This is a genomic window from Aeoliella straminimaris, from assembly GCF_024054565.1.
In the GTDB taxonomy this organism is placed as follows: Bacteria; Planctomycetota; Planctomycetia; order Pirellulales; family Lacipirellulaceae; genus Aeoliella; species Aeoliella straminimaris.
Window position 1 is genome coordinate 1 of the sequence record NZ_JAMXLR010000064.1, and the last position, 57,671, is coordinate 57,671.

Consider the following 57,671-nt stretch of genomic DNA (forward strand, 5'->3'; position numbering starts at 1 on the left):
GGGCTTTCAATAATCAAACCCACCCGGGGCGTAATCACCAGCGCGGTCAGCGACGAATCCAGTTTGTTGAAGCTGGTCCACGTTTTGTTAACGTCCAGGCTCGCAAACCAGTTATCCCCGCCAACGGCCGAAGTGACGCCGAACCCTGCCGTGGGTCCATACAGGTTAACAGGCGCACGAATCATCACTGGGTCGGACGTCGGCAGTGGGAAGTTATCGACTTCCACTAGTACGTCACCTTTGGTTTGGGTATGCCCCACCAGGCCGTAGACGTTCACGCAGGGAAAGACCCACAAGTCGATCCGCGACATGTGCGACTGAGCTCTAAACGTGGAGGTTGGCACGGCCACTCGATCGACTGGAACAAGTGGATTGTCACCCAGACTCAAACGAACCTCGCCGACGGCCACGTTGCGATCCAGCCTGGTATAGACGTAGCTAGTACCCAGCGGCGGCAGTAGCTTCTCCGCTTTGTCACCCGCAATCTCCTTGCAAAGCGGGAATGGCAGATTCGAACGTGGGATACAGCGATCGACGGGGCTGTAATGAGGATCGCTGCTGCCATTGCCACAGACATCGCCACAGCCATTTCCGCAACTGTCGCCACAACCTAAAAGTGAGTCGCAGCAACTTTCCTGCATTGCCACGGGCGCAAACTGCTCATCGTAGATCCAGATCGAAGAACTGCCGCCAGTGAAATCGCTCTCGGGCACCATCGTGTACGGGGTCCAAGGCGTCTGCTGCCTGGTGGATGAGACGTCGTTGGCCAATACCACCGATGAGCCCAGCAGCAGGGCTGAGGCAAGCAGGCTTTTGCGAAAGATTCGAGTTCCCCCCTCGAAACACACCCAATAAGCGCACGATTACTCAGTCAGCATCGGTGGGCTAGGCTAGCAGGCATCAGCGGAAGACCGTATTTCCGGGGAAATCTTGCGTTTGCTGGTAGCTAGCAGCTTGCACGCACGAAGCTCTCGCTAGCATACTCGCCGACAACAGGCTAAGTCGCTCACCAGGGTCTTCACACCATACGATCGCACACCTGAAGCACACCGCCCACCACACGACTGCAGGTGTTTGGCTGTTCGCGTTTCTAAGACCACGGTTCAGCCCCACTGCGCATGAGCAACATTCAGTGAAACGAGAAACGCTTGCAGAATGCAGGCCACTTGTTGCCTTCTGGCACTTGTGGGAGAATCTGGCCGTTGGGTAGCTCTGTAGCCCACTTGTGCGGGCCAAGCTTGCACCTTCCGCCAGCGGTGCCGCGGCTAGAGCGTTTTCCGATCTGGTGTGCTGGTTCGGCGTCAATGAATTGGTTCGCTGGGCGGAGGCCGAACCAGGCGAATTGCCATCCGTCGATGCAGGCCGACAAGGCCGCGGACCGACTCGACAAGCAAAACCGGCACACCGAGGGTGAAAGCGCTCTAAGTTCCTGGACGGGCAACAACTCGATGGCCAATGCTTTCCGCGCGCTGAAGCACCGCAACTTTCAGTTGTTCTTTGCTGGCCAGTTCATCTCTCTCACCGGCACCTGGATGCAATCGGTGGCACAGAGTTGGCTCGTCTATCGACTCACAGGGTCGGTAGTGCTGCTGGGACTGATTGGTTTCGCCTCGCAGATTCCGGTATTCCTGCTGGCCGCCCTGGGCGGCGTGGTGGCCGATCGCCACGATCGCCGTCGAATCCTGATTGCCACGCAAACCGCATCGATGATGGTCGCCTTCCTGCTGGCGGGACTTACCATCAGCGGGCTGGTGCAGGTGTGGCATCTGTTCGCGGTGGCCGTCTGCTTTGGTGTGATCAATGCGTTCGACATCCCCGCGCGGCAGGCGTTTGTACCCGACATGGTGGGGCGGGACGACCTGATCAACGCGATCGCGCTCAACTCGTCGATGTTCAACGGCGCGCGCATCGTAGGCCCCGCCATTGCCGGGGTGCTGGTAGCCCTGGTTGGTGAAGGGTGGTGTTTCTTTGTAAACGCGGTGAGCTTCATCGCCGTGATCGCGGGACTGTTGCTCATGCAATTGACACCCATCGTCCGCCACCACACCGGTAGCGCCCTGGAGAATCTGGTCGAAGGCTTCCACTTCACCACTCACACGGCCCCCATCCGAGCGCTCTTGTTGCTGCTGGGGGTGATGAGCTTGATGGGCATGCCGTACGTGGTGTTGATGCCGATCTTCGCCGAGAAGATCCTTGGCGGCAACTCCGCCACGCTAGGCTACTTGATGGGCGCAAGTGGCGTGGGCGCGCTGATCGCTGCGCTGGTGCTCGCGGCACGCGAAAAGGTGTTCGGACTGGGCACCTGGGTCGCCGCCGCGGCAGCTGGCTTTGGAATCAGTCTGATACTCTTTGCACTGTCCAATCAGTTCTGGCTGTCTATGCTGCTATTGGTACCCGTGGGCTTCACGATGATGATCCAGATGGCAGCTTCCAACACGCTGGTGCAGGCCTCCGTACCCGACGTGCTGCGGGGCCGCGTGATGAGCGTCTATTCCATGATGTTCATGGGCATGGCGCCGGTAGGATCGCTGCTGTCGGGTGCCGTGGCTGGCGTGGTGGGTGCACCAACCACCGTGGCCTTGGGGGGCGTCGCCTGCATCCTTGCCGGCGGATACTTTGCAGTTCGGCTGCCTCAGCTGCGCGACGAGGGACGCCGCCTGATCGTGGCACTCCAAATGACCGGCGGCGACCCGGCCGTGGAAGCCGCTTACCAGCAACCCGTGCTGACGGGCGAGGAACCCGTCATGGAGTCCGCAAACGATTGACCGGTGTATTCGGCCCCATAGCTCCAGATTTTGCGTGATCAGCATCGAAATGCTTCTCAACTCGCAGCGACCATGATAGCATGACCTGACTTTTCTTTGGGGCGGAACCGTTGTAACGATTACTACTCTTGATTCGCAGGACTTCTCGACCATGCGTAAGCTACTGATAACCACGCTTGCCCTCTCCGCTGTTGCTTCCTTGGTAACCGCCGCCGAGCCGCTTCCCTCCTGGAATGATTCGGCGCCGAAGAAAGCCATTATCGAATTTGTCGAAAAGGTGACCGAGGAAGGATCGCCCGACTTCGTTCCCCCCGAAGAACGCATCGCCGTGTTCGACAACGACGGCACGCTGTGGCCCGAGAACCCGGTACCGTTCCAGTTGGCCTACGCGCTCGACACGCTGAAGAAAGACGTCGAGAAGAAACCGGAACTAAAAAAGGAGCCAATGGTCGCGGCGGCGCTCGAGGGCGACTTCGAGAAGCTGTTGGCCGGGCCGCATCACGAAGGACTGCTGAAAATCCTCGCCCTGACTCATGCCGGCATGACCACCACCGAGTTCGACCAGAGCGTGAAGGACTGGTTCGCCACGGCCGAGCATCCTCGCTTCAAGCAGCACTACGATCAACTCACCTACCAGCCGATGCAGGAAGTGCTGGCCTATCTGCGGGCCAACGGCTTCAAGACGTTCATCGTCTCGGGCGGTGGGGCCGACTTCATGCGTGTCTGGAGCGAGCGGGTGTACGGCATCGTGCCCCAGCAGGTGGTGGGCTCCAACACCCGCACCAAGTACGAACTGCGGCCGAGCGGACCCGTGCTGATTAAGACGATGGATCAATTATTCGTTGACGACAAAGCGGGCAAACCGGTTGGCATTCACGAGTTCATCGGCCGCCGCCCGATAGCCTGTTTCGGCAACAGCGATGGCGACAAGGAGATGCTCGAGTACACGACGATCGACAACTCTCGCCCCAGCTTCGGCCTGATCGTGCACCACACCGACGCGGTGCGCGAGTATGCCTATGATGCCCACCCCAAGAGCAGCGGCAAGCTGGTCAAAGCGCTCAAAGAAGCGCCGAAGCGAGGCTGGAGCGTGGTCGACATGAAGAACGATTGGAAGCAGGTGTTCTCAACGCCGCCTGCTGAGTGACGAGATTTGCGGAACTGTTTTTGTGACCGTCGCGGTAGACGGTCGGATCTGGAAGGGAAATGCCATCACGTTATCTCCCCACTAACTCGGAGACTACAGCGATAAGACGCACGTTTCAATCATTGGCGGCAACCGCCCTATTGGTCGCTTTCGCGGCTGGGCCGGCCGTTGCCCAAGAGGCGGCCAAGAAGCCGAATATCCTTGTCATCTTTGGCGACGATGTCGGGTACTGGAACGTTAGTGCCTTTGGCCAAGGGGTCATGGGATACGACACGCCCAACATCGATCGTTTGGCCAAAGAAGGTGGGCGGCTGACCTCGTACTACGCCCAGCAAAGCTGCACGGCGGGACGCTCGGCCTTCCTTACCGGCCAGATGCCGTTCCGCACAGGGCTCTCTAAAGTGGGCCTGCCGGGAGCGGATCTTGGTTTGCAGAAGGAAGATCCCACCATCGCCGAGATGCTCAAACCGCTCGGTTACACCACCGGGCAGTTTGGCAAGAACCACCTCGGCGATCGCGACGAGTTCCTGCCAACCAACCACGGGTTCGATGAGTTCTTTGGCAACCTGTACCACTTGAACGCCGAAGAAGAGCCCGAGAACCCCGACTATCCCAAGAACCCCGAGTTCCGCAAGAAGTACGGTCCCCGCGGCGTGATTCACTCCACGGCGGACGGCAAGATCGAAGATACCGGTCCGCTGACCATGAAACGGATGGAAACCATCGACGAAGAAGTGCTGGCCAAGGCCACCGACTTCCTCGATCGCGCCACCAAATCGGGCAAGCCCTTCTTCTGCTGGTTCAACACCACGCGGATGCACAACTTCACCCACGTGAAGAAGGAAAACCAGGGCAAGACCGGGCTCGGCTTCTATGCCGATGGTATGGTCGAGCACGATGCGGTCGTCGGCAAACTGCTCGATTACGTCGACGCGCTTGGCATCACCGAGGAAACTATCGTCATTTACACCACCGATAATGGCCCCATGGTCTGTTTGTTCCCGGACGCCGGCACGACGCCGTTCCGTGGCGAGAAGAACACCAACTGGGAAGGTGGCTGGCGCGTGCCGACCCTGATTCGCTGGCCTGGCGTCGTGAAGCCTGGTTCGACCTTCAAGGATGTGTTCGCCGGTGAGGACTGGTTCCCCACGCTGGTGGCGGCGGCCGGTAACTCCGAAGTGACCGAAGAACTGCTCGAAGGCAAGACCGTCGGCGACATGACCTACAAGGTGCACCTCGACGGTTATAACCAGACGGACTACCTGTCCGGCAAGTCGGATGAGAGCGCTCGCAAGGAGTTCTTCTACTTCAGCGACGATGGCGACCTGCTGGCGGTGCGTTACGATCGCATCAAGGCCCATTTCATGATTCAGGAAGCCACCGGTATCGACGTCTGGCGGCATCCCTTCACCACTCTGCGGGCCCCCATTTTCTTCGACCTGGAGATCGATCCGGGCGAACGTGGGCAGGAAGGCATGAACTACAACGACTGGTGGTACCGCCGGGCGTTCGTGCTGGTGCCGCTGCAGGAAATGGTTGCCAAGAAGCTGGCGACCTTCGAGGAGTTCCCGCCCCGCCAAAAGGCGGCTAGCTTCACCGTGGACGAGGCGCTGGAGGCGCTGAATTCCGGGCTGAACAGTCCGGCCAAGTAGTACTCACCAAGGTGGGGCGGCTCGACACCTCGAGCCGCCCTCCCCTTTTTCTTCTCCAGCGTTCGTACTGGAAGCGACCAGGCCAGAAAGGGATCGAAGCATGAGCAAACGACAGCAGCGAGCTAAAGAGGCTGCCGCGGCGGCCAAGCAGCGGGTGGATGCCAAGCTGGGCGACATTTGGTGGACCATCATGCTCCGTGGGGTGCTTGCGTTGGCGCTGGCCGTGTGTGCCTTTGTCTGGCCGGAGAAGACGCTCGGCATCTTTGTCAAACTGCTGGGAGCGTACTTCTTGTTCGACGGCGTGCTGGGGGCGATTAGCGCCTATCGCAGCGGCGACAAGACGGCGCCCCTCATGCAAGCTGTCGTGAGCCTGGCGCTCGGCCTGGTGCTGCTGTTGTGGACTGGCATCAGCGGCAAGCTGTTCCTGATCCTGGTGGGGATCTGGCTGTTGCTGCAAGGCGTCAGCCTGTTCGTCGCGGCATTTCGCATGGAATCGACCGACGAGCAGCGGACGCTGGCTTTGGTGATTGGCGGCGTGATGGCCGCCATCGGTGTGGTGTTTATCTTCTGGACCGACACCGGCGTCGTTGCTATCTCGTGGCTCATCGCCGTGGGGGCGACCGTGATCGGGGCCCTGCTGGTGTATCTGGCGACGCGCGTAAAACGACTCCAGAGCAAGATCGATCACATCGGCGATCACTCTTAGCGTAAAAACGCTAATCCAAGCGATGGCGGATCCTCGGCCACCTGCACGGCCAGGGTGTTGTCCCCTCAAAACCGGCACCAAGCACCACTCCTGGAAAACAGGCAGTTTGCTTCGTAGGTTTCGAGTGGCAGAGCAACACACAGGGGTTTTCCGCAATCCACAGTAGCCAGCTGTGGATACTGTCCTGACTGGGATGCGGGTTATACGGCTTTGGCCATGGCCCAGGCTCCATGCGGCGGCAAGCCACATTGCGGGGGCCCCGCCCCCGGGCGTGAGCGAGACCTATGATTTTCCCGGCGACCTGCCAATGCCGGGTTTCAGTACGAGGTCTCTACTCACCGCGAGCATCATGGCCAGAGAAACAATAGTCACGCGATTCCTGTTGGGATGCAAGGTCCCGTTGGTCGGCTTGATGGCCATCTGCCTTGGCGGATTGCCTGCGATGGGTGCTGGGCACCATGTCGAGTCATTTCAGGTGTACGCGCGGGCCACCGTGGTACATTCCGAGCTTGAGACCTTGCGGTATCACTTGGGCAAGCCGGAAGTCTCCCCGCCGGTCATTACGGCCAGTGGTGTCACCCCGCACGAAACGTACTTTCAGGCGTTGGCACTGTTCCGCAACGCCAACCAGTTGTGCTTTGAACATACCGGCCGCCTTGCCGAGGTACCGCCACTGCCGGCGGGCACCATCGACTGCCACGAAGTGCAGAAGGTGATCGACGCTGCTCTCGAACGGATCGTGCTGGTCCGCAAAACCTTCGACACGGCGGACCATCTGGAGTTGGCGAAGGATTCGACCGATACGAGCAAATCGCGAACCGATGTGTTTAACCTGCTGGTACAATCCAACCGACAACTGAACCTGCTTCTTGATCGCCGGGTAGCGCCTCGCGAAGTCTTCTCGCAAGCAACCCTCGCCTCGAGTTACACGGCCCGCCTGCTCGAACGATCGCCCGAGTTCGACTTGCTTCCGAAAGCACCTGCCTACGAAGCCGGCAAGCGCCCCGTCGATGTATTTCACCGCTTGCTGATATGCCTGGACCATGTTCGTGGGATTGCCCAGGTATCCGACGTACCGATGCTCGATCTGACAATAAATCAGGATCAACTTTCGACAGTGGAGCCGAGCGACGTCTACCATCTCGCCTCCTTGATCGTCGCCGAGTTGACGTGCCTGCACTCGCAACTGGAGGGCGCCCAGTCGCCTCCCGATCTGTATGAAGTCGGCCGCAAGGTGCCCTCGGACGTTTACCAACGCGTCGGCCTGCTGCAACAGCAGCTCGTCACCTTGGAGCAATATGTTCAGTTGCATCCCGACTGGCTGAGTCAGGATACGGAACAATGAGTGCAACTGCCCAGACAGCAGAATTGCAGACCGGCTCCGCATGCGTGATTCCTACGTCACGCATGTGGAATGCCTTGTTGCGTTCACATCTGCTGGTCGCCGCGATCGCGGTGGGCGGTCTGCTGGCCGCCACCGGCGCCTTGGCTTGGCTCCGCGTGGCCACGTCGAATTCGATCGAACGTCTGCACTACGAGATCAGCCATTCGATGCAGCTGCAGTCCAACATCGAACGCTCGATGACCGATCTGCGTGCGTGGATGCTGACAGGGGACGCCGACTATAAACTCAGCCGTGGCGCCGCCTGGGATTCTACGTTGCTGCCACTAACCGAGCTGGAATTTCAGGCGCAACAGGCCAACGATCTGGAGGAAGTTGCCCGGGTTAAGTCCCTCGTCGATATCATGCGAGAGTTAAAGTGCCAGCAATGGTGGATCGAGGACATGGCCCTCACCCCTGGCAACCGACCGGCCGAAGCACTGCTGGCCAAGATGATCGATCCGGCCGCCGACCGCATGTTTCGCGGCATCACGGCCATCATCGATCTCGAGCGAGAGCTCCCATCAGGCAATCGCCGCCAACTTCTGGCCGACATGGCCGACTTCCGAGGCTTCTTCACGCGCAGCCATGCGATGCTGATCGCCGTGGTGCACCAAACGGGCGAAGCGGACATTCCGACCTTTCTGGCCAGCTTGAAAGTGGCAAACGACCGCGTGGCGCGACTCGTGGGCGAGCAATCCGCCGCGTCCCCGCCGCAGCGCGAACTGATCGCGATGCTGGACCAACAGATGATGCTCTACCAAGGTCTGGCCGATCAGATCGTACGCGTGGTCTCGTCGCAAAGTGACAATCTGGCCGAGACCAGATATACCGAGCGGGCCACTCCACTGGCCGAACAGTGCTATGGGACGCTCTCGGCAATGGTTGGCGACAAGACTCGCCAAATGAAGGCGGAACAGGAGCACCTGGCAACCGCAAGCGGCTGGGTTTGTGCGGCCGTGTTCGTGCTGGCCTGTGGTGTATCGGTCCTGGCCGGCGTGCTTTCCTACCGCCGCGCGAGCGCCATCGCCGACCCAATCCAAATGCTCTGCAAAGCCACCCAGGAAATCGCCGAGGGGAAGCTCGACCGTGATATTGCTGTAACCACGAATGACGAAGTCGCCATTCTGACGCACACGTTCAACGCCATGCGTCAGGCTCTCGACGAACGAACCAACAAGCTACTGCAGTCGAACCGTGACCTGAAGCTGTTGCAGGAACGGCTCGAGACACTGATTGACTTTGCACCCGTCGCCATCGTGATGATCGACACCCAGCGCAGAATCACCCTGGTCAACCACCAGGCAGAGGAGCTGTTCGGTTACCGCCAGGAAGAGTTGCTGGGAAAAGAGATTGAAGTTCTCATCCCCAAACGGTTCCGCCCTGGTCACCCCGAGAAGGTGCAAGGTTATCTCGAAGCACCGGTGACGCGCCAGATGGGCGAGGCGCTGGAGTTGCTCGGCCTCAAGAAAGATGGAACCGAAGTCCCTGTCGAAGTCGGACTGCGCCCCATACCGATTGATGGCGAAATGCAGGTACTCAGCACCATAGTCGACAACTCCAAACGCAAAGCCATCGAGGCGTTGGAAAAGAAGTTGGACCAGGCCCACCGGCTGGAGTCCATTGGTCAATTGGCAGCAGGCGTGGCTCACGAAATCAACTCGCCCATGCAGTTCATTGATTCCAACGTCGGCTACATCAACGAGCAGCTTCCCAGAGTCTGGAATACCGTCGACCAATTGTGCGAACTGCTCACCAAATCCAACCTGCCCGCAGATACCAATGAGCGACTGGCCGAAGCCACGGCGCTACTGTCTGTTAACAGTGTCAAGCAACTGCGAAAGGAGATGCCGCTGGCGATCAGCGAATGCCTGGAGGGCATAGGCCGCGTGGTGGAGATTGTGCAGGCGATGAAGGAGATGTCGCATCCCGGCTCGGAAGCCAAGACCCACACCAATATCAACGACATTGCTCACAGCGCCGCGACGGTCACCAGAAACCGCTGGAAGTACTCCGCCAAGGTGGAGTTCGACCTCGACAGTTCGCTGCCCGAAGTCCCCTGCTACCCTGGCGATCTCAACCGGGTGCTCGTCAACCTGATCGTGAATGCAGCCGATGCCATCCAGGACCATCGCACAGGGCAGGACGGGTCGCCGGGACGCATCACCATCCGCAGCCGGGCCAACGCCGACAAGGTGTTCCTTGAAGTCGAAGACACCGGAGGTGGCGTGCCGGATCGCATCGCCGCGAAGATCTTCGACCCTTTCTTCACCACCAAGGAAGTTGGCCGGGGCAGCGGGCAGGGGCTGGCCATCTGCTACGATGTGGTCGTCAACCGGCATGGCGGGCAAATCGAATGCCACAGCACGCAGAGCGTGGGGGCTACCTTCCGCATCGAACTGCCAATCGCGCCGGTGCCGCAGGCGTCGGACGAGGCCGCACCCGCGCTGGCCACAACCGCTAGCACGAGCTACGACATTTAGGCTCGCCGCCAGGCGGGGTCGGTCAATTCACCGCCGCAGCCACCAGTTTGGGCTACGACTGGGAAACCACGCCCGTGCGGAGCGATTCGAACACATCGTGCACGAACTGCAGCTTCGACACCACCGCCGGGGGCACCACCTCGGGCACCAGGTCCGTGAGGCCCATCGTGCGGTTGATCTCGTTCAGCACGATCCCCGCCGAACAGTAGGTGGCCAGCATCGATGGCAGGTCGTCGCCAAGATCCTGCACCTGCTCGGGGGCGTTCCACCGCAGCGTATCGAGCACCGCCCGCATGTCGAGGTAGAACGCATAGGTTTCGGCAAAGTCTTCCCACGGATGCGACGCGGCGTACGTGCTGATGAACTGCTCGTTCCAATCCTCGGGGGGCCCCTGCTCGTAATATTGTTTCATCGTCTCGGCATAAGGATTGGCATCGGCATCGCCGAACAACCGGGTGGCCTCGGCATCGCGACGGCCCTCGATCTCGCGCATCCAGAAGAAGTGCCCCGTTTCGTGCCGCATGTGCCCAATCAGCGTGCGGTGGGGTTCGCCAAACTGCTGCCGCGTCGACTCGCGATGCACGGGGTCGGCCTCGGACGTGTTGATGGTAATCACTCCGTTGGCGTGCCCCGTCACGACATGCTTGTCTGGCGTATCGGAGAGAAAACGAAATGCGAGCGGCGGCAAGGCAGTCAGTTGGTCGTCGGGATACCCGACTGTACGGAAGTCGTACAATAGCCGCCGCTTGGCCGCTTCGAGCAAGGCCCATCGCCGCACATTGGCCGGCAGGCTGGTATCCGGCACCATGGTGGTCATCCCGCAACTGCGGCACAAAGTGCCCGGCTCCGCCAGGCTCGCGTCCACAAAACAATTGCACACGTCGTACGTCGTGCGGTTCGCGCAGGGCACCACCGACGTGCCACAACTGACGCACGTTCCCTCGGGCGAAACGGCCGCCGTTTCCGAACATACATCGCACCACCCGGCGTCGAGTCCGCACTCGACGCACTGGCGATTGCCGAAGAACAAGGGGGTACCACACTGACAGGTATAGGTTTTCATGCTCGGGGATCACGACGAGGAGATGGGCAGGGAAACTCAAGTCGTTTCCCTGGATGCAAGTTGTGTACCGCAGTTTAGCAGCCCACGAGAGGGGATCGTAGAACTGCGTTGGCCTAGTCACTATACTTACCTATCCTGCCAGGCGTCGCTTCCTCCCCTGCCCCCCGCGCTCGTCGTATGACTCTTGAAGAACTCGTTCCTATCCTGCAATTGGCCATCGGCCCGGTGATTCTGATCTCGGGCGTCGGATTGATCCTGCTGAGCATGACCAACCGCTTTGGCCGGGTGATCGACCGTTCAAGGGAATTGGCGCCACTCATTCAAAACGGGTCGGGCGAGACCAACGCGCGAATTCTCGAACAGGTTCGCATCCTCGCCAGGCGGGCGAGGCTCATCCGCACCGGCATCGCCCTGGGCGTGGTCAGCGTGCTGCTCACGGCAGTGCTGATCATCGCCCTGTTCGCCGCCGCGCTGTTGAAACTGCCGATGACGTTCGTCATCATCGCCTGCTTTACGCTCTGCTTGCTATCGCTGATCGGCTGCCTCATCTGTTTTCTGGTGGACGTCAACATGTCGCTGCACGCCCTGTGGCTGGAAGTCCCGGCGGAGGGGCGGTTGGTGGAGAAAAGGTAGTGTAGCGGGCGATTAAGGGTGGCACGCATGAGAAAGATTGTCGTCGTCGACTGCGCTCCCATTTGGCCCTAGATGTTCGAATCGCTTCGCAAGCCGGTCTGGGAAGTCGCCGAGCACTTTGCCATCTCCATCGAGCAGTCGGCAGCGCCCTGGAGCACGGGCGACACGAATTCAATCCCTCGGCGGCCGCTGCTGGCTTGAATCGAGCAGTCGGTCATGGCCTTCCAGCCCTCCGGCAACCAGGTAACTTGCGGCGGACGACCGCAACTGGGGCAGAGGGCATCGGCCTGAGCGCTGGGCAGGGTGGTTTCGAATTCGATGCCGAAGGTGAGGTCGTGGGCGTTCATCGTGTTCTCTGGAGCCAAGGGGTTGCGGTTCGTGTCGTGTCGCGTTTTCACTTGCAACGAGTTCACTATCGCACGGCCCAATGGGCCTGTCGGGCTATTTCTGGCACTAGCCGGCTAGAGCCGCCCGCGCGGGAAGAGATCGACGGAATGTCGAAAAAAGATCCGCCCTCGGCCGACGGCCGCGACGGAAGTCCTATGGCGGCCAGTAGAACCGTGGAGAGAAGGTTTTTCTGGCCCGCGCCGGTTTGGGGTGCGGGACCCCGTTGGCTAAGGGGCGGGCGACTGATGGCGGGATGATTTCACGCGTGCGAACGTCTCGGGCGAACGCGAGAAGAGCGCCGGAGACGCGGCTCTAAGCCACTGAGGTTGGGCACACCGCTGTTTGTTATTGGCTGGCGACGGGCTGAAGATGGTCATGAACGACGGGGTTCACCGGGCCGCGGCAATTAGCGTTGATTTAGAAAGTTGCGCGGCCCGCAGCTATGTGTGGAACGCATTGTTACCCGCGGTTTTCGCCGGGCAGTGAGTTCATAAGATTGTCGACATCTTCCGGACGTTCAGCGTAGATTTCCACGCGGTCTGTACGAATCCAAATACGATAGGAGCCAGGACGTTCAACAAAGTTGCCAAGGGCATCAAAGTCATTGTCATGGTGCATTAGTATCATCCAATCCTCGTCGAGTTGCCGAAGCTCCTCGCGTATGCCCTCAATGATTGCGTATGTCTGAAGATTCGGATTGAGTATGTCCACGGCCAACACGCGAGACGTCGAGTAGAAATCATCGTCAATCCACCAATCTGACGGCAGTTCCTTATCGTACCTCTCAAGGCTGCCAAATGCTCCGTGTGTTGAGAAAAAGTTCGAAAAGCGATTCATGGTGTCAGCTATCTCAGCAGCAAATTTGTCAGTGAACGTTGATTCCGATTCCATGCCGTCTATCGCACTATTGAATGGAACCGTGTTCAATTCGCTATCCCGCGATTCGTCGATAGCGAAGTATCCGTTTGGCAGATCAGAGCCCTCAAACGACTCGCCCTTGTTTTTCATAGCCGATTGTTCGTTCTTGTTGTCTGAGAAACATCCAAGCACGGCAAGAATTGCCGGGATCACAATGATTCGGTGCATTCGTTTAGTTATCTCGCTCAGTGATTCCCTTTAAGACGGATCACTCGTTTATAGGCTGATCAGTGTAAAACGCTGTAGGCTGCAAGGGTGTCAGCCTAACGTGCAGGGCGACGCTTGGCCTAAGTCTCAGTGTAGCCGTCGGTTGCGCCCGCTTCAATCTTGACGATGCGTGATAGGCTCTTTCCGCTTTGCGCTCAGCGGGATGAGACTCGCCGAGGATGTCACAACCGCTGTCGGTTACGGAACTTCCGAACGCGCATCGGTGCAGCTCACCTCAGTAAGTTTTGGAGTCTTCAAAAAGTGCGCAAGTGTGTCACGCCGAAGGCGGTTACAAACCAAGGGGAAACTGCCCAGGAGGATGAAGCCGAAGCAGGTTAGGATGGGACGTTTGCTGCGGGAGCAATAACGCCTATACTCAGCACAAATCACAACCGTGGCTCGCCGGTCACGTCATGGAGCACTTGAGTGCCACCTGGAGTATTCAGATGAAGAAAAAAGAGAAGGTCCCCACCTCATACGACGATTTGCCTTGGTACAGAAAGTCTGGGACCAATTCTTTTTTGATGTTAGTACACGTGTTGACCCTAGGAGCCATCCCGTTACTACTGATCACCTGTGTCGCTCTCGTTACAGGCAATGTTTACTACGACAAAGCTGACGAACAGGGCCATCTTAAAGCGTGGAGCGGAGCGAATAGAGTAATCGCGTTTCTGTTGTTGCTTCCCCCGCTTTTGATAATTGGAGTCGTCGTGCTGACGATAGCTGGCCTCTAGGTGCAGTGTCATTGGTGCGGCAGAACAGCTATTCGCAACTACCGTTGGGCACATCAACTCCGCAGAAACCCGTCGACTCTAACCCGCGTCGGCGTGAAAATCCTGTGCAGCAAACGCTGGCCGCACATCCTACCCCGGTCACATCGTCCGACGCTGGTTGAGCGGCGGGCGTCGTGTGGCTCCGGAGCCTCCCAATCGGCTGTTTTTATGGGAGCCCGTAGGCCACGCGGCGGCCGACTTTCTGCTCGACGACCTGGCGTGTGCCGACGAGCCGCCGGATTGTCTTCGCGACACTCTGCGTTGAGAGGCCGGTGCGTCTTGCGATGGAACCGGCCGTCCGCCAGGTATTGTGATCGAGCGCTGCAAGAATGGTGGGTGCGTGGACGTGGTTAGCGTAACCGGGTCAACGTAAACCGAGGTTTCAGGGGAAGTTGCGTTCCTCGCTTGGGTTGGAAGCCCGAGGCGAGGCCATTTAACGCCGTTCATGCATCAGCACACAAAAAACGAAAAGAAATCACCGCTCGCTAGACACCAGGGAGAGCGCAACGGTTACAATGCAGGCCAGACTTTGCCGGAAGCGGTACCCGGCTGCTCTATCTGGGAATCCCGGCTAACCGCGTTGAAATTACAAGCGTCTCCGAGCCAGGCACGATTGTACTATTCGGTGCGGATCTTGCCGATTTGGCGTAATTCGTCTCCTCAAGTAAACACCCCTCCGGCTGGACCCCAGCCGATTTTATAGAGATTCTCATCTTGAATTCTGGGAGAGCGAACTAATGAATCTTATGATCGTTTCACGAACAGCACTTACTTTTCTCGTTGCTGCGGGCATCGCACGCAGTGCTGCGTCCGCACAAGTCGTATACACCGACGCCGTGGTGCAAAGTATGACCGGTACAGTAAACACAGTCGGGCCTACGGCCACCACTTCTGGCGCTACGAATTGGCGAATCCGCGGTACGAATGGCGGTACTGATGGTGCTAGCTTCTCCAATGAGGGGAGCGCGCTTCAGTACGATACCAACCCTATAGACGCCTCAAATCCGACCCTAACAACAACCATCTCGGGTTTGGATGCTTCGAAAACTTACGAAGTGTTCGTCTTCTTCTGGGACGACTTGGCAAGCACTCCCCCTCCTGTGCTACCCGCCAATTCGCCGTGGGATATTGCTGCTAAACTTTCCACCGACGCGAGCTACACGCAATACGATTCGAGTGCAGGCTTTGTCGTTACAGACAACGCCGGCAATATTGCGGGTGTGGATGCTGCGGCGGCTGGCTACAGCGTTATTACCTTTGACGATATCACTGGACTCAATGTGCTTGGCCAGCTCACCGACGACTACACCGATGCCTACGATGGCAATCGCGCGATGTTTGGCGCTCTGTTGCCAACCCAGGTTTCCGGACTCACGACGTTCGCTGTTGATATTCAGGCAGGGACCAATACAGCTGCACGCTCTTGGTACGACGGGATTGGGGTACGTGAAGTGGTTCCCGAGCCCAGCACCTTCGTGATGTTGTGCCTCGGACTGGCTGGTGTAGCTGTGGTTCGTCGACGTAAGCAAGCGCTTAATGCTCAATTGGTAGACTTCCGTTAAACGGGATATAACATATCGCATCGGCTTCATCGCCTTTTCGGTTTCGGCTGGCCTCGTCAAACTCCCCACGGTGTACATCCCCCTCAGCATTTTCCAGGGTGGTCCAGTCTGCCGAGGTGTGCGCGATCTCTCACGCTTCGGGAGCCGCTCGCCGGTGCGTTTGGCGTGCCTCTTCTGGCTCGCAGCCATCGGTACCCCAATGCGCCAGATCGCTTAGCGACACGCTTTCACCGCCGCCAAATTTCTCCCTGTTTCTTCCCCGCCGGTTGTAGTTTTCTTACACCCACTCTGGGAAAATGCGGAGTTAGCAAGCGCTGTGCGTCAGTTGGTAGCTACCGTCGCCAGACGGTGGACGCCTTGGGGGTCACGCCTTCCAGCACGGGTGCTGCGCGTCGTGGTGGCGGGGTCCACGCTCTGGCGAGCGTAGCTACCAGACAAGAAATGCTTCAAATGGGGTTTTGGGCCAACTCAAGAGTTTTGGGCCAACTCGCGGGCATGCGGAGAACAACGTGGCGGGTTTTGCCCCCTCCCCTGATTGGTTCAGTCGAGAAAACAAGGGGTATTTGAAAGTTGGTGGGCCCAAAACCCCTGGGGTTTTGGGCCCATGAATGCCGATGGTGGACGTTGGCCCAAAACTCGTGGCCCTGCAACCGGCGGCCGGCGTGGTTTACGATCTGGGTTTGTCACAGCCAACCTGCCGGGGCTGGCGGAGCTCGCCGCCCAGCCGCCCCCAGGGGTTTTGACGCCGTTTTAGCCAACAGCCAAAGCAAAGATACAAGGTCCTCCAGAATGTCCCGCCCTATGCCTGCTGCTGCCCCGAACGTCGATCCGCTCCATCCTGCCGGCGGCGGCTGGCACTGCAGTCATCTGTACTACTCGTTCGACCGGGGCGTGCTGGCGGGTCTGTCGGCGGACCAGGTCGCGGCGGGACGGGCCGAAATAGTCGCCGCGCTCGATCCCGAAGGTCCGGCCGCCCCGACGCGGCTGCAGACGAGCATCGTGAGCGGGCATAAGGCCGACTTTGGCCTGATGCTGATGGACAACGATCCGCTGAAAATGGACGCCGTGCACCAGCGGATAATGGCCTCGCCGCTGGGCGTGGCGCTGCGGCCGGGATACTCGTTTGTGTCGATTACGGAGATCAGCGAGTACGTCCCCAGCACCGAGGAATATGGGCAGCGGCTCGTGGCCGAGGGAGAAACCAAAGATAGCCCCAGTTGGCAGGCCAAGGTCAAGGCGTACCAGGGTCGGCTGGGCGCGATGAACCGCCAGCGGCTGACCCCCGAGTTTCCCCCCTACCGAGCTACTTGTTTCTATCCCATGAATAAGAAGCGGAAGACGGGAGAGAACTGGTTTACCATGCCCAAGAGCGAGCGAAACCGCCTGATGAGCGAGCACGCCCGCAGCGGAATGGCCTTCGCCGGCAAGGTTAGCCAGCTGATCACCGTGGGCCTGGGACTGGACGATTGGGAGTGGGGCGTGACGCTATGGGCCGCAAATCCGGAATATTTGAAAGATATCGTCTACCAGATGCGGTTTGACGAAGCCAGCGCCCGCTACGCCGAGTTCGGGCCGTTCCTTGTCGGTTACGTAACGTCCGCAACCGATATGCTTTACCATTGCAGAATAGGTGAGGCTAGTTAAACTGGAGAGTGTGTAGGGGTTACCGCAACGATCCCACTAGGAATTCTCTGCCGGGACAGGCACCGTTTACGAGTCTTTTGCTCACCCTCTCGACCGAGTCGCTAATTGCCTGACGCACTTCGAATCGTCCTCGCCCGATTTGGGCTGAGCTTTCGACGATTGGTTAGGTACTCCGACTCTCATCTGATTGGCTCTAGTCGGTGCCGGCTGATTGCGTTGAAGCATTGTCGCCGTATGATGGTGGACGGACCGAAGCAGCGTGGGCCGGGCTCGAAGCACCACCATGATTGACACGCATCATTCGCCCCTGGGAATTCGTCTATCGGCAGCCACGGTGCTCGCCACCAGCCTGCTGGTTGCTGGCTCAGTGTCGGCCCAGCCGTACCGCAGCATCGACGGCAGCGGAAACAACGTGCTGAACAGCAACTGGGGCCAGGCCGGCACCGCCTTTGTGCGGCTGGCGCCCGACTCCTATCCCGACGGCATCGGCGACGTCTTCCTCCAGTCGCCAGAAGTGCCAAACGCCCGCGAAGTCAGCAACGCGCTGTTCAGCCAGAGCTCGCCGATCGACTCGGCGCATGGCATGTCGAGTGGCGTCTGGCAGTGGGGACAGTTTCTGGATCACGACATCACCTTCACGCCCACCAACGCGGCCGAGCCCCATATGATCTTCGGCCCGGAAGATGATCCACACAGCATGGCGATGATTCCCATGAATCGCTCGCAGGTGTCGTCGGGTCCTGGCGAGCTACGTCAACAGACCAACGCCATTACCGCTTACATTGATGGTTCGAACGTGTACGGCTCCGACCAACACACGGCCGATGCCCTGCGTTCGGGAGTGGGTGGCAAGCTGCTGACTTCCGCCGACAACCTGCTGCCGACCACCGACATGATCACCGACGTGGACATGGACCACAACAACAACCCGTCAACCATGTTCGTGGCCGGCGACGTCCGGGCCAACGAGCAACTGGGTCTGACCGCCATGCATACGTTGTTCATGCGGGAGCACAATCGCATTGCCCAGGCCTTGGTCGACAACGGCGGCTATGATCCCGTGGCCGACGACGACCTGATCTACCTCAAGACGCGCAGCATCGTCGGCGCCGAGATGCAAGCCATCACGTTCAACGAGTTCCTGCCCTCGCTGCTGGGCGAGTACGCCCCGCAGGCGGCGGACTACGCCTACGACCCCAACGTGAATGCGAGCATCGCCAACGAGTTTTCCACCGCGTTGTTCCGCGTGGGCCACACCATGCTCAACGAGAACCTTCTGCTGGCGGGCGAAGGAGGCGAAGTGGTAGGCCAGATCGCCCTCCGCGATGCGTACTTTACCGGGGCCGACACCATTGCGAGTTCGCCGGAGCTGGTAGACAAGCTGCTGATGGGCCTGGCGACGCAAACTTCGCAAGAAATCGACACCAAGGTGGTGGACGACGTCCGCAACTTCCTGTTTGCTCCGCAGATGGGTATGGGACTCGATTTGGCGTCGATGAATATCGAGCGCGGACGCGATCACGGGTTGGCCGACTACAACACCATGCTGTCGACCTACGAATCGCTGATGGCGGGGGTTCCTGGATTTGACCAGGTCGACCTCACCGCGGCCCTCGACTTCGACGACCTGAACACATCGCCCGAGATCATCGCCCAGTTGGAAACGCTGTATTCGAGTGTGAGCGCGCTCGATCCCTGGATGATGGCCCTGGCCGAAACACACGTCGATGGCACCAACGTCGGTCCACTGGTCCTGGCCGGGTTGGTCGATCAGTTTACGCGACTGCGAGATGGCGACTCGCACTTCTACATGGGCAACTCGTACCTGTGGAGCGACGAGGTATCCGAAGTTGTAAACTTCGACAACCTGGTACTGATGGATATCGTGGCGTGGAACACCGACATGAAGAACTCGCCGATGACTTTCTTCCATGTAACAACCGTCCCCGAGCCTGGCGCGTTGGCGCTTCTCGGCCTGGGACTCACTGGACTTGCGCTGGCTCGCTGGAACAGGAACGGCTTCCATTCCTAGCGCAGTTGGACGCCTTGGCAAGCCGTGCACCGACTTCCTGTAGACGACACCATGATCAGCTCCATCTATTTACCGTCCGAACATCCACGTGGTGGCCGGGCTCGCAGGGCGATGCTGCAATGGACTGCCGTTTTGCTGACGAGTTTCGCGGCCGTTGCCTGCAGAGCGGATGTCGTCTTGGAATGGAACGCCCTGATGTGCGATGTGTACGCCCAGGATGTCGACTTTCAGAATCCAGGCATGGCCTCCCGGACGCAGGCGATGATGAACCTGGCCATGTACGACGCCATCAATGGCATCAATCAGCAGAACCAGACATTCTACCAGCATGGCTTCGCGGCGAATGCTGGAGCTTCGGAAGTTGCCGCGGCAGCGTCCGCCGCGCATGGCGTGCTCAGCGCCATCTATCCCTCTCAGTCCACGGTGCTCGACGCCGCGCTGAACGACGCACTATCGACCATCTCCAGCTCGGACGCCCGCTCCGCCGGGCAGGCGTATGGCGGCGCGATCGCCGCTTCGATTGTCTCTCGCCGCACCAACGATGGCTTCGACCAGCAGGCCCAATACGAGCCCGTCGGTGGCGTCGGTCATTGGACGGCAGATCCGTTGAATCCTGATCAAGAAGCCTGGGGACCGGAGTGGGGCGCGGTACGTCCCTTTGCCTTAAACAACACCACCGCGCACCTTCCACCGCCAATGCCCGCGCTGGACACCGATGAGTACGCGGCCGCCTACAACGAAGTAAAGGATCTCGGAGCCCGCGATAGCGCCACTCGCACGCAAGAGCAAACCGACATCGGAAACTTCTGGGCGTACGATCGACTGGGCATGGGAACACCCATGCGGATGTACAACGAGATTCTCTGCACCATTGCTTCGCAGCAAGGCAGCTCGATGCAGGAGAAGGCCGAACTGTTCGCCAGGACCTCCGTGGCCATGGCCGATGCGGGCGTCGTGGCTTGGGATGCCAAATTCGCCTACGACTTGTGGCGTCCCGTGACGGGCATTCGCGATGGCGACCTGGACGGCAACCCCGATACGGTGGGCGACGAAACGTGGGAACCGCTCGGCGCACCCGGCGGCGACGACGTCGACAACTTCACGCCCCCCTTCCCGACCTACATTTCGGGGCATGCCACCTTCGGCGGAGCGCTGTTTCAAAGCATCACGAACTTCTACGGCACCGACGAGATCTCGTTCGATGTGACGAGCGAAGAGCTGCCTGGTATGACGCGAAGCTTCGACACGTTGTCCGATGCACGCATCGAAAATGGGCGTAGTCGCGTGTACCTCGGTATCCATTGGAACTTCGACGACATCCAGGGCCAGGCTACTGGCATGGGCATCGCCGACCGAATCTACACCGCGCCGTTTGTCTCCGTGCCCGAGCCTTCCGCGCTGGTGCTACTCGGCCTCGGTCTCGCGGGCTTCGCCCTCGCTCGTCGGCAGCGTTAGGTCGACCCACACGAGCCGGTGATCGGTGGCCTTGATCGCCTCAGCGCCCGGCTCGCCCTGCTTTGGCCAAAACACGCCCGAGTCGACCACTTGCAGATCTCGCGACGGCAGCACATAGTCGACCCGTAGGTTGCCGTGGCCATCGCCGCTGAAGTCGGCCGTGTCGAACTGCGGGTCGCCTTGTTGGTTGGCATTGAGCTCGGAGTTGCGTTGACTCGACGCGACACCGCCTTCGCTGGCCGGAGTGAACGCAGCGTTCACCCGCGGGTGCTCGAGCAACTGCCGGATGTTCTCGCCGGCCGAGTCGCCGTCGGTTGGGTCGGCATTCAGGTCACCCAGAATCACGAACGACGCACCGTCGGCGAGACCACCTCGCTTGCCGCCGTCGTCCACCAGGTAGTCACTGCGATCGGGGGAGACGTAGTCGGCCCACAGCCGAATCTCATCATGGTTGCGACGGCCGTTGCGATCCTCGGGCCCGTCGAACACCGGCGGCGTGGGGTGCGAGCAGAGGAAGTGGATCGTACGCTTCTCGCCGCCGAGTGTAACTTCGACCGGCACGTCCCAGTGGCTCTTCGAGGAGAGCCGGAAGATGTTCATCACCTCGTCGCTGTAGTACGGTTTGCCCGTCTCCGGATCGACAGGAAGCTTGGCGCCCGGCATGTCTTTCCAGAGAAACTTCTGGAAAGTGCGTGCCTCGTCGGACTTGATTGGAAACCGCGAGTAAACCGCCATGCCGTACTGTCCTGGATAGCGACCGTAGCCAAATGCATCGGCGAGGCCATCGCTCTGGCCGTCGCGGTCCAGGTCCATCCCGCTCGGCACGCCGGTATTGACCGGCCATGTACGCATGAAGTGAGTGCGGAGGTAAGGCAAGGTTTCGTCGTCAGTTGCGGCGTACTTGCAGTAGAAGCGTCGATGGGGAGCGTCCTGGCCCTTGGCGTCCGAATAGTCAATCTCGTTCAGCAGGAGAATGTCAGGCTGCACGCGCCGCAGCACTTCGGCAATCTTTCGCGCCCGTGCATCACCCGCCTTTAAGTCCTCGAGCAACTGCCCTTCTTTGTCCCGGTAGAACGACACGTTGTAGGTTGCCACCCGAATGGTGTCCTTAGGCTTTTTGGGCTGGGCGGCCAACGACAGGCTGGCTGCTCCACTGAAGAGCAATAGAGCCATCGCAAGGCGAATGCTTGGTTGATTCATGGCACGGCTGGGCGGAACTAAACGTAAAAGTCTAAGGACTGGGGCCATTGTAGCGGCATTCCGTCGGCTCGGTTGTCCGCGGCGGTTGAAAAGAGGTCCTTTTCCAACATGAGATTCTTAACATCTGCTCGCGGGGCAGCTAGAATGGCCCCCCGAGTGGCGGAAGTTCGTCGCCGCGTCAGTTGCGCTTCTCGACCTCCCGGGAGTCGTTATTCGATGTCCACCACCACGAACCAAACGGCCGAAATGTCGCCCCACAGCCAACAGATTGCCTCTGGCGTGTTTGAGGTCCAGCACCCGCTGATCGAGTGCCACCTCACAGCGCTGCGGGATGCGACCACATCGCCGCTGTCGTTTCGCGCCCATGTCCGCCGCCTCGCTACGCTGCTCGCGTACGAAGCTACGCAAGATCTGTCGATCGAAATGGTACCGGTCACCACCCCGCTCACCAAGACCACGGGTGGCAAGTTGGCTCAGCGAATCGGGTTGATTCCCATCCTTCGCGCCGGGCTTGGCATGGTCGATCCGGTGCTCGATCTCATCCCCACAGCCGAAGTCTGGCATCTGGGCCTGTATCGCGACGAGGACACCGCCCAGCCGGTGGAGTACTACAGCAAACTGCCGCCCGACCACCCGGTCGACGTGGCACTGGTGGTCGATCCTATGCTGGCCACCGGCGGTTCGATGCTCGCGGCGCTCGAGACACTCAAGAAATGGGGCGTCGGACAGGTTAAGCTGCTTTCGATCATCGCCTCGGAAGAAGGCATCAAGCACGTCGAGACTGAGTACCCCGATACGCAGATCTACGTTTGCAAAATCGACCCCGAGCTGAACGACGTCAAATACATCGTGCCCGGCCTGGGCGATGCAGGCGACCGCATCTTCAACACGTTACACTAGGCATCCAGGCAACCCGACGATGGTTGGCGAAGGATTGCCACAAACTGATACAGGCAATTCCACCGCTTACACCCTCTGACTGACCTACGCCATGGAACGTGTGATTAGCTTTGCCGGTCTCTTTGTGATGATTGGTTTGGCTTGGTTGATGAGTTCTCACAAGACCAAAGTTCAATGGCGGGTTGTCTTTGGTGGCTTGCTGCTTCAATTCGCGTTTGCCTGGTTTGTGCTCAAAACCAAGTCGGGCGAGTGGGTTTTTGCTCGATTTGCCGATGTATTCCGGGCGCTGCTCGACTGTTCCGACGCCGGTAGCAGCCAGCTTTTCGGCGAAGGATTTCAGGAGCACTTCCTGGCTTTCAAGGTCCTGCCGACGATCATCTTCTTTTCCGCGTTGATGTCGCTGCTCTACTATATTGGCATCATTCAGATCGTCGTGAAACTGTTCGCCAAACTCATGCAGTACACGCTCGGCACCTCGGGCGCCGAGACCCTTTCGGCCGCCGCTAACGTTTTTGTGGGACAAACCGAGGCGCCACTGGTCATCCGTCCTTATCTCCCCACGATGACCATGTCGGAACTCAACGCCGTGATGGTGGGGGGATTCGCCACTATTGCCGGCGGGGTCCTGGCCGCGTACGTGGGCATGGGCATTAGCGCCGAACACCTGCTGAGTGCCTCGGTGATCTCAGCCCCGGCGGCCCTACTGATTGCCAAAGTCATGCAGCCCGAGGTCGACACGCCCGAGACCCTCGGCGAGGTACGGATCGAAGTTAGAGAGACCCACGTCAATGCTTTGGAAGCCGTGGCTGACGGTACCGTTAGCGGACTCAAACTGGCACTGAACGTCGGCGCCATGCTGATCGTATTCTTCGCGCTGATCGCGGTGGCCAATGCGTTGCTGGCGTGGCTGGCATCCATGTGTTTGCAGATGGGTCTGGTTGCGGGCCCGGAACCACCCACCTGGTCGCTGGAACTGATCTTCGGCTACCTGTTCTATCCCATCGCCTGGGTGATGGGCGTCGAGCCCAAAGACTGTTTGCACGTAGGGCAGCTTCTAGGCATCAAATGGTTTGGCACTGAGTTCGTCGCGTACGAAACGCTCGGCGATTGGATGAAGCCAGATAGTGGAGTTGAACTGAGTGACCGCTCCATCACCATTGCCACGTACGCACTCTGTGGTTTCGCCAATTTTGCCTCGATCGGCATACAGCTAGGTGGCATCGGCGGTCTCGCGCCCGAACGGCGGGCCGATCTCGCCAAGTTGGGGCTGCGTGCGATGATTGGCGGCTCGCTGGCCGCGTTCATGACCGCTTGCGTTGCTGGAATGCTGTACGTTTCCGCAGCGAGTTAGTCCCGCTGGTCGAGTTCCGGTCATCCGCAGCCAGCTGGCGAAATCCCTCGCCCAGGCTAAGTCGCTGACAACCACCCGCTGATTGTCTATAATTCACCTTCTTCCATTCTTTCCCAAGGCGAGCCCCCCAGCATGAAGACTCTCTACACCAGTCAGCAACTTCACGACGGCGTATCGGCCATGGCGAAGAAGATTGGCGACTGCTACGAAGACCGGCAACTCACCATCGTCGGCGTACTGACCGGCAGCCTAGTGCTGGTGGCCGACCTGATTCGGCTGTTGGATCTGCCGATGCGAGTGGGTGTAATCGCCGCCAGCAGTTACCGCGGGGCCACCACCACTCGGGGCGAGCTCTCCGTCAACGACGAACTGATGCTCGACATCCGCGGCCGCGACGTGCTGCTGGTGGACGACATCTTCGACACCGGCCATACGCTGGTGAAGGTGATGGAAAAGATGCGAGAGTACGAGCCCACCTCGCTGCGTTCGGCCGTTTTGCTGCGGAAGCATGGCCGGCAGGAAGTCGACGCGGCGCCCGACTTCGTCGCGTTCGACATTCCCGACGAGTTCGTCGTTGGCTACGGCCTGGACTACGAGGACATGTACCGCAATCTGCCGTTCCTCGGCGCCCTGGAAGAAGCCGACCTGGCGGCTCACGCTCAGCAGGCCAGCGAGCAGATGGCCTAAAGCCAAGCCTGCCAATTTATCGATCCAAGTTGCCGCGGACGCGCGCTATGGGTTAGACTACGCCCTGTCCGTATTGGCCCTTATCCGCTGCAAAGCGTCCCTTCCTCTTCCTCAGGCGTCCATGATCGATCGAAATGCCCGTATTGGGCTGGTGCTATTTGCTGCGTACATTGCGCTGTACGGCGGCTTCATGCTGCTAAATGCCTTCGCGCCATCCTCCATGCGGTGGATTCCCGCCCTGGGGATCAACCTGGCCATCTGGTATGGCTTTGGGCTCATTATCTCGGCCGTGGTTCTGGCCCTGTTGTATGGCGCCCTCTGCAACGCCAGCACCTCGAAAGAGGAGAGCCAGCAGTGACCTACGAAGCATCTCCTATGGCCGTCGGCGTGTTCGCCCTGTTCGTCGCGGTCACGCTCGGCATCAGTTTCTATATGGGCCGCAAGGCGAAGTCGTCGCAGGGCTACTTCGCGGCCCACGGCCAGATTCCGTGGTTCGTCAACGGCGTGGCCTTCGCCGGCGACTACTTGTCGGCCGCCTCGTTCCTGGGCATCTGCGGCATGATCGCCTTTTTCGGTTACGATGGCTTCCTCTACTCCATCGGCTACCTGGCTGGCTGGATCGTGGCACTGTTCGTCATCGCCGAACCCATGAAACGGCTCGGCAAGTTCACCTTCGCCGATGCCCTGAACCACCGCTTCAACTCTCGCAGCATCAAGCTCGCCGCCGGTGTCAGCACGCTGGCGGTCAGCGTGTTCTACCTCATTCCTCAGATGGTCGGCGCTGGCGCCCTGGTCACTCCACTACTAGGATGGCCACACTGGCTGGGGGTGTGCGTCGTGGGTGCCGTGGTGATTCTGATCGTCGTGACCGCCGGCATGGTGTCGACCACCTGGGTGCAGTTCCTCAAGGGCTCGTTGTTGGTGGTGTTCAGCACCGTGCTCACGGTGTTGATCCTGGGCCGTGGATTCGCAGTGAGCGACCGCCCCGCCGAGCAACAGACCATCGTCCAAACCAACGACAGCTTCACGGTGAACGATCAGCCATCCACCGAGCAAGCGGCCACCGAAGCCATGCGCCCCATCGGCGAGATCGTCAGCCTGCCCAGTGGCGAAAGCAGCACGGGACCGCTCGGCCCCTTGGAGTTCTTCAGCACGCTGCAAGAAAGCGAAATCGTTTTATGGCAGCAAGAGCAATCGACCAGCGACGACGGAACTACTACCACCACCTACACTCCCAACCGGCGATCGGGCGCCGAGGTGCTTCTGCCCGGCGAAAAATTCACGGGCCTGCGGAGCGACAAACTCATCGACAAGGTGAACTTCCTTTCGTTGATGCTTGCCCTGTTCTGCGGCACCGCGTCGCTGCCCCATATTCTGATTCGCTACTACACCGTGAAAGACGGTGCTGCGGCCCGCAAGAGCACTATCGTCGGCATCGCCTGCATCGGCTTCTTCTACGTGCTTACGCTGTACATGGGACTCGGTGCCATGACCAGCGGCGACATCTTCTCGTTCAACTCCAACATGGCTGCACCGCTGCTCGCGCGAAGCATTAACGAGCCGTTGTTCGCCATCATCTCGGCCATCGCGTTCACCACGGTACTCGGCACCGTGAGCGGCTTGATTCTGGCATCCGCCGGCGCCGTGGCGCACGACCTGGTCGAAGCGCTCGCCACCCAGACCATGACGGACCAGGAACGAGTTCGGATTGCAAAATTCGCCTCGGTGGTTGTCGGCGTGATCGCCATCGTGCTGGGCATTGTGTTCAAGGAAATGAACGTCAGCTACCTGGTCGGCTGGGCCTTCAGCGTGGCCGCCTCGGCAAATTTGCCCGCCCTGGTGATGATGCTATTCTGGCGAAGGGTTACGGCGATGGGCATTTCGTGTGCCGTGGTGGTGGGTATGGTCAGTTCGCTCGCCTGGATTTTGCTCTCCAGCGACAGTTTCGAAAAGATTTACGGCCTGCCAGCCTCCGACGCCTGGGTTCCCTTCAGCCAGCCCGGCATCGTGACCATTCCGCTGGGCTTCGCGGTCGTGATCGTGGTCTCGCTGCTCACCCAACCCCGCGAAGCTACAGCCTGAGTGGCCAAACAATACACTGCGCCCTAGGGTACTCTCGAAAGTGGGCCCCACCTGAAAGTGTGAGTGATTGAATGGCGAAGCGTACGGACACACGGCGATTGGTCGTCGTGCTCGGCGATCAATTGAACGCCGATTCGGCGGTATTCGACGACTTCGATAAAGCGCAAGATGTGATCTGGATGGCGGAAGTCGAGGACGAGTCGACCCACGTCTGGACGCACAAGGCACGGATCGCCCTGTTTCTCGCGGCCATGCGCCACTACCGCGATGCTCGCCGCACCGATGGCTACGATGTGGACTACCGCCAACTGGACGAGGGCACCAAGTCGTCCCTAGGCGAGGAACTCAAGGACGCCATCGACCGGCATCGCCCCGAGAGCATCGCGATGGTGCAACCGGGCGAGTATCGTGTGCAGCAACAGATTGAGCAGGTGGCCGACGCTGTCGAGTTGCCTCTGGAGGTGCTGGAAGACCGCCACTTCTTTTCGACTCCCGCCGAGTTCGCCGAACACGCCAAGGGGCGGAAACAGCTGCGGCTGGAGTTCTTCTACCGCGAGCTTCGCAAGAAGCATCAGATATTGCTGGAGGACGACGGCGAGCCAATTGGCGGAGACTGGAACTACGACGGCGAGAATCGCGAGAGCTTCGGCAAAAAAGGGCCGGGCAAGCTGCCTGAGGTGCCGAGCTTTCGTTCGCACGGTCCCACACAAGACGTCCTGCAACTGGTGGAGGATCGCTTCGCCTCGCACCCGGGGGAACTCGAGCATTTCAATTGGCCCACCACTCCCGGTCAGGCCGAGCGTGCGCTCGACCACTTCATCGAGCACCGCCTGCCAACGTTTGGTCAGTATCAGGATGCCTTGTGGACCGACGAGCCATTTCTCTATCACTCGCTGCTCGCTTCGTCGCTGAATTTGAAGCTGCTCGATCCGCGGAAAGTTGTCGCGGCCGCAGAGGAGGCCTATCGCACGGGCCACGCACCGCTGGCGAGTGTCGAAGGGTTCATCCGGCAGATCCTGGGCTGGCGGGAGTATGTTCGCGGCATCTATTGGCACTTCATGCCCCAGTACCTGGAGCGCAACGCCCTGGCGGCTCATGCCCCACTGCCCGAGTTCTACTGGACCGGCGACACCGACATGCACTGCCTGCACCAAGTGATCGGGCAGACGCTGCGTCACGGATACGCTCATCACATCCAGCGGCTGATGGTTACCGGGCTGTTCGCCATGCTGCTGGGTGTCGATCCCCGCCAGGTGCACGTGTGGTACCTGGCGGTGTACGTCGACGCGGTGGAGTGGGTCGAACTGCCCAACACGCTGGGCATGTCACAATATGGCGACGGCGGCATCATGGCCAGCAAACCGTACTGCGCCAGCGGCGCCTACATCAACCGCATGAGCAACTACTGCCAGGGCTGCCGCTTCAAGCCGTCGAAGGCCACCGGCGACGAGGCGTGCCCCTTCACGACGCTGTACTGGGACTTCCTCGCGCGCCACCAGCAGCAACTCAGCGGCAACAACCGGATGAACATGCAGCTAAAGAATCTGGAGCGGAAAGGCAAAGAAGAGCTGCAAGAGATACGCAAACAGGCGGAGAAACTGCGGGACAAGATACATTAGTTCAGCGGACGATGATCGCTGAAGCGAAAGACGACGCGATCGCCGAACAGCCCCGGCGTGAACTCTGCCACAGCCGTTGCCGAGCGATCACCACACCGCACGACGATCTTCTCTGTGGCATTTATCTCGTTTGCAGAATCGCACTTCCAGATCGCACGCGAAAGGCCTGTCAAACGACCGTGAACCAGCGACGCCAGCGGATCCATCTCATAAAACTTGCCACCCACACGAATTTGGCAGTGATAGTCGCCCTCTTCGGGGATAAAACTGAGTTCATCCACACGACCGCACATCGAGAGCAGCATCCACATGCTTAAGCATTTCACTGCCGGGTCAGACTCGGTCAGCATCTTCTCATCGTCGATGCACCACTCACCAGCGAATGTCTCAAATTCTTCCGACCGCAGAAGCAGATCGCAAGTATCACACCAGCGCGGGCGGCGAAGAGAAAACACATTATCCAGATTGGCGACACCGTTGCTGCAACGGGGGCACCGCCCGGCAGCGATTTCTCGCACCAGCTCCCACCCCACTATGGTCAAACCGAGCGACGACAATACTATTAGGGGCACGGCCAACCAGAGAGGGCTGTCTTCGGCAATCAAGTAGCCCGCTGCGACTGTCAGCATACCGAAAGCTGATACGAGTATCAGGAGTATTCGAATCCAGCCTGTCGGCCGAAGACGCTCCGTCCGCTCACCCGGCCGCCAACGCAGCGCCGCCTCCAAAGCTTCAGGATCTACTGGCTCTTCGCGGAGGAGTCCTCGAAAGAGCTCACTGGAGTCATCCATAGGAGTTTGTCCCTATTCGACATTCCCCATCATCCCACGCACTGTACGCCAAAGTACTGATGACTTATTCCTGTGCATCTCAATCCACCACCACGGTGCCCGTTGTCGTGGTCAACTCGCGGAATAGCGTCGACAGCCGTTCGAGCATCGGCCGTGACTCGCCAGTGCCAATCACGGTGCCGTCGATGGCGGTGACGGGCGCCAATTCGCCCATCGTGCCAGTGCAGAACACTTCGTCGGCCCGGTGCAGTTCGGGTAGCGAGATGTCGCGGACCTCGCAGGAAATTTCGTGTTGATCGCAGAGCTGTAGCACCGTAGCCCGCGTGATTCCTTCGGGACAGGCCACCGTCCGCGAAGTGGCCACCGTGTCGCCAGTGACCATGAATACGTGCGTGGCGTTCGTTTCGGCGACGAATCCGCGGCCATCGAGCATCAGGGCGTCATCCGCTCCGGCGGCCGTGGCCGCGATCTTGGCCAGGATGCTGTTGAGCAGGTTGTTGTGGTGAATCTTGGGATCCAGCACATCGGGGCCGGGCCGGCGGTAGGGCGATGTGGCCAAAGTGATGCCCGTCTTGTCGTAGACGGGCTGTTTAAACTCCGCCAGCACGATGAGGGTGGGCCCCGCCTGATTGAGCCGCGGGTCCATGCCGCTGGTGATCTTCACGCCGCGGGTCAGGGTGAGGCGAATATGGACTTCGTCCCGCATATTGTTCGCGGCGAGCGTTCGCTTGATCTGTTCGACCATCTCGTCCCGCGTCGGCATCTGGGCAAACGCCAGGGCCTTGGCCGAATGCAGCAGGCGATCGAGGTGCTCCTCCAGACGGAAAATGCGGCCATCGTACAGCCGCAAGCCTTCCCACACGGCGTCGCCCCCCTGCACTACCGAGTCGAAGGGACTCACACCGGCGGTGTCGCGGTGCTCGAGCTGGCCATTGATGTTGATTAACAGATCGCGGTTGCGAGGGTCGAATTGCTGCAGCATGAAGGATCGATGTGGCTTAAGTGAATTGAAGGTCTCTCAGGCGGTTGCGGAGAGATCGATTTTGTGCTCTGCCAGCCGATCGTACAACCGCTGGCACTCAGCCAGCAGGTCTTGGTACTCGTCGGGCACTTCGCCATGTCGGGGCTGGTAGCCCTCAAAGCTGGTGGATTCGACTACATTGCCGTACCAGTGGGGCGCCCAGACGCCGTCGGTCTCATGTAGCCCCGCTTTCCAGCTCAGCATGTCCGTGGTGAACGGAATATCGATCCGCTCGCAAAGCTGATTGAGCATGCCACGTGGATCGAGCAGTACATCGCGCGAATCAAGCACCGCCGGCGGCTCGCCGGTTCGCTGCAACTCGCGTTCGAACAATTCCACCTGTCGCGGTAGCCCCGTTTCTTCAACGGTCGGGCTCGGCAGCACCTTGAACAGCGACAAAAGCATCTCTCGCGGCGAGCGAATCAGAAATACGTTGGTCAGTTGATCCGTCCACGCCAGGTCGATGTGCGACAACATGTGCTGCGCCATTTGCTTCTGGTAGAAGATCGACTTGCTTTCGGGAAGCGGTCCAATGAGCTCGTCGACCACCCGCTGCCAGTCGGTCTCGTGGTTCTCGATCACTTCGTCATGGGCCGGGTGGTGCGTGTACCCGGTGTGATGCAGATAGTGCGCATAGAAGGGCTCGTCGCACACAATGGTGTCAGAGCGGTTGCCCCACGATCGCATCATGGCCGTCGAGATGTTTCGAGGGCCTGACCACATAGCGATTCGGCGTATATCGGACATATGGCAAAATGCCTGCGAGGAAAGCAAAAGACAACTTCCAGACAACGCTGCCAGTCTAGCTAACCGCCGCGCCAACTTCTAGAATCCTACCCGGCTTTGCAGAGGGGGACGTGTGGTTTCACGCTTCCGCAGCGGCCGTGGCAAAGTCGTCCACCAGCCGCAGAAGCACCTGCCGGGTGAGGTCGAACGCCTCGACTTGCCGGGTGGTGCGCCGGGTTTTGCTGTAGCGACGCAGCGAGATGGCGCCTGCCGTTACCAGCACTTCGTAGTAACTCGTGGCATTTTCCGCACGGTGCGGGGGCATGCTTCGCATCTGAATCGTGCATGACTCGTCGTCGATCTCGACCGGAGCAATGGCCTCGAGCAGATAGCTAACCTTCTTGGCCAGTTTGCCTGCCACGTCACGCAGCTGCTCGGCTGGCTTGCCTTCGAGCTGCCGACTCTTCAACTCCAATAGCCGCAACGAGACCCCCAGGCTCTCGACGGCCACCAGCTCGCACAGCACCGAGCTGTCCCCTTCCTGCGCAGCAAGACTCACTGGCCCGGCTCCTGCCGTTGCCAACTGCTGTTCGAGTTGTTTGGATATAGACATGGCGTTGCTGTCGGATTCCCGGCAAACGAATTCTCCTTGGGCCATTCGTCATTAGGGCTTCGTCATTTCCCTACTGGTCTTCTTGGTACTGATCCACATCGGGAACTTCTTCACCCCAGTCGATCTCATGATCGACTCCATCGAACGATAGTACCGCCTGCCGCCCTTCGAGCGTAGTTTCGATGTGCACCGGGCGGCTCCAGATCCGCTGCAGGTTCCTCAGTGTGTCGTTGGCGTAGTTCATGTCGAGTTCGACGCCAGTGTACGAGTGCTTCAAATATAGCTCGCCGCGATTGCGGTAGTTGCCATCTTCCACCACAATTTTCGGCCGCCCCATATTCGTCAGGCTATTCAATAGCTGCTGCTTGACCCTGGGAAAGGCCCGGCTTTCGATCTCGTAGTACTCGGTGTCCTCGTTGTAGCCAAAGCGGAACAACTTGTGCTCGCGGACAAAGTCAAGCGTCAGGAACTCGTCGATGAACGTCAGGTCGTTGTGAATCTTGCGAACTTCGAAAATCTTCTCGCGCCCCGCGCCAAGCTGTTTGTCCCAGTGGCGCCGGGCCTGGTAGTCGTCGCAATCTTCGTATTCCTTGCCAAATGCGCCACGGTTCCACCGATCTTCGATGTCGCGGAACAGTTCGATGCCCACCTTGTAGGGATTGAGCTTCGTGGGGCTGGAGGCCAGCGTGCCACTGTGGTGATCGCAGTAGTTCACCACGTCGCCGGGCGTCAGGCCTTCGCGGGTCATGATGGTGCTGTGCCAGTAACTGGCCCAACCCTCGTTCATGATCTTGGTCTGGCCCTGTGGAGCGAAGTAGTAGGCCTCGTCGCGCAAAATGGTCAGCACGTCGGCCTGCCACCCTTCGAGCGGTGCGTGTTCCAGCATGAACAACATCACGTCCTGCTCGGGATGCTCGGGAAAACGTCGGCGCGACTGCTGGGGATCGCCCGACATCTGGTCGGGGTCCCGCTCATCGTCGCTTGGCTTCTTCTTGGGGTTGATGAACGAATCCATGTACCCCTTGGCTGGGAGCTTGCGACTCGTGCTCTCTTCAGCTTCCTCCGGCTGGTCACCAAACTGGTAACGTTCGCGGTCGGCCCGCCGCTTGATGAAGGGCGAATGAATGTCGATCAGATCGTCTACCGACGAGCAGGCATCGATAAACTCTTCAACCTTGTCCACGCCCACTGCGTCCATATGGCGGCGGATGCGAGTGCCGTGGTTGGCCATCTCGTCCATCATCTTGCGATTGGTCTTGCTGAACCAGAAGTTGTTCTTGAAGAAATCGCAGTGGCCGTAAACATGCGCCATCACTAGCTTCTGATCCACTAGCCCGTTCGAACGCATCAGGTAGGCGTAGCACGGATTGTTGTTGATCACCAATTCGTAAATCTTCGAGAGCCCATAATTGTAGCTTTTCGACAGCGATTCGTACTCCATACCGAACCGCCAGTGCGGGTACCGCACGGGAAACCCACCCCGCGCAGCAATCGCGTTGAGCTGATCGGCATCGATCAGCTCGAAGATCGTCGGAAAGAAGTCGAGCCCATAGTTCAGCGCGTGCCGCTCCATGATCGCCTGCTGTTCGGCGAGCTCGGGCGTCAGATTGGAATTGGGAGTGGACATTTTAAGGCGAGCCGGAAGCGTTAGCGTCCGGAGTTGGTGTTAACCACGGAGGACACAGAGGTCACGGAGTCTTCTTGGGAACACTAATCGGCACTAATCTTCGCTAATCTGATTTTTGCGGCCTAGCGCCGATCAGTGCTCCAAACAGAGCCCTGCGTCCCTTGTGTAGTTATGTGTAGTTAGTGTCTTGAATGCCGTGATGAGCTACCTTGGGTTCGTAGTAGAGTTGACTTTCATAAAATGGCTTTGGGCTGCGAGTATAGCGAGTTCTACCAGCTCGTGTGCGTCCTCGGGAACCACGATTTCCACGACGAATACAGACGTGCCTGGTTCGTCTTTAGCGATACGTAACACTAAATGCCGCTTTGAACCATTGACGTCATGCTCAAACCACAACCCCTCCTCTGCGTTCGTACTGTTCACAGACTCAACGCAAAGTGCGTACTCCCAGTCCTCCAGCGGTCGACCAACAATACAGCCAACCATTCCGAGAAATGCTTCGAGGTTCTCGTCAAAGATCCAATCAGTTGTCATTGTGGCATGGGATACAAGGTCAGTAGTTCGGTACACCAATGCAATTAGCGAGTATTAGCGTAGATTAGTGTTCTTTTAAAAGTCGCTCCGTGTCCTCCGTGACCTCTGTGGTTAGTTAATTCTTGCCTGTTCTATCGACCCGTTCCCAGGAACGTTCGAATCGCCTCGTAGATTGCGTCGCGATCTTCCATTTCGGCAGTAACCAGGGTGTCGTACTCGTCGCCAAAGCGGCCTTCGAGGTTGCCCAGGTACTCGCCGCTACCGTACGGGCTTTCGACCTGGCCATAACAATACAGGTTAACGTGTGGGATGATTTTCTCCCGCAAAATATTGAAGGCTCGCTCGTTGTCCTCGCCCCAGTTATCGCCGTCGGAGAACTGAAAGACGTACAGATTCCAATCGGCGGGCGGCAATTCTTCTTCGATGATCTGTGCGCACACCTTGTAGGCACTCGAAATCCGCGTGCCACCGCTTTCGCGGGTGTGGTAAAAGGTGTGTTCGTCCACGGCCTTAGCGGCCGCGTCGTGAATGATGTAGCGGGTTTCGATACCGCCATATTGCTGGGCGAGCCAAGTGTCGATCCAGAACGCTGCGGTGCGGACGATCTGCTTCTGCTCGTCGGTCATCGAGCCGCTGACGTCCATCATGTAGATGACGGCAGCGTTGACCTCCGGCTTGCTGATAGTGGTCCAACTGCGGTACTGCTGGTCGCCCTTGATTGGCGTCACACGGGGTTCGTCCGGCTCGTAGCTGCCCGTGGAAATCTGCCGCTTGAGGGCCTTCAGGTAAGTTCGCTTCTTGTGCCGCAGCGATTCGGGGCCTGTGGAGCGAATGCTGTTGTACTTGGCTTTGTCCTGCTCGATCGAGGCGGTGCCCTTCGGCTGGATGTTGGGTAGCTCCAATGCATCGCCCAGGATGTCGGCCAGCTCTTCGAGCGTCATGTCGACTTCGAGCAGATGACCGCCACCAGGATCGGAACCGGCCTCGCCAGGCCCTCCGGGTCGCTCCTTGCCACCTTTACCGACGGGCGTGCCTTCTTCCCCTTCGCCCTGCCCCACGCCACCGTTGCCGTTGTCGCCAAAACGGAATCGCGGCACGTCGAGCTGCGGGATCGGGATACTCACCAGATCCTTGTTCTTGCGCCCAATCATCTCGCCATGCGAAACGTACTTCTTCAGATTCTCGCGGACTTTGCCACGCACAATCTGCCGAAAACGGCGCTGGTCACGTTCTATCTTGAGGGACATCGTTTATCGTCGTTACTGGTGGTTGCTGGAGTGTGTCATCCTGAGGGAGCCTAAGCGACTGAAGGTTGTCGGGCGAATGCGGGGTTCGGAATTCGGAATGCGGAATGTCCCTCCATCGAGACTATTCCTCATTCCGAATTCCCACTTCCGCATTCAATAGATTCTTCAGTCGCTTGCCGCTCCCTCAGAATGACACTGACTTCTTACTCCTTCTTCGAATCGCCACGAGCAAAGATGCTCGCCACGTAGTTCAAGACGTCCGTGGCGCTTTCTTCGTCGTATCCGTAGTTGCGGATCAGACGATCTTTGACGATGTCGATTTTCTTCTGCGTATCGGCATCGACCACGTTGGAAACCAGGCTCGTGAGCTTGATCGTGTCCTTCTGGTCCTCGAACAACTTGAGCTCGAGCGCCTTGTACAGACGTTCGTTCGACTTGTAGTCGAACTTCTTGCCGTCCATCATCAAGGCGGCGATGTAGTTCATGATTTCGCGGCGGAAATCGTCCTTGCGGCTCTCGGGGATGTCGATCTTCTCTTCGATCGACCGCATGAGCCGCTCGTCCGGCTCTTCGTACTGACCAGTGAAGGCGTTCTTGACCTTTTCCTTCTGGGTGTAGGCCTTCACGTTGTCGATGTAGTTTCCGCAGAGGCGGGCCAGGGCGTCCTCGTCGGCGGCGATGGCACGTTGTACTTCGTTCTTCACGATGTTCTCGTACTCCTCCTTCACCACCGACAAAAGTTCGCGGTACTCATGCTTGGTCTCGTCGCTGTTGATCAGGCTGTGGTGTTTCAGCCCCGTTTCCAGTTCATTAAGCACCATGAACGGATTGATGCTCTTCGATTCGGGATGCGCAACCAGCGCATTGGAGATCTTGTCCTGCACATACCGTGGGCTGATACCCACCATGCCTTCGTTCACGGCCTGGTCGCGCAACTCTTTGATATTGTCTTCCGTGAAACCAGGCAGCGTCTTGCCGTTGTAAAGCTTGAGCTTCTGCAGCCGGGTAAGTCCCGCGTGCTTAGGCTCCTCGAGCCGCGTGAGAATGGCCCACATGGCGGCCATCTCGATGGTATGCGGGGCAATCCGCTTGCCCTTGACCGTCTTGTTGTTGTAGTCCTTCTCGTAGATCTTGATCTCGTTGTCGAGGATCGTTACATACGGGATGTCGATCTTCACCGTGCGGTCGCGCAGCGCTTCCATGAACTCGTTGTTTTGCAGCCGCTTGTACTCCGGCTCATTCGTGTGACCAACAATCACCTCGTCGATATCGGTCTGCGCGAACTTCTTTGGCTTGATCCGGTGCTCCTGGCTGGCGCCCAGCAGATCGTACAGGAACGCCACGTCCAGCTTCAGCACTTCCACGAACTCGATCAGACCACGGTTTGCGATGTTGAATTCGCCATCGAAGTTGAATGCCCGTGGATCGCTGTCGCTACCGTACTCGGCAATCTTGCGATAGTTGATGTCGCCGGTCAGCTCCGTGGCGTCCTGGTTCTTTTCGTCCTTCGGCTGGAAGGTACCAATGCCGATGCGGTCTTTTTCGCTAAGGATCAGCCGTTTGACGCGCACATCCTGGATCACCTTGGTCCAGTCGCCGTCGTACTTTTTGAGTCGCTGCTGATAGATGAATCGGCAGAACGGGTCGAGTTCGCCGGTGATCTTTACCTGCGGCTCGTCTTCGCTACGTTCTGCGTTCAAGCGTTCTTCCACGTCGGCACGGAACCGCTCGGGAATCAGGTGCAGTGGCTCCTCGTTCATCGGGCACCATTCGATCGCATCGGGATTGTCGGGCTCGCTTTCACTCACCCAGCCCAACGTGTAGAGTGCTCCCTCATCGGTTGACGAGTACCGCTCGAGGCCCTTCTTCAACAGTCGGGCAATGGTGCTCTTGCTGCTTCCCACGGGACCGTGGAGCAGCAGAACCCGGCGTTCGATGCCGTAGCCGTTAGCCGCGCTTTCCAGGGCGTTGACCAGATGCTCCAGCGATCCGCGCAGACCGAACACGGCGTCTTTGCCATCATTGTCCGGGTCGTTGAAGAAGCGGTAGAACTTCTTCTTCTCCCGCCCTGATTCGATGATATCCACGCCGTACGACAGGATCATGTCGTACAGTCGCTGGTATGCCGTGCGTGTGACCGAGGGATTCGCACGGACGATCTCGAGGTATTCCTCGAACGAACCAATCCAATTCTTGCGGCGGAACTGATCGCGGTCCTGGCGTTGGGCGACCAAGTCGATAATCGTGCGTCCCTCACTCATCTTTTACACTCCCGAAGGTATAAAGCCTCGCATCATCGCGAGACGAAATTACGTGTATGGAAGGCAGTAGTACTTGAATTTATCCAGCAACGAACCCAGCGCAACCTTATGGCTGGCCGCGCCTGGTCACTCCTCGTTTCACGTGCCGTTTCGCACCGACCACACCTTCGTTCCGTCGACTCGCGCAGACGCTTACGAAGCGGACCAGCGGGAGCCATCGGGCGGGGAGCCAACACGCGTCCATTGCGGTTGGGTGCGGCTAAGAAAGCTGGCGGGGGATAGACTGTCGACCCCGCGAGAGAGTGCTGCTCGCCGCATACACCCGATAGAACCTGAAGCACACGACTCCGCGAGCACTCGTCGCGCTGCTCGTCGGATCGGTCCTACCGAAAACGAGTAACACGGCGTGTTGCGAAATCGCCTGCCGAAGGCGAGGTTGGCAAAGATCGGCGGAAGGTAAGGTGGGGGCGTGTCGGCCGAAGGTTCGCTTGCGGCCGCGATTCACTTGCTTGCGGGAACATCCCTGCCGCAGCAAATCGCACCTGTTCATCTAATTCAAGTATTGTTCGCAGATTCAAGCGCGGCAACACCGATATTCGATTGGAGCGTAAGAATCGGCAATTTGTCGCCAATCCGTACATCCCCCTTGGAGGACACTTTTCGGTGGGGGACACCGGTTTTTGAGCGTCCGAAAGCCAGAGAATACGTTTTACGGGTCGGTTCAGCTCTCCTTTTTGCCGCCGCCACTGCGTCGGCGACCCCGACCGCCACGTGAACCACCCCGGCTGCGGCTCGACCGCTTCCGCTCGCCTCGGGCGGCAATGTTGGCGTCCACAACGACACCAATGGCCTCGTGCCAGGGGGGAATATTCTTGTGCGACACCGTTCGGACGCGCTTTTCTGGCGTCTCATCCGACGAGTCTTCATCGTCGACGCCACCAGTGGCGACGAAGTCTTCGTCTTCGGCGGAGCTCTCATCAGATTCGTCTGCTTCGTCTGCTTCGTCCGATGCCTCGCCAGAGATGCGCTTGCGTCCACGACCACGGCGGCGCCCGCGGCGACGGCGACCACGGCGGCGTTCGCCTTCGCCTTCGCCTTCTTTTTCTTCGCTCGACTCCTTGGCTTGGTCCTCCGCCTGATCTTCAGCTTGCGACTCGGAGTCTATATCAGCGACTGGCTCTGCCTCGGCCACTTCCGACTCTTCGGCTTCCACGGTTGGTTCGGGCGGCGGGGTGGCCTTCTTACGACCACCAAACGGAAACCAATCTGGCAGCGTCAAACCAGTGCCACCAAATCCAGACGGTGCCGCCGGCATGGGTGCTTCTTCCTGCTGTTGCTCCCTTGCCGCTGTTTCTTGGACTTCAGGCTCTTCAGCAGCAACGGCCGTCTCGGCGACAAGATCCGTGTCTTCTTTAAGCTGCTCTACGACGGCCACTTCGGGCGACTCGTCCTCAGGAGCATCGTCCTCAGGAGCATCGACCTCGGAAGCATCCTCCTGCGATGCCTTTTCTTCCGTATCGCTGGGCGACTCTGCCTCGACTTCGGCCCCCTTCGAGTCGGCAACGGGCTCCGCAGCCTTTTCGGGCTCGGCTTCGACGGCGGGCGGGGCTTCCGGCTCCTCGACTTCCAAGCCAAACTCCTCGGCCAGATCTCCCCAAGCACTTGGGGGACGCGTGGGAGCACGGTGCTCGATCGCCGGTTGGGCGGGGACCTCGGCCGGAGGAGCAGATTGCTCGGCCTCGGGTTCTGCGGTCGGCTCGATGCCCAGACTTTCGTTCAGGGCTGCCCACTTGTCCTGTTGGTCGCCGGATTCCATGTAAATTGACTTCTGTGGAGATAGGTTAGATAAGGCTCTGGTACATTGTGGGGCCCAGCCGCCAGTGGGCTTTCCGAAAATCGCCCAATACCAGACAGTATAAGTATTTACGCCGATTCTCGAAAGCCAGCAGAAACCCCACAGATGCAGCGTTATGAAGCAAGATAGCAAATCGTCGATTGTCGAAGAGGTCGAACTTCGCGGGCACATCATCGATAGCCTGCTGCTGCCCAAGGTGCTCGACACCATCACCTCGGGCGGCGGGACCTTCGAAATTCGCCAGATTTCCATCGGCAGCGGGCGACACGACCCTAGCCACGCCGTGCTGGGGGTTTACGCCGAAGACCAGCAGACGCTCGACGAAATTCTCGCCCAGATCTCCGACCATGGCGCCACGCCCACTGCCGGGCAGGATTGCCGACTGGTAGAAGCCGACATCGATGGCGCGCTGCCCGAAGGCTTCTACAGTTCGACCAACCAGCGAACCGAGATCCGGCTCGACGGACAGTGGACCGAGGTGGCCGACCAGGAGATGGACTGTGGCGTGGTGCTCGACGTCGATAGCCGACAGCCCCGCTGCCTGCCGATGACCGACGTCAAGCAGGGAATGCCGGTTGTGGTGGGACACGCCGGGGTGCGAGTATTTCCCCTCGAACGGCAAGACGCTGGCCACGCCTTCAGTTTCATGAACAGTTCGGTCAGCACCGAAAAGCCGAAGCGAGTGGTGGTCCGCGAGATCGCCCAGGCGTTGCTCGACAACCGCCATGGCCCTGGCAAGTCGCTGCTGGTAGGCGGACCGGCCATCATCCACACTGGCAGTGGCCCGTTGGTCAGCGAGCTGATCCGCCGGGGCTACCTGCAAAAACTGTACGCCGGCAACGCCCTGGCAACGCACGACATCGAACAGTCGATTTTCGGCACTAGCCTGGGCGTGAATGTGCAAGATGCTCAGATCGCCGAGGCGGGTCACGAACATCACCTCCGCGCCATTAACCGCATCCGCCGCGCGGGGTCCATCGCTCAAGCCGTGGAGTCGGGCGCGCTGACCAGCGGCATTATGCACGACTGCGTGAAGCACGACGTCGACTTCCTGCTGGCCGGCAGCATCCGCGACGACGGCCCCCTACCCGACGTACTGACCGACGCCCTCGAGGCCCAGCGGCAAATGCGGGCCGGACTGAAGGATGTGACGTTCTGCCTGATGGTCGCCACGATGCTGCACTCGGTGGCCGTGGGCAACCTGCTGCCGGCGTGGGTGAAGGTGGTATGCGTCGACATCAACCCCTCGACCGTCATCAAACTGGCCGACCGCGGCAGTTTCCAGACGGTGGGCTTGGTGACGGACGTCGAACCGTTTTTCCGATCGCTGCTGGCGGAAGTGGATGAACTGGAGAAGCAGTAGCCGCGGACGAAGGGTGCCTCCCAAAGGAAAGTGCGTGTCTGAAACACCGATGTTGAGCAGCTACCCCATCACCACCACGGCGAAGCTTCCACCGCAGGCCTTTGATAAACCCCGGCGGCGTTCGCCAAGCCGACTTGATTTGTCAGTCGTCGACACTACCTCAGAATGACTGTTAACACGATGAAGCACTCCCCTACCCTGCTCATGTGCCCGCCAGAGTTCTTTGGCATTGAGTACGAGATCAACCCGTGGATGAACGTCGAGGTGGCGGCCGATCACGCCGTGGCCGAGCAGCAGTGGAATGGGCTTCACGAACATCTGAAGTCAACCGGCATTGCCATCGAACGGGTCGAGCCAGTCCAGGGGCTGCCCGACCTGGTGTTCACGGCCAATGCGGGGTTGGTGTATGAGAACCGGGTGCTGGTCTCGCGATTTCGGCATCCTCAGCGGCAAGGCGAGTCGCCGGTATTTCGCGCGTGGTTCGAGTCGTTTGGATTCGAAGTCATCGAGTTCGCGCCCGCCGACCAAGGGGGCGGGTACGACTTCGAAGGCGCAGGCGACGCCTTATTCTGCGGCGACACCTTGTTTGCCGGCTATCGCATGCGGAGCGACGCCACTTGCCATCAGCAGATCGGGGCACTCTTGGGCGTGCGGGTGATCCCCGTGGAGTTGGTCGACGCGCGGTACTATCACCTGGATACTTGCTTTTGCCCATTGGCCGAGGACGTAGCCATCTGGTACCCACCGGCCTTCGACGATTACGGTCGCCGGGCCATCGAAGGGACGATCGGCAACCTGATCGAGGTCGAACAGGCCGAAGCCGAGCGGTTCGCTTGCAATGCCGTGGTGGTTGGCCAGCAGGTGTTCACCAATACCGGCTGCCCCAAGCTGCACGAGGAGTTGGCATCCCGTGGCTACTCGCCGACGGCCACGCCGCTGGACGAGTTCGTCAAAGCCGGCGGCAGCGCGAAGTGCCTCACGCTACGACTCGATGGCGAAGAAGCTGCCCTCTGGTAAGGTGCTCGCTCGAGGGCGCACAAAAAAACCGGAGCCCCTCATAAAGAGAGGCTCCGGTCTGTAGTTTTCAGAGATTTCCAACCGTTGGCGGTGGGGGAATCGCGGTAGCAGTGCTTGTCGCCGCGGGTCGGTAAGTCTCTTAGTAGGTCAGGATGGCGTCGACACCGAACACGGTCTGATCGAAATCAGCCAAGGTGGCATCGGCGGGCAGCCAGTTGTGACGAACTTCCGGACGAATCACCACGTTGGCGTGAGGCTTGTAGTTCAGGCCGTAGGTGATACCGTACACCGATGTGCTGTCGTTGGCAGCCACGATTCCATCGCTCTTCCACCACTCCACGCGAGCACCAGCAGCCCAGCAGTCGTTCAGAGTGTAGAACAGGTACTGGTTGATACCAACCTGAGCACCGTAGGCACCACCCGAGGCGGTGTCGTTGTAGCTGACCACGTCGCTCTGGAACACGTAGTTCAGCTTGTCGCTGAGCGTGGCATCCACCACGATGCTGTGGCTGTAGCCATCGGCACCGGCGGTACGCAGACCGAAGTTACCAGCAGTGAGGATGTAGGTCAGGGCAACATCGTCGGTCAGGCTGGTCGAGAAACCACCCAGGAAGGTGGATCCACCGAAAGCTTGATCGAAACCAGTGTCCCAACCCGCGGTCCAACCAGCGTAAACTTCAACGTCGTCGAAGCCATTGTAGGTACCGAGCACACCGGTGTGGGTGAACGGCTCGCTGTTGAACATGGTGTAAGCGTGGCTGTAGAAGAAGTTGTCCGGAGCGGTAACTACTTCGTAACCAACCAACGTGAAGAAGTGACCAGCGATGATGTCCCAGTCACCGGCAGCAACTTGAACGTAGGCCTGAGGCATAGCCCAACCGTACGAACCGTTATCGAACCCATTCGAAGCATCCCACACAGGGCTGTCGTTACCAAAAGACTGGGTCTTCTGGGCGTCAGTACCGTACATGATGTCGAAACGGAAACCCCAGTCAGCGCTGCAAGCACCGGCTTCGGCAACCTTCTCGAAGTACAGCCATTGTTGGTGCAGGTTCAGCCTGTCCGGTTGGTCATTGAAGGCCAACAGGTCATTCGGGGCGAACGACAAACGGGTGTTGTCGCTGTGGTAACCCATTTGGGTCCAACCACCAATGGTGACCGAGCAGCAACCGCAGGGGTCGATGCAGTCCATCAGGGTCCAGGGATCACCCAGGCAGCAGTCGCCCAGGCAATCGCCCAAGCAGAAGCCGCCACCGCAGCCACAACTTGAGCAGCACATATCACCGCATGCATCATCACAACATCCAGCATCCTCGCATCCACAGCTCGGTTCCTCACAGCCACAGGCAGGCTCGCCGCACTCGTAGCCCGTGAGGTCGTAGTTGAATGCCGTCTGGACTGCCGACTGCCCAAGCGCCGGTCCGGCACTCATGGCGATCAAGGCACAGCCCATCGTCCATTTTACAACGTTCACTTTTAAGACTCCTTCTTCGGGGACTATCGCGGCATTCACCGATGCCTACGAAAACGGGGGAGTATTCCACGGCGAACTACGCCGCAGGCGGGTTGTAGTTCGCGCTAACGACAAAACCGCCTCGCAGATCATATCGACGCCTGCACCCGTTGGCATGCATCGCCACCATGGCAACTTGGACAAGAATTCCGGACAACATCCGCAAACGTGGTAAGCTGTGCGGCTTGGCAAGAAAAAGCCGCGCGTGCCAATGAAACTCGGCAGGCAGCCCCCGCCGCAGGACGGTTCGGTCAGTCAAGACTGGTAAACCTTGCGGGCTCGCATCTCGCTCGACCCGCAAGTTCCATCACTTGCAGCCCAGCCGATGCAGCCTGAATACCTGGGGCTAATCCCAGCCCATGGTGCGCTCCATCAGGTACCAGGCATTGCCGCCGATGCCGCCTAGCCGGACGCGCCGCGCTTGAAGGCGGAACCTGATGGGATTTCCTTCACCGCGGGGGGGAACCAATTCGAACTTCTGCACCACCACGTAAGAGCCCATGTCGTAGGACGCCACCGCCATCACGTCTCCGGCGACCACCTTCGATCCCTCGGGGGCGTCCCGCAGGGCCTTGATCACGTCGTCGTTTTCAAATTCGTCCAGACGTTTCTTGGCCGCTTCGTCGGTGCTGTAAAAGGATTCGAGGGCGTCGTTGAACGGTCGGCGGGAGTTGGGCGCCACGGTTAGTTCCAAAGCCGTGATCAATTGATCGTCCAAGACCAGATCGCACCACTGGAGGGCCCAGTCCTGCGCCTCGGCACCCAACAGGCGACTCAGCATCATACCGCGGACGTACACGCCCGACCCGAATGCCAGGGACAGGGCCAATCCCACAAGTGCCAAGGTGCGGCCGACCTGCTGCCCGTCGCTGTGGGCGATGCGCCATAGCGCAAAGAGCGAGATAATAATGCCCAGCAGAGGAATGAGCAGCAACGATGAGGTCACAATGGCCGAGGCCGACGCCACGCCCAACACGGCCGCCAACACGGCCAGCACGCTAACAGAACGATATTCGGCGATGGCCTGCACATCGTCGCTGACGTAACCTTCGTCGGTTATTGCTTCGGTCGTGTGACTCATGATCTCGTTACGCTCCATCGCAGTCGCGATATTCACGGCTTGCCTAACCGGCAAACTCCCATCCTACTTCAGACGCAGGCTCTCCTGCTCGCCCACCGCCTCGCGTTGTTTCTTGAAGTCTTTGATGTACTTACCCTGGGTAAAGCTGGCTTTGCTGCTGCCCATGTTCTCGGCAGCTAGCATCCGCTCGGACAAATTCAACCAGGCCACGTCGGGATTCGTGGCCGCCGAACGACCACTTTTCAGAAAGATACCACCGAAACACTCGTCGTCGAAAGGCGCTGCGTGCAGACTAGCCGCGACGATACCGGCCATCAACCACCCGGCCACCGCCGCCATCACCGGGCCACCGATGGGATCGATAGGATGCTTGAACCGCATCTTGGTCTTCGACAGTTTGGCTGCAAGCAACCGCTGCAGCACCAGAAAAGAGATGACATACAGTGCCCAGATGCACACGAAGTCCAACAGGGCCGTGTAGCTGTCCCCTCCCTTGTCGGCAATCAGCTTCGCCAGTGGCGAGTAGAAGCCGTAGGCAATCAACCCGCTTAGCAGGATGTTGATGGTGGTCAGCGTGTTATTCCACAAGCCTTGCTGAATGGACATGGCGAAGGTTGCGAAGAAAATGACGCCGACGATTACGTAGTAGAGCCACATAGTATTGCGGGGGCCAGGATTCGGGGGAGGTCGGAGGTCAGGGACTCATCTGAAACGGGTGGGGTGGAACTTTACGCACCTTTGAGGACGCGCTGCGCCTCGGGGATGCTGGTCACGCCTTTGGCCACCAGCAGGATGGCCTCTTCCTGGAAGGTTCGCATGCCAGCCAGACGTCCGGCTTTCCGCAACAGCTCGAGCTTAGGCTGCTTGAGCAATACCTCGCGGACCTTGTCGTCTGCCACCAGCAGCTCGAACAGCCCGGTGCGGCCCACGTAGCCCACGTTGTTACAGTTGGGGCAAGGCTTTTCCAGCTCTTCCGGCTTCGGCGTGCGGTACAGTTGCTGCACCTTGCCCGGCGGCAGGCCCAGTTTCTTCAGCATGTCGGGCGACGGTTCGAAGGCTACCTTGCACTCGCTGCACAGCTTGCGAATCAGGCGGGTGCAGAGCACCGCGGTAAAGTTCTCCGCAAACTCTTTCTGCGGCACCTTCTTCTGCAGAATCCGCAACAACGCCTCGGCTGCCTCCATGGCAGGCACGGTCGTGATCAGCAAGTGGTTTTCTTCCACCTCGCCGAACAGGAGCTTCGCCGATTCGCGATCGACCAGGTCACGAACGATGTAGACGTTCGGGTACGTTCGAATCAGGGCCGGAAGGATCGTAGCAGGAGTTTGACCGCTCTTGGCGTCGTAGGTGTTAAGCACGACGTTTTCCATGTCTCGCTCGGGATGATGCACCTCCTCGATGGCGACGAAGTCGCGCATCAGGCGGTCGGTCTCCAGAATCGATACGTCGGTCAGCGTGGTGAGTCCTCCCTCCGGCGGGGCCGAGATCACCAGGATGCCTTCGTCCAGGGCCATGAGCTCCGACCACTGGTTCTTGATCTTCTCCCGCATGCCCAGGTCGTCGTAGGTCAGCAGCTTGGCCTGCGAGCCACCCCGCATTTCCAGCAGCACTCGCTCGCCGGTCTTCACCCCCTGGCTGATGAAGGGACAAATATACTGTACGCCCTCGAACTTCGCCCCGAACTGGCCTGTTTGCTTCTTGCGTCGCTCGGTGATGTCCAGGTTCGCCAACTGCTTCATCACGGCCAACATCACGTCGCCACTTTCGCGATCGCGAGACTCGCCATTGTGCCACACGCCATCGACCAGATGCTTCACGTTGACGCCACTTTGCAGGTAGTCGAGCACCATCCGCTCGCTGCGACGGGTGGCCATGTCCGCGATCAGCTCCTTCACCAGCAGGTACCCTGGCGACTGGCGAGCGGTAATCAGGTTGCCCTGGTTGGTTTGCTCGTCCCCGCCGTAGGCCGTCAGGTCAACCGGTGCACCTTTTTCGTAGTCGGCCTTTCGCTCGACCTCCATCTTGATGCCGACCTTGCTCAGCATCTCGGCCATGGTGTAGCGGAACCAATCGGAGGTAAACACCTTCTCATGGGGTTCGACCGATTTGTTGTGCACCACCGTGTAGGCGATAAACGGCACAAAGTAGGTGAGCGTCAGCACACTTATGCCCGCGATGTAGTACGGCACCAACACCAACACCATGATCCCCAATAGGAAGGGGAAGAAGATGATCGGATTCCACTTGCCGTAGCCCAGGCCGTGCATTTGCGAACTGCGGTTAACCCAATCCGCGGTGACGATCCAGAGCAGCACCAGCAGAATGACCGGGATGAGCTTCAGCCAACTGAGGAACGCCGGCCCACGCTTGGCATTCATCTCGGCTTTGCCCCAGACGCCGCCCCCGTCCTGGGCCGGATCGACCGGTCCTGCGGGCACTTCCTCGTCGCCATCGGCGGGGTCCTGGGCCTCGCCTCCGTCGGCCTGCGCGGCATCTTCCTGCGCGAGAGACACGGGCACCGCAGGCCCCGCCACCGAGACCACCAACGCCAAGAGCCATAACCAAATGAGTCGCTGCATCAGAGAATTCCGCCTTGCGCTACGTCGATACCCTTAAGTGCCATCTTCAGTGCTTCGCGATTGGGCGCCACTTCCATCGCCACGGTGCGATCAATTAACTGCTCGTCCACCAACTTCTTCAAACTCTGCGTGAAATCCTGCATGCCATCTTCGGCGCCAATGCGAATGGCGTCGGGCAGCTTCTCGTCCTGCTCTTCGAGAATCAGTTTGCGAACCGTCGATGTGAAGGTCATGATCTCCACCGTCGGCACGCGGCCCACGCCAGGCTTGATGCTCTTGAGCAGTTTTTGGGCGACGATGCCACGCATGTTGAACGCGATGGCGCTGCGCAGGGCGCTGTGCATTTCCTGGGGAAAGAGGTCGAGAATACGGCCAATGGTTGTGGCCGCGCTCGAAGCGTGAATCGTCCCGAACACCAGGTGGCCCGTTTCGGCCGCGTGGATGGCGGTCATGAACGTCTCTTTGTCACGCATCTCGCCCACCAGCATCACGTCGGGGTCTTCCCGCACCGCGTGCTTCATGCCGACCTCGAAGTCGACCACGTCCAGGCCGATCTCACGCTGGTTGATCAAGCACTTCTCTTCGGTGAATACAAACTCGATGGGATCCTCGAGCGTGAGAATGTGCTTGCGGAACCGGCGATTGATCCAGTTGAGCATCGACGCGATCGTGGTACTCTTACCCGAACCGGTCACGCCCGCCAGCAGCACCATCCCCTGGTCGAACGTGCACAGGTGCTCGATGGAGGGCGGCAGGTTGAGTCCCTCGAAGTCGGGAATCCAGCTGCTCACGCGGCGGGCGACCATGCCCATGTGCCCGAGTTGCTGCAGCAGGTTCACGCGGAACCGCCACACGGTGCCATCCACCTCGCAGGTGTGCGCGAAGTCGGCGCCGCCGTCCCGCTCGAAGATCTTGCGGTTCCGCTCGTTCATCAGCGGATAACAGAGCTGCACCATGTGCTCGTCGCTGATGGGTTCGCCCTTCATCGGCCGCAGCGAGCCATCCACTCGCACCATCGCCGGTTTGCCGACTTTCAGGTGCAAGTCGCTCCCTTCGAGCTTCACACAGGCGCGAAATAGCTTGTCGACCTCCAGATTGGGCCGAACATGCATGAGACTACTCTTGACGTCGTCATGCTCTGCCATGGAACGGGTATCCTCTGATGCGAAGTTCCTATACAAACACCCGCGAAGGCCCCGACCACCGCGGAAACCTCTAGTTTACACAGAACCGGGCGGGGAGTGCACACCCCGGCGGCAGAAATCGTGCCAACGAAAAACGCCTGGACCCGGGTGATTCGGTGGTTCGAAAGCTCCGATCCACGCCATCCCCAGACGCCGGGATCCGACCTCCCATGACGGGAATTGGCGGTTTGCCGAGGGAGAATACCTCGATTCGGAATGCCGGGACCACGCGGAGTACGGGCACTTGGCTGGCCGATCACCGCCTCCGCGTTGTCCCTATGCCACGGGGGACGAGCTGTCTCTACACCACCGCCACCTTCACGCAATTGATCGGCGGCAGCGAGTCGAACAGGCACGACCACTCGTCGCCGCCGTCGTGGCCCATCCAGAGCTGGCCCGTGGTGGTGCCGAAGTACACCGCGGGGTCCTTCAGGTCGTCCACCGTCATCGCGTCGCGGAGCACCGTGAAGTAGCTCTCCTTTTTAGGCAGCCCCTTGGTAAGCTTTCGCCATCGCTTGCCGCCGTTGGTCGAGCGCCATACGGCCGGTTTGGCCTCGGGGGAGGTCCGCGTCATCGGCTCCAGCGGCACCACGTACACCGTGTCGGGATCGTGCGGATGGACCACGATCGGGAAGCCAAAGTCGCTCGGCAGACCCTCTGCAATCGAGTACCACGACTGGCCATGGTCGTCGCTCCGCAGCACGCCAATGCCGGGACGATCGGGCCAGCCGCCGTGGTTCTGCATGTACAGCCGGCCCGGCGCGGCGTCGTGACGGGCCATCTTGTGCACGCACTGGCCAAACTCGGGATACGGGTCGGGCACGAAGCCTGCACCCACTCCATGGTTTGCGGCCTGGAACGTCTGCCCGCCGTCCTCGCTCATGTAGTGACCGCCGGTCGAAATGCCCAAGTGCATCCGCTCGCCATCGCGAATGATGGTGTGCATGCACAGGCCGCCGTTGCCGGGGTGCCACTCCTTGGCGTGCTTGTGATTGCTGATCCCCGCGACCATCTCCCAGGAGTTGCCGCCATCCTCGGAGTGAAACAGTGAGGCCGGTTCCACCCCCGCCCACAGATCCCGCTTGTCCGCGCCCGTCTCCAGCGACCAGATGTTGGCCAGCGCGCGACCATCCTGCTCCGGAAATGCGGGGGCACTCTTGGTCTCCTTGAACTTCTTCCCGCCGTCGGTCGATTGCAGGATCTTCATCCCGAAGAACGCATTGCAACTGGACGCCAACACGCGGGCCGAGCGACGCGTGTCGATTAAGGCCGAGTACACCGACACGCCGGCACCGAACGGCCCACGGAGCGAAAACCGCCCGCGTCCCTTCGCTGCCTCGGCCACGAACAGGCCTTTTTTGGTGCCAATCGCCAGCAGCACGCGGTCCGCCATCGTCTCACCCTCCGGAAACAGCCGTATAAATGGAAAGTTCGTCCCCCTCGGCCAGCGGCTCGTCGAGCCCACCGGCCTTGGACACCAACGCGTCGTTCACAAACACGTTCATGTGCCGCCGCACGGCATGCCGCTCGTCGCACACACAGCGGTAAACGTCGGGCCGCTCTGCACGAATCGCGTCGAGCGCCTCGCGGACCGTGCTCGCTTCGACCACCATCTCACTGGCGCCGCACTCCGCCCGCAGCATGCTGGGAAGTTGAACACGAACCTGCATCCGCTAACCTCTCGAAACTGACGTCGTTCACCGGTCGAGCCGGAAGCATAACGGGCAGCCTGCCACCGGTCGAGCATTTCCAGGCCTGCACCATCGTTGAGGGACTGCCCCCGCAAGGTGGTCGATCTCGTCACCGGCGATTCGACAACGCTGCCCCAGAAAACTGGAATTCGATTCGTTGTTCCCCACCCCGAGTTTTGGGCCAACTTCCGGGATGTACATTTGTGGGCCCAATACTCTGGAGGTTTTGGTCCCCCCCGAGGAGTAAAACCCCTTGTTTTTTCGGCCAAACCATTCGGGGGGTGCGACAAAACTACCCAAGTTGTTCTCCGCATGTTCCGCCGGTTGTCCCCATACTCTGGTTGTGGCGACTCGCTCCGCGACCGAGCGCCTCCGGCACTACGCTCACTCGGGAAGTCAGCAGCCACGAATGTCACCCGCCCAGGGCCGACACGTGTACATAATGCCACGCAGACCCATTAGAACCGTTTGGGGGGCGATTTCAATCAGAATTCTTGGACAGCCGAAGCTTTGTCGCTGCTGCCAGCAGCAGCAGAGCCAGAGTGGTTGGTTCGGGAACTGCCACCGCCGCGGTGGCGGAATCGCCCGGGCCGAAGTGCAACTTCCACACCTGGTAATCCGCCGCGTCGACGCCTGGTTGGCCATCGCCCGCGTTGTTGATCAGCGCGTCGTCGGCCCCGCCGAGGTTGTTCCGCCAAACGGTGTAGTCGGCCAGGTTCACCAGGCCGTCGCCGTTGAAGTCGCCGGGGAGCACTTGCGGCGTCGTGGCGAGTGTTACGTTGTCGATACCCAGCTTGCCGACGACAAACGCCCCGCCTGCCTGTTCGGGCCCGTGCCGCAGCATCACGCGCTGCACGTCGGCGATCAATGTGGAGTAGGAGCCGGATCCGATCTTGCGGGCGAAGTCGCCCTCGGCCAGGGAGAACTCGTAGGTTCGCCACACTCCATCGGCCGGCACGTTGCCGGCGGTGGTCGACACCCAGCGATCGGCCGTTCTGACGAATCCGGAACCGAACAGCACCAGCCGAATCTCGAGCGGTGGTTCACCCTCGGGCACCATCAAATCGGCGGTGACGTGCGTGGCGCTGACGGCAGTCAGGTCGCCGGTCCAGGCGCTCGAGTCATTGTGTGTCGCCAGGTGGTTGGTAGAGGAAGCAAGCAGAAAGGCGTCGCCGTCGCCCGTTGGCCCCCCATCCTCCATGCGACTGATCTGCGCACCAGACGATGTCCAACTCATCGTGTCCGACTCAAAGTCGTCCACATGCAACGTTGCGGCGAGTGCGTCCGTGCCCAGCGTTGCGATTGCGCAGCAGTAGGCGAGACCGAACAGGGCCTTCCAAAGTGCACGGGGGTTTATCGGTGTCAAAGCAACTTCCTTACAAGTGGCAGAGATAGAAGACCAACGATGATGAGCCACAAGCTGGCAGGCTCCGGAACCACGACCAGGCGATAAATGGCGCCGGTGGGTGGCCCGCCTGGGGTACCACTGGGGGCCAGGTCGGTCTTGGTGGCAACGTACACCTCGCCGTTTTCATCAAGACCAAATCCGAGCACGTACTCGCCGATCGGATTGCCACCTAGGACGTCGAGTACCAGGGGGTCGGCCGGGAGGCTCGCTGAACCGTCGAGCACGTCGCGCGGCAGTGCCAGCAAGGTGCCGTTGGCCGGCGCGAAGTTGGTACTGAAGTCGCCAAAGAAATAAACGCCGTCGAGTTCGGGAAACTCGCTGCCGCGGTACACCACGCCCCCGGTGACCGAGATGCCAATCTGCTTGAGCCCCGTCGCTGCGCCGCCGGCGCTGTTGCGTGTGTACTGCGCGATGGGATCGATTAGTGGCACTACGGGGCTGGGTGACACCGTGGCGTCAAAGTCGAATGTGCCTTCTTTGATCCGCCAGCCATAGTTGCCCCCTTTTTCGATGAGGTTCACTTCTTCAATCAAATTTTGTCCCACGTCGGCGACGATCAGCCGATCACCATCGAACGTTGCCCGCCACGGATTGCGGAGCCCGTAGGCCCAGATCTCTTCGCGCACGCCCGACTCTCCCACGAACGGATTATCGTTAGGTATGCCGTACTCGCCGCCCGGACCATTGTTGCCACCGACGTCGATGCGCAGCACCTTGCCTAGCAGCTTGCTACGGTCCTGCGCGTTGCCCAACCCCCCCGTGGGATCTCCCTCGCCGCCACCGGTGTGTCCTGGTTCGTCGTCGCCACCGCCACCGCCATCGCCGGTGGTGATGTACAGCATGTTGTCAGGACCAAATCCCAGGTAGCCCGCGTTGTGATTGAACTGCGGCTCGTCGAACGTCATCAGGATTCGCTCCGACGCGAAGTCGGCCACATTCGCATCGCTCGACACCGCATACTCGGCCACCACGCTCTGGTGATTGATGGGACTGTCCTCCGTGCCAGAAGAGGCCGACGGGGCGCTGTAGTAGACGTAGAACTTGTCGCTCCCGTCCTCGCCCACCTCCCCAAAGTTGGGATGGAACGCCAGTCCCAACAGGCCGCGTTCGTCGAACCCGGGACGCTCGTCTACCAATCGCGACTCAATATCCAAAAACGGTGTTGGCAGCAGGCTGCCGTCCTGGATCACGTGAATCGTGCCGCGTTGATCGGTAACAAACAGTCGGTTGGAACCATCACCCGCATTGGCGATGCCGACAGGCGTCACGATTTCTCCCACCGACACCGGCTCCAGCGCGATTCGCGGCAGTTGTGCCTCGGCAGCCGCTATCGCAAGAGTACTAATCCCCGCGAACAAGTAAGCGAGCCTCACCGTAGTCCCCTTTCTGCGCGATTGCGCATTGATGTTGGTGCCCCAACCGAGAGAGTTCGATGGCGTGCCGCCTCTTCAAAAACGAACGTGCTCTGTAAATGAACTGTCGTGAGGCGCGCGATCGATTGCAGAAAACTATCGAAAGCAGACAAGGCACTGGGTGGCTGGGGTCGAGACCGTTGGAAACGCGTTTGCCTTAGCGAATCGTCAGGTACTGCATCGCACGCGGGGTGTCGAAGGGCGTCACCTCGTAGAACACGAGCCCGTCATGCTCGTCGCGAAAGATGTACAGATCTTCGGACGCCGCGGACTTTTCGGCGGCTAGCGAACTGTCAGCCTCCGGCTGATCGACGAACACCATCACCGGCTCGCCGTCGACGCGGCAGAGCATGGCCGTGGTATCACGGCTCAACCCACCTGGGTAAGAAAGCCCCAGCATGCGACTCCCCTCGGGCATGGGCAGCAGCGCGAGCGGGATGCCTTGTCGTTTAGAAAAGACCCGCGCGAACCGCTCGTCGTCTTCGCACTCGTAGTACGGTTCGAAACCTTGCTTGACCGTTGCGTTGTACACTTCGGCCAGCGGCGTTGGCTCGAAGTAGGGATCGACGCGGCGTGGCCCACTGGTGCCCCAAGCCAAGAGCACGCCGGCCACGGCCGCCGCGGCTGCGAGCCATGCCCAGCGCCGCCGAGAAAATCTCAGGATCACCGGCTCGGACTCTTCAAGTGGCGCGGTGACCTCCGCCACGTGCTCGGCACTCGCTTCGTCAATGGGGAAATTTGCCTTGAGCGAAGCGTTGATTCGATGCTGCAGTTCTGCTTGCCGCGCCAGTTCCGGATCGTTGCCAAGCCGCACCTCGAACGCCTCGCGCGCAGCGGGCTCGAGCGCGTCGTCCAGGTACGCGTCGAGTAGGCTATCGTCGCTCGGTAGTTCAGGACGGATCATCCTGCTGGCTCAGTTCGAAATGGAGTCTGTATCACGTACGCGTTTCCTGCGATGCAAGACGGGTTCGCAGGTGTTGACGACTGCGGTGGACATGGCTCATGGCAGTGCCGCGGGGGATGCCGAGCAGTTGCTCAATCTCAGCATAACTCAAGTCGTGCACGGTGCGGAGCAGCAAACAGCAGCGAGCATCTTCGGAAAGATCATGGAGCGCTTCCAACAGATCGTCCTCGAAACTCGCTTGCCCGGCGACAAGTTCCCCTGAGCATGGATCGACAGGCAGCGGGCCTGGCGTCGAGTGAACATCGCTCACGGCAGTGAACTCGTGCGGATCAGTGGCATAGGTTTGGCGGCGGTGGGTCTTGCGGCGTTCGTTCAGGGCAAACCGCCGCACCACGCCGAACATCCAGGCGACGTACGCCGCGGGACTGTCGAACTCCCGGCGCTTCTCCACCGCCAGACTCGCCGCATCCTGAACGATGTCCTCTGCTCCCTCCCGCCGACCCAACACGCCCGCGGCCACGGCCATCAGGCGGGGGTACGCTTGCTGGTAATGCGCAGCGTATTCGGTAACCGTCGAGGCCTTCGACAGTTTTTTATTTCTTTCCGATTTGGATTCTTGCGGGCCGTTCATTACCGCTCATTATATAATTGTCACCAGACGGCTCATCCATTGCAGCGTGCGAAAACGAAAGTACATTTCGGCGTCAAACACGCGAGTTTCTAGCCATGAAGCAGCCCCAAGCACTCCGCCGCGGATTCACGCTGGTCGAACTGTTGGTTTCGATCGCCATCATCGGCGTGCTGGTGGGGCTGCTGCTTCCCGCCGTGCAGGCAGCGCGCGAGGCGGCCCGCCGTAACGGCTGCAGCAGCAACCAGAAGCAGTTGACGCTGTCGGTGTTGAATTACGAACAAACGCATCGTCGGCTCCCGCCTGGACGGGTTGGCTGCGACGACACGGGCGACACGCTGCAAATCGACGTTTGCCCCGCGGGCCTCGCGGCCGACGAAAAAACGGCCGCCAGCGGGTTCGTTTCGATCCTACCGCAGCTCGAGCAACAAGCGCTGTACGACCAGTTGTCGGTCGAGGTGGGCGGCTTATGGAACCGCAACGTCGACGACCTGAGTTGGTACGCCGACAAGGACAAGTGCATGGGTGTCAAGCAGCACCTGGAAGTGCTCCGCTGCCCGAGCGACAACTCCGAACTATTGAGCGACGTGTACGACCCCGTGATCGCCGCGACCGGCAGTTACGCTTTCTCGCAAGGTTCGCTCGGTGCGTATCAACCGCTGGAAGTCGTGAAGTACGACAACAACGGCGCGTTCGTCTATGTCCACCAGCGAAAGCTGCGGCAGTTTACCGATGGCACATCCAGCAGCTTTCTGCTTGGCGAAGTGGTGCTGGCCGACACGTGGGAGTCGTCCAACACGTGGACCTATGCCCTGGCCTTCGCCGACTGTTTGCGAACCACCTCGAACCCCCTGAACACCCGCCCCGGCGCGGGCTACCACTACGACCGCCAGAACGGCGCCTTCGGCAGCAACCACCCCGGCGGCGCGGTGTTCGCCTTTGGTGATGGCCACGTGGAGTTTGTGGAAGATGAGATCGACAAGCACACCTACCGCGGCATGTCGACCATCGCGGGTGAGGAGTTCTAGCGAGAGTGCTTACTACAGCCGGTCCCAAACAAATTCGAGCGATGCTGCGACTTCTTCGCTGCTTCCGACATCAACCATTCCTAGTGATTCGGACGTTGAATTGTCCTCCACCTCGAGCTCGAGCAGTGGTAGTTCTACTGCCGGCGCAGAGGCGTTGAGCGCGGCCTCTGATGGCTTTGTAGCAGAAGCGGTTCTAGAACTATCGTACGACTCGAACACCTCATCCACCGCGGGCACGACAACCGCCGTTGAAGAAAGGGTGCTCAGCATGCTCGGCGCGGTTTGATACTGTTCTATCGGACCGGTTACCGCCGCCAGGCTCGCTCCCAAGTGGTTCCGCCATATGGCATAGTCAGCCAGATTCACGCGGCCGTCGCCATTGCCATCGGCCGCAGTACCCGGGATCTCAACTGGCGTGCCGAACTGCAACTTCCACTCGCTGTAGTCGGCCTGGTCGACCACGCCATTGCTGTCGTAATCGCCCTCGATCGGCAGACCATCGAAGCCGGGTGAGCCAAAGGCATAGTAGCTGGCCCGCCAGTTAGTGGGGTCACTTGCATCGCCCAGTGGATCGATGATCTCCAGCGACTGCCCGCCACCATCGGGCGAAGTGGGCCACGGAGGATCGTCGCTGTAGCTGAAGCTCGCGATCAGCTGCCCGGAGGGCCCCAGCAGCGTGACGGTCTCGCCACCGTTGCTAAGATTGCGATCAGTGTAACCCGAAGGCGCCAGGCGAACGTCAGTTCCATAAATCGATTGAAACGCCACGGGGTTTCGCGCCACGACGATTCGCTCGCCCGCCTGCAACACTTGGCCGTCGTCGAACGTATACGGCTCGCTAGCAAAACCCGCGATCTGGATACCGTCGAGACTCACGGGGCTACTGTCGGTGTTCAAAAGCTCGAGGTATTCCAGATCCTCATCGTCCACCACGCTGGCGAAATCTGCCGGATGATACTGCAGTTCCGTGACGCGCAGCGTGGTGAAGTCGCCTGGCACGGTGGTGGTGAATTCGGCGGCGTTGAGAGCCGACCACTCACCATCCTGCAGCACGCGAGCTTTGACGGTCACGCTGCCCGCGATCTCAACGGGCTGCGTCCCATACACCAAGGCCGAACCACTCACCGCACCGCCGACCAACCGGGGGTCGGTGCCGTCTAGCGTGTAGTAAATGGTTCCCTCAGGAGCCTCGATCGCAAGTTCATAGCCACGGGGAACGTAACCGCCATGCTGCGCGAAGCTGGGCGCCACGGTATCGGGATAGAAACCATAGAATCGCATCTCTTCCATCACGATGCTGGAGCGCTGGGGCAGGTAGGTCTCGAGCAGCCAGTCGCGTTCGACTTCCCACTCTGCCGGCGTAAGAGGCGTCGCCGAATGCATGTCGCCCCACCGCGCCGACTCGGCCACCAACACTTCCTCGACCTGATCCGTGATTACCTGATAGCGGGCGATCAATTTCTCCGGCGTGAGAAGCCCTTCGTTGAAGAAATACTTGTGCACCCGGTCGGCGAAATCGAGTTGATATTCAGCGTTGGACTTCAAGTAGTTGTGTGCTTGTCCCACGCCAGAAAAATTTTGATTAAAAGTCCAAGTATCCAGCGGCGACCACTCGCGAGTGTTGCCCATCACTCCATCGAAGTCCCACAGGAAGAACTGAAAACCTTCGGTGGTGAGCGGATTGCGGTCGCGGCCCACCCAGAAGTTGTGGTGCGGCCAGTCGTCGTTGCCCGCCCACACGTTGATGATCAAGTAGTCGATGTAGTTCTCAACATCCAACAGCGGCGCGACAGAGGAACTAGGTGTACCGTCCAGGTTTCTGCCTTGCAGTTGCATGTAGTCGGAGAGCGACGAGCCCGATTGTGCAGACTTGTCGAGCATTGCGATCCAGGCATCGGGCGTGCCGCTATTGACTTCGTCGTCATGCACCGCGTCCCACGTATCGGGTTTCGACCCCAGGTAGCTGGCGGCAAACTCGGCGTCGGGCCGCTCTTGCACGCTGTACAAACCCCAGTACATGCCGTTCAGGTACAGGTGCACGCGAGTGTCGTGAGGACTTGCATGCCCCATGTCGAGTTGAAGGCTGTGGCCAAACTGGTCGCGGGCGTACTGCAGGGTCTGCTGGCTGGCGCCCCACGAGTAGCCGTCGTTGGCCGTGGCCTTGAGCACCAGCGTGTTGAAGCGGTCGACACCGTCGCTGCCGTACACCGGAAAGGTCAGTTCGCTGGGACCGTACTCGTCCTTGAACACCAGCCGGAACGAGTGCTTGCGGGTGAGATAGTGCGAACGAAACGCACCCCCCTGCATCTGAATGCCCGAGTCGACCTGCATCTCAGCCGATCCATCGGTGGTGATCCACTCGATCGACGAAGCTCGTTCGGGCTCGGGGTTTCGCCCCTGCCGGGGATCGATATAGATGCCGTCGACGTCGGAGTTATCTTGCAGAAACAAGTCGTCCGGATCCATCGCAATCGAGATCGTCGGCGCAGCGGTCAGCGCTTGTGCGAGTTGTGCCGCGTAGACGCCACCGAACTTATCGCC

Annotated in this window: 47 protein-coding genes (1 of these 47 running past the window's edge); 20 read left to right on the forward strand and 27 right to left on the reverse strand. The window is 59.7% G+C overall.

The window, feature by feature from the left end:
- Window positions 1–716: hypothetical protein (locus NG895_RS18945; RefSeq protein WP_252854096.1), on the reverse strand; the 716-nt coding region annotated here is incomplete at its 3' end.
- A 588-nt stretch (window positions 717–1,304) separates the two neighbouring features.
- Here NG895_RS18945 and NG895_RS18950 point away from each other — a divergent pair.
- From NG895_RS18950 to NG895_RS18975, 6 genes are all read left to right on the forward strand, one after another.
- Entirely contained in the window at window positions 1,305–2,765 is a 1,461-nt protein-coding gene (locus tag NG895_RS18950) for an MFS transporter (protein WP_252854097.1), read from the forward strand.
- 151 nt (window positions 2,766–2,916) lie between these two features.
- A complete protein-coding gene (locus NG895_RS18955; RefSeq protein WP_252854098.1) occupies window positions 2,917–3,912 on the forward strand; it encodes an HAD family hydrolase in 996 nt (331 codons plus the stop codon).
- A 59-nt stretch (window positions 3,913–3,971) separates the two neighbouring features.
- Complete coding sequence (locus NG895_RS18960) at window positions 3,972–5,564, forward strand: arylsulfatase (protein WP_252854099.1); 1,593 nt, start codon at window positions 3,972–3,974, stop codon at window positions 5,562–5,564.
- A 100-nt stretch (window positions 5,565–5,664) separates the two neighbouring features.
- Window positions 5,665–6,270 carry an HdeD family acid-resistance protein gene (locus NG895_RS18965; RefSeq protein ID WP_252854100.1) on the forward strand — a complete coding sequence of 202 codons (606 nt, stop codon included), beginning with the start codon at window positions 5,665–5,667 and terminating at the stop codon, window positions 6,268–6,270.
- A 349-nt stretch (window positions 6,271–6,619) separates the two neighbouring features.
- Complete coding sequence (locus NG895_RS18970; protein WP_252854101.1) at window positions 6,620–7,615, forward strand: hypothetical protein; 996 nt, start codon at window positions 6,620–6,622, stop codon at window positions 7,613–7,615.
- Entirely contained in the window at window positions 7,612–10,134 is a 2,523-nt protein-coding gene (locus tag NG895_RS18975; RefSeq protein ID WP_252854102.1) for an ATP-binding protein, read from the forward strand. The genes NG895_RS18970 and NG895_RS18975 overlap by 4 nt, the downstream gene beginning before the upstream one ends.
- 52 nt (window positions 10,135–10,186) lie before the next feature.
- Here the strand turns inward: NG895_RS18975 and NG895_RS18980 are convergent, their stop codons facing one another.
- The gene (locus tag NG895_RS18980) at window positions 10,187–11,197 is read right to left on the reverse strand and encodes a putative zinc-binding metallopeptidase (RefSeq protein ID WP_252854103.1); all 1,011 of its coding nucleotides are present in this window, start codon (window positions 11,195–11,197) and stop codon (window positions 10,187–10,189) included.
- A gap of 177 nt (window positions 11,198–11,374) precedes the next feature.
- Between NG895_RS18980 and NG895_RS18985 the strand changes: the two genes are divergently transcribed.
- On the forward strand, window positions 11,375–11,830 hold the full coding sequence (locus NG895_RS18985; RefSeq protein WP_252854104.1) for a DUF2721 domain-containing protein: 456 nt from the start codon (window positions 11,375–11,377) through the stop codon (window positions 11,828–11,830).
- A gap of 68 nt (window positions 11,831–11,898) precedes the next feature.
- Here the strand turns inward: NG895_RS18985 and NG895_RS18990 are convergent, their stop codons facing one another.
- The 3 genes from NG895_RS18990 to NG895_RS19000 form a co-directional block, all read right to left on the reverse strand.
- Window positions 11,899–12,177, reverse strand: coding sequence for a hypothetical protein (locus NG895_RS18990; protein WP_252854105.1), 279 nt, complete (start codon window positions 12,175–12,177; stop codon window positions 11,899–11,901).
- Between the two features lie 499 nt (window positions 12,178–12,676).
- Entirely contained in the window at window positions 12,677–13,303 is a 627-nt protein-coding gene (locus NG895_RS18995) for a hypothetical protein (RefSeq protein ID WP_252854106.1), read from the reverse strand.
- 602 nt (window positions 13,304–13,905) lie between these two features.
- Window positions 13,906–14,088: a hypothetical protein gene (locus NG895_RS19000; protein ID WP_252854107.1), complete on the reverse strand. Its 183-nt coding sequence runs from the start codon at window positions 14,086–14,088 to the stop codon at window positions 13,906–13,908.
- Window positions 14,089–14,852: 764 nt separating this feature from the next.
- Between NG895_RS19000 and NG895_RS19005 the strand changes: the two genes are divergently transcribed.
- From NG895_RS19005 to NG895_RS19020, 4 genes are all read left to right on the forward strand, one after another.
- Window positions 14,853–15,677, forward strand: a complete 825-nt coding sequence (locus NG895_RS19005) for a PEP-CTERM sorting domain-containing protein (RefSeq protein WP_252854108.1) — start codon at window positions 14,853–14,855, stop codon at window positions 15,675–15,677.
- Between the two features lie 789 nt (window positions 15,678–16,466).
- Window positions 16,467–17,321: a hydrogen peroxide-dependent heme synthase gene (hemQ, locus tag NG895_RS19010; protein ID WP_252854109.1), complete on the forward strand. Its 855-nt coding sequence runs from the start codon at window positions 16,467–16,469 to the stop codon at window positions 17,319–17,321.
- A 283-nt stretch (window positions 17,322–17,604) separates the two neighbouring features.
- Window positions 17,605–19,353: a peroxidase family protein gene (locus tag NG895_RS19015; RefSeq protein WP_252854110.1), complete on the forward strand. Its 1,749-nt coding sequence runs from the start codon at window positions 17,605–17,607 to the stop codon at window positions 19,351–19,353.
- 51 nt (window positions 19,354–19,404) lie between these two features.
- Complete coding sequence (locus tag NG895_RS19020; RefSeq protein WP_252854111.1) at window positions 19,405–20,808, forward strand: vanadium-dependent haloperoxidase; 1,404 nt, start codon at window positions 19,405–19,407, stop codon at window positions 20,806–20,808.
- Here the strand turns inward: NG895_RS19020 and NG895_RS19025 are convergent.
- Window positions 20,758–21,981, reverse strand: a complete 1,224-nt coding sequence (locus tag NG895_RS19025; RefSeq protein ID WP_252854112.1) for an endonuclease/exonuclease/phosphatase family protein — start codon at window positions 21,979–21,981, stop codon at window positions 20,758–20,760. The genes NG895_RS19020 and NG895_RS19025 overlap by 51 nt on opposite strands.
- A 243-nt stretch (window positions 21,982–22,224) precedes the next feature.
- On the opposite strand from NG895_RS19025, the gene upp reads away from it, so the two are divergent.
- The 6 genes from upp to NG895_RS19055 all read left to right on the forward strand — a co-directional run bounded on the left by upp (window position 22,225) and on the right by NG895_RS19055 (window position 28,647).
- On the forward strand, window positions 22,225–22,908 hold the full coding sequence (gene upp / locus NG895_RS19030) for a uracil phosphoribosyltransferase (RefSeq protein ID WP_252854113.1): 684 nt from the start codon (window positions 22,225–22,227) through the stop codon (window positions 22,906–22,908).
- A 91-nt stretch (window positions 22,909–22,999) separates the two neighbouring features.
- Entirely contained in the window at window positions 23,000–24,259 is a 1,260-nt protein-coding gene (locus tag NG895_RS19035; protein ID WP_252854114.1) for a NupC/NupG family nucleoside CNT transporter, read from the forward strand.
- A gap of 132 nt (window positions 24,260–24,391) precedes the next feature.
- The gene (hpt, locus tag NG895_RS19040; protein ID WP_252854115.1) at window positions 24,392–24,946 is read left to right on the forward strand and encodes a hypoxanthine phosphoribosyltransferase; all 555 of its coding nucleotides are present in this window, start codon (window positions 24,392–24,394) and stop codon (window positions 24,944–24,946) included.
- A gap of 121 nt (window positions 24,947–25,067) precedes the next feature.
- Window positions 25,068–25,304, forward strand: coding sequence for a DUF485 domain-containing protein (locus tag NG895_RS19045; RefSeq protein WP_252854116.1), 237 nt, complete (start codon window positions 25,068–25,070; stop codon window positions 25,302–25,304).
- On the forward strand, window positions 25,301–27,028 hold the full coding sequence (locus NG895_RS19050) for a sodium/solute symporter (RefSeq protein ID WP_252854117.1): 1,728 nt from the start codon (window positions 25,301–25,303) through the stop codon (window positions 27,026–27,028). The genes NG895_RS19045 and NG895_RS19050 overlap by 4 nt, the downstream gene beginning before the upstream one ends.
- A gap of 71 nt (window positions 27,029–27,099) precedes the next feature.
- On the forward strand, window positions 27,100–28,647 hold the full coding sequence (locus NG895_RS19055) for a cryptochrome/photolyase family protein (protein WP_252854118.1): 1,548 nt from the start codon (window positions 27,100–27,102) through the stop codon (window positions 28,645–28,647).
- Here NG895_RS19055 and NG895_RS19060 read toward each other — a convergent pair.
- The 9 genes from NG895_RS19060 to NG895_RS19100 form a co-directional block, all read right to left on the reverse strand.
- The gene (locus NG895_RS19060; RefSeq protein WP_252854119.1) at window positions 28,644–29,252 is read right to left on the reverse strand and encodes a hypothetical protein; all 609 of its coding nucleotides are present in this window, start codon (window positions 29,250–29,252) and stop codon (window positions 28,644–28,646) included. The genes NG895_RS19055 and NG895_RS19060 overlap by 4 nt on opposite strands.
- 265 nt (window positions 29,253–29,517) lie before the next feature.
- Complete coding sequence (locus tag NG895_RS19065) at window positions 29,518–30,420, reverse strand: aminotransferase class IV (protein ID WP_252854120.1); 903 nt, start codon at window positions 30,418–30,420, stop codon at window positions 29,518–29,520.
- Between the two features lie 36 nt (window positions 30,421–30,456).
- Window positions 30,457–31,182, reverse strand: coding sequence for a sulfotransferase-like domain-containing protein (locus NG895_RS19070; RefSeq protein WP_252854121.1), 726 nt, complete (start codon window positions 31,180–31,182; stop codon window positions 30,457–30,459).
- Window positions 31,183–31,324: 142 nt separating this feature from the next.
- Window positions 31,325–31,798, reverse strand: a complete 474-nt coding sequence (locus NG895_RS19075; protein WP_252854122.1) for a hypothetical protein — start codon at window positions 31,796–31,798, stop codon at window positions 31,325–31,327.
- A 70-nt stretch (window positions 31,799–31,868) separates the two neighbouring features.
- Window positions 31,869–33,425 carry a SpoVR family protein gene (locus NG895_RS19080; RefSeq protein WP_252854123.1) on the reverse strand — a complete coding sequence of 519 codons (1,557 nt, stop codon included), beginning with the start codon at window positions 33,423–33,425 and terminating at the stop codon, window positions 31,869–31,871.
- 204 nt (window positions 33,426–33,629) lie between these two features.
- Entirely contained in the window at window positions 33,630–33,959 is a 330-nt protein-coding gene (locus tag NG895_RS19085) for a hypothetical protein (protein WP_252854124.1), read from the reverse strand.
- 131 nt (window positions 33,960–34,090) lie between these two features.
- Window positions 34,091–35,206: a DUF444 family protein gene (locus tag NG895_RS19090; protein WP_252854125.1), complete on the reverse strand. Its 1,116-nt coding sequence runs from the start codon at window positions 35,204–35,206 to the stop codon at window positions 34,091–34,093.
- A gap of 203 nt (window positions 35,207–35,409) precedes the next feature.
- On the reverse strand, window positions 35,410–37,467 hold the full coding sequence (locus NG895_RS19095; protein ID WP_252854126.1) for a PrkA family serine protein kinase: 2,058 nt from the start codon (window positions 37,465–37,467) through the stop codon (window positions 35,410–35,412).
- Between the two features lie 721 nt (window positions 37,468–38,188).
- On the reverse strand, window positions 38,189–39,283 hold the full coding sequence (locus NG895_RS19100) for a putative sodium/potassium/calcium exchanger (RefSeq protein WP_252854127.1): 1,095 nt from the start codon (window positions 39,281–39,283) through the stop codon (window positions 38,189–38,191).
- 154 nt (window positions 39,284–39,437) lie between these two features.
- On the opposite strand from NG895_RS19100, the gene NG895_RS19105 reads away from it, so the two are divergent.
- Both NG895_RS19105 and NG895_RS19110 read left to right on the forward strand, forming a co-directional pair.
- Complete coding sequence (locus NG895_RS19105; protein WP_252854128.1) at window positions 39,438–40,685, forward strand: ornithine cyclodeaminase, nickel-pincer nucleotide-dependent; 1,248 nt, start codon at window positions 39,438–39,440, stop codon at window positions 40,683–40,685.
- A 180-nt stretch (window positions 40,686–40,865) separates the two neighbouring features.
- Complete coding sequence (locus NG895_RS19110) at window positions 40,866–41,702, forward strand: dimethylarginine dimethylaminohydrolase family protein (protein ID WP_252854129.1); 837 nt, start codon at window positions 40,866–40,868, stop codon at window positions 41,700–41,702.
- Between the two features lie 139 nt (window positions 41,703–41,841).
- Here the strand turns inward: NG895_RS19110 and NG895_RS19115 are convergent, their stop codons facing one another.
- From NG895_RS19115 to NG895_RS19165, 11 genes are all read right to left on the reverse strand, one after another.
- On the reverse strand, window positions 41,842–43,176 hold the full coding sequence (locus NG895_RS19115) for a porin (protein WP_252854130.1): 1,335 nt from the start codon (window positions 43,174–43,176) through the stop codon (window positions 41,842–41,844).
- Window positions 43,177–43,561: 385 nt separating this feature from the next.
- On the reverse strand, window positions 43,562–44,332 hold the full coding sequence (locus NG895_RS19120; RefSeq protein WP_252854131.1) for a hypothetical protein: 771 nt from the start codon (window positions 44,330–44,332) through the stop codon (window positions 43,562–43,564).
- 27 nt (window positions 44,333–44,359) lie between these two features.
- Window positions 44,360–44,953, reverse strand: coding sequence for a CvpA family protein (locus NG895_RS19125; RefSeq protein WP_252854132.1), 594 nt, complete (start codon window positions 44,951–44,953; stop codon window positions 44,360–44,362).
- A 71-nt stretch (window positions 44,954–45,024) separates the two neighbouring features.
- Window positions 45,025–46,875, reverse strand: coding sequence for an ATPase, T2SS/T4P/T4SS family (locus NG895_RS19130; protein ID WP_252854133.1), 1,851 nt, complete (start codon window positions 46,873–46,875; stop codon window positions 45,025–45,027).
- The gene (locus tag NG895_RS19135) at window positions 46,875–48,020 is read right to left on the reverse strand and encodes a type IV pilus twitching motility protein PilT (protein WP_252854134.1); all 1,146 of its coding nucleotides are present in this window, start codon (window positions 48,018–48,020) and stop codon (window positions 46,875–46,877) included. Before NG895_RS19135 ends, NG895_RS19130 begins: the two co-directional genes overlap by 1 nt.
- Window positions 48,021–48,360: 340 nt before the next feature.
- Window positions 48,361–49,452 (reverse strand): WD40/YVTN/BNR-like repeat-containing protein, encoded by a 1,092-nt coding sequence (locus NG895_RS19140; RefSeq protein ID WP_252854135.1) that lies wholly within the window; start codon window positions 49,450–49,452, stop codon window positions 48,361–48,363.
- Between the two features lie 4 nt (window positions 49,453–49,456).
- Window positions 49,457–49,729 carry a MoaD/ThiS family protein gene (locus NG895_RS19145; RefSeq protein ID WP_252854136.1) on the reverse strand — a complete coding sequence of 91 codons (273 nt, stop codon included), beginning with the start codon at window positions 49,727–49,729 and terminating at the stop codon, window positions 49,457–49,459.
- A gap of 502 nt (window positions 49,730–50,231) precedes the next feature.
- Complete coding sequence (locus tag NG895_RS19150) at window positions 50,232–51,116, reverse strand: PEP-CTERM sorting domain-containing protein (protein ID WP_252854137.1); 885 nt, start codon at window positions 51,114–51,116, stop codon at window positions 50,232–50,234.
- The gene (locus NG895_RS19155) at window positions 51,113–52,531 is read right to left on the reverse strand and encodes a PQQ-dependent sugar dehydrogenase (protein ID WP_252854138.1); all 1,419 of its coding nucleotides are present in this window, start codon (window positions 52,529–52,531) and stop codon (window positions 51,113–51,115) included. Before NG895_RS19155 ends, NG895_RS19150 begins: the two co-directional genes overlap by 4 nt.
- A 196-nt stretch (window positions 52,532–52,727) precedes the next feature.
- Window positions 52,728–53,474 (reverse strand): anti-sigma factor family protein, encoded by a 747-nt coding sequence (locus tag NG895_RS19160; protein WP_252854139.1) that lies wholly within the window; start codon window positions 53,472–53,474, stop codon window positions 52,728–52,730.
- 31 nt (window positions 53,475–53,505) lie between these two features.
- A complete protein-coding gene (locus NG895_RS19165) occupies window positions 53,506–54,105 on the reverse strand; it encodes an RNA polymerase sigma factor (RefSeq protein WP_252854140.1) in 600 nt (199 codons plus the stop codon).
- 95 nt (window positions 54,106–54,200) lie between these two features.
- Between NG895_RS19165 and NG895_RS19170 the strand changes: the two genes are divergently transcribed.
- Window positions 54,201–55,130 carry a DUF1559 domain-containing protein gene (locus tag NG895_RS19170; RefSeq protein ID WP_252854141.1) on the forward strand — a complete coding sequence of 310 codons (930 nt, stop codon included), beginning with the start codon at window positions 54,201–54,203 and terminating at the stop codon, window positions 55,128–55,130.
- Between the two features lie 12 nt (window positions 55,131–55,142).
- Here NG895_RS19170 and NG895_RS19175 read toward each other — a convergent pair whose 3' ends face one another.
- A protein-coding gene (locus NG895_RS19175; RefSeq protein WP_252854142.1) for a chitobiase/beta-hexosaminidase C-terminal domain-containing protein crosses the window boundary here: on the reverse strand, window positions 55,143–57,671 show its 3' portion. 978 nt of this gene lie beyond the right edge of the window; the window shows 2,529 of its 3,507 coding nt (coding positions 979–3,507); its start codon lies off the right edge, out of view; it ends in the stop codon at window positions 55,143–55,145.

Bases quoted from the DNA above. Each gene is read 5' to 3' on its own strand.
- NG895_RS19000 (WP_252854107.1), bottom strand. From the start codon at position 14,088: ATGACACTGCACCTAGAGGCCAGCTATCGTCAGCACGACGACTCCAAT.
- hemQ (WP_252854109.1), top strand. From the start codon at position 16,467: ATGTCCCGCCCTATGCCTGCTGCTGCCCCGAACGTCGATCCGCTCCAT.
- NG895_RS18965 (WP_252854100.1), top strand. From the start codon at position 5,665: ATGAGCAAACGACAGCAGCGAGCTAAAGAGGCTGCCGCGGCGGCCAAG.
- NG895_RS19080 (WP_252854123.1), bottom strand. From the start codon at position 33,425: ATGTCCACTCCCAATTCCAATCTGACGCCCGAGCTCGCCGAACAGCAG.
- NG895_RS18980 (WP_252854103.1), bottom strand. From the start codon at position 11,197: ATGAAAACCTATACCTGTCAGTGTGGTACCCCCTTGTTCTTCGGCAAT.
- upp (WP_252854113.1), top strand. From the start codon at position 22,225: ATGTCCACCACCACGAACCAAACGGCCGAAATGTCGCCCCACAGCCAA.
- NG895_RS19055 (WP_252854118.1), top strand. From the start codon at position 27,100: ATGGCGAAGCGTACGGACACACGGCGATTGGTCGTCGTGCTCGGCGAT.
- NG895_RS19170 (WP_252854141.1), top strand. From the start codon at position 54,201: ATGAAGCAGCCCCAAGCACTCCGCCGCGGATTCACGCTGGTCGAACTG.
- NG895_RS19160 (WP_252854139.1), bottom strand. From the start codon at position 53,474: ATGATCCGTCCTGAACTACCGAGCGACGATAGCCTACTCGACGCGTAC.
- NG895_RS19100 (WP_252854127.1), bottom strand. From the start codon at position 39,283: ATGGAATCCGGCGACCAACAGGACAAGTGGGCAGCCCTGAACGAAAGT.
- NG895_RS18970 (WP_252854101.1), top strand. From the start codon at position 6,620: ATGGCCAGAGAAACAATAGTCACGCGATTCCTGTTGGGATGCAAGGTC.
- NG895_RS18960 (WP_252854099.1), top strand. From the start codon at position 3,972: ATGCCATCACGTTATCTCCCCACTAACTCGGAGACTACAGCGATAAGA.
- NG895_RS19005 (WP_252854108.1), top strand. From the start codon at position 14,853: ATGAATCTTATGATCGTTTCACGAACAGCACTTACTTTTCTCGTTGCT.
- NG895_RS18985 (WP_252854104.1), top strand. From the start codon at position 11,375: ATGACTCTTGAAGAACTCGTTCCTATCCTGCAATTGGCCATCGGCCCG.
- NG895_RS19135 (WP_252854134.1), bottom strand. From the start codon at position 48,020: ATGGCAGAGCATGACGACGTCAAGAGTAGTCTCATGCATGTTCGGCCC.
- NG895_RS18955 (WP_252854098.1), top strand. From the start codon at position 2,917: ATGCGTAAGCTACTGATAACCACGCTTGCCCTCTCCGCTGTTGCTTCC.
- NG895_RS19035 (WP_252854114.1), top strand. From the start codon at position 23,000: ATGGAACGTGTGATTAGCTTTGCCGGTCTCTTTGTGATGATTGGTTTG.
- NG895_RS19095 (WP_252854126.1), bottom strand. From the start codon at position 37,467: ATGAGTGAGGGACGCACGATTATCGACTTGGTCGCCCAACGCCAGGAC.
- NG895_RS18990 (WP_252854105.1), bottom strand. From the start codon at position 12,177: ATGAACGCCCACGACCTCACCTTCGGCATCGAATTCGAAACCACCCTG.
- NG895_RS19065 (WP_252854120.1), bottom strand. From the start codon at position 30,420: ATGCTGCAGCAATTCGACCCTCGCAACCGCGATCTGTTAATCAACATC.
- NG895_RS19045 (WP_252854116.1), top strand. From the start codon at position 25,068: ATGATCGATCGAAATGCCCGTATTGGGCTGGTGCTATTTGCTGCGTAC.
- hpt (WP_252854115.1), top strand. From the start codon at position 24,392: ATGAAGACTCTCTACACCAGTCAGCAACTTCACGACGGCGTATCGGCC.
- NG895_RS19075 (WP_252854122.1), bottom strand. From the start codon at position 31,798: ATGTCTATATCCAAACAACTCGAACAGCAGTTGGCAACGGCAGGAGCC.
- NG895_RS19070 (WP_252854121.1), bottom strand. From the start codon at position 31,182: ATGTGGTCAGGCCCTCGAAACATCTCGACGGCCATGATGCGATCGTGG.
- NG895_RS19085 (WP_252854124.1), bottom strand. From the start codon at position 33,959: ATGACAACTGATTGGATCTTTGACGAGAACCTCGAAGCATTTCTCGGA.
- NG895_RS19020 (WP_252854111.1), top strand. From the start codon at position 19,405: ATGATCAGCTCCATCTATTTACCGTCCGAACATCCACGTGGTGGCCGG.
- NG895_RS19110 (WP_252854129.1), top strand. From the start codon at position 40,866: ATGAAGCACTCCCCTACCCTGCTCATGTGCCCGCCAGAGTTCTTTGGC.
- NG895_RS19145 (WP_252854136.1), bottom strand. From the start codon at position 49,729: ATGCAGGTTCGTGTTCAACTTCCCAGCATGCTGCGGGCGGAGTGCGGC.
- NG895_RS19165 (WP_252854140.1), bottom strand. From the start codon at position 54,105: ATGAACGGCCCGCAAGAATCCAAATCGGAAAGAAATAAAAAACTGTCG.
- NG895_RS19015 (WP_252854110.1), top strand. From the start codon at position 17,605: ATGATTGACACGCATCATTCGCCCCTGGGAATTCGTCTATCGGCAGCC.
- NG895_RS19140 (WP_252854135.1), bottom strand. From the start codon at position 49,452: ATGGCGGACCGCGTGCTGCTGGCGATTGGCACCAAAAAAGGCCTGTTC.
- NG895_RS19105 (WP_252854128.1), top strand. From the start codon at position 39,438: ATGAAGCAAGATAGCAAATCGTCGATTGTCGAAGAGGTCGAACTTCGC.
- NG895_RS18975 (WP_252854102.1), top strand. From the start codon at position 7,612: ATGAGTGCAACTGCCCAGACAGCAGAATTGCAGACCGGCTCCGCATGC.
- NG895_RS19025 (WP_252854112.1), bottom strand. From the start codon at position 21,981: ATGGCTCTATTGCTCTTCAGTGGAGCAGCCAGCCTGTCGTTGGCCGCC.
- NG895_RS19130 (WP_252854133.1), bottom strand. From the start codon at position 46,875: ATGCAGCGACTCATTTGGTTATGGCTCTTGGCGTTGGTGGTCTCGGTG.
- NG895_RS18950 (WP_252854097.1), top strand. From the start codon at position 1,305: ATGAATTGGTTCGCTGGGCGGAGGCCGAACCAGGCGAATTGCCATCCG.
- NG895_RS19090 (WP_252854125.1), bottom strand. From the start codon at position 35,206: ATGTCCCTCAAGATAGAACGTGACCAGCGCCGTTTTCGGCAGATTGTG.
- NG895_RS18995 (WP_252854106.1), bottom strand. From the start codon at position 13,303: ATGCACCGAATCATTGTGATCCCGGCAATTCTTGCCGTGCTTGGATGT.
- NG895_RS19125 (WP_252854132.1), bottom strand. From the start codon at position 44,953: ATGTGGCTCTACTACGTAATCGTCGGCGTCATTTTCTTCGCAACCTTC.